Genomic DNA, 56,636 nt, shown 5'->3' with positions numbered 1-56,636 from the left:
CCAATGCCGCCTTCGCCCCGCTGTGCCGCGAGGTGCGCCAGCTTGCGCTGGCCGAGACCGAGGAGCAGCGCCAGTGGATGCGCCAGCGCCTGCAGCCCTACCGCGTCGAATCGCTCGCGGGCGAGGCCGAGGGCAAGCTCACCAGCTACTACGAGCCGGTGTTCGAGGCCTCGCGCCGCCCCACCGCGATGCACACGGTGCCCCTTTACCAGGCGCCGGCCGGGCTGGTCGCGCGCAGGCCCTGGTTCACGCGGCAGGAGATCGACACCCTGCCGCAGGCCCAGGCGGCGCTGCGCGGGCGCGAGATCGCCTGGATGGCCGATCCGATCGACGTGCTGATGCTGCACATCCAGGGCTCGGGCCGGCTGCGCATCACCGAGCCCGACGGCGCGCAGCGCACCGTGCGCGTGGCCTTCGCCGCCACCAACGAGCAGCCTTACCGCAGCGTGCAGCAATGGCTGCAGAGCCAGGGCGTGACCAAGGTCAGCCTGTGGCCCGACGACACCAAGCAATGGGTGGCACAGAACCCGCAGCGCCTGTCCCAGCTGCTGTGGAGCAACCCGCGCTACGTCTTCTTCCGCGAGGAGCCGCTGTCCGAGGTGGACGCGTCCACCGGCCCCGTCGGCGCACAGGGCGTGCCGCTGACGGCCGGGCGATCGATCGCGGTCGACCGCGACAGCATTCCCTACGGCACCCCGGTGTGGCTCGCCTCGCCGGGCCCCGCCTTGCCGCTGGCGAAGCTGGCGGTGGCGCAGGACACCGGCAGCGCGATCGTCGGCGCGGTGCGCGCCGACTACTTCGCGGGCACCGGCGCCGAGGCGGGGCGCGTTGCCGCCCGTGTCAATCAGCCACTTCGCCTATGGGTCTTGTGGCCCAAGTGAAAAAATTGCGCGGCATGATTCCTGCCTCTACAGGGCAGGAATCACGATGACGCTTCACACCTTCTCGATCATCTTCGCGGGCGTGCTGCTGAATTCGGTGGCGCAGCTGCTGCTCAAGGCGGGTGCCAAGACGCTGGGGCATGTGTCGATGGGCAGCCTGGCGTCGCTCACGGCCGCCGCCTGGAACGCGGGCACGCAGCCGTGGGTGCTGCTCGGCCTCGTCTGCTATTTCATCAGCGCCGGGCTCTGGATCCTGGCGCTGACGCGGGTGGACGTGACGGTGGCCTATCCCATGCTGTCGATGGGCTACGTCATCGCGGCCCTGCTGGCCTGGCAGATCTTCGGCGAGCCGCTCACCGGCAACCGCGTGCTCGGCATCGCCATCATCCTGGTGGGTGTCGTGGTCTTGAGCCGAGGGTGAGAGTCATGAGCCGCACGGCCGTTCCGAAGGCGAATACCGCAGCCGCAGCCGCAGGCGAAGGTACTCCAGTGAGCCGCACGGCCGTTCCGAAGGCGAATGCCGCAGCGCACAGCGCGGAGGTACTCCAATGAACACGCTCTACGTCGACCTCGACGGCACGCTGATCGCCACCGACTCGCTGCAGGAGTCCCTGCTGCAGCTGGCGCGCGTCGAGCCGCGTGCGCTGTTCTCGCTGCCGCTGTGGCTGCTGCGCGGGCGAGCCGCGTTCAAGCAGGAGGTGGCCAGCCGCGTCACCCTCGACGCGGAGACGCTGCCCTACCGGCCCGAGGTGATCGAGCTCGTGCGCCGCGCCCGCGCCGACGGCCGGCGCACCGTGCTGGCCACGGCGGCCGACGGGCGCCTGGCGCGCGCGGTGGCCGCGCACCTGGGCCTGTTCGACGCGGTGCTCGCCTCCGACGGCGAACGCAACCTGCGCGGCGCCGGCAAGCGTGCGGCGATCGAGGCCGACGCCGGCGGACAACCTTTCACCTACGCCGGCAACGGGCCGGTGGACCTCTCTGTCTGGCGAGGTGCCGAGGCTGCGGTGGTGGTCAGCCGCTCCGATGCGCTGGCGCGCCGCGCCGCGGAGCTGACCACGGTGGCGGCGCGCATCGTGCCGCCGCGCCCCTCGCTGCGGCGCTGCCTCTACGGCATGCGCCTGCACCAGTGGCTGAAGAACGTGCTGATCTTCCTGCCGCTGATGCCGGTGCTGCACGAGCTGACGCAGCCGATCCTGTTCCATGCCGCGCTCGCCTTCCTGGCCTTCGGCCTGATGGCCTCGGGCATCTACGTCCTCAACGACCTGCTCGACCTCGAATCCGACCGGCGCCATCCGCGCAAGCGGCTGCGGCCCTTTGCCTCCGGCGAGATCACGGCCTCCACCGGCCTGAGGATGGCGGGCCTGCTGTGCGCGGCCTCGCTGGGCCTGTCGATCGCGCTGCTGCCGACGGCCTTCGTGAGTGTGCTGCTGTTCTACATGGCGCTCACCACCGCCTATTCGCTCTTCCTCAAGCGCCGCGCGGTGGTGGACGTGTTCACCCTCGCCGGGCTCTACACCGTGCGCGTGGCGGCGGGCGCCGCGGCTACGGGGCTGCCGCTGTCGTTCTGGATCCTCTCGTTCTCGATGTTCATCTTCCTGAGCCTGGCGCTGGCCAAGCGCTACGTGGAGCTCAGCGGCTCCGTGCAGGAGGTCACGCGCATGAAGCGCGACCGCGGCTACCACCCCGTCGACCTGCCCTTCGTGCTGTGCGCCGGCGTGGCCGCCGGGCAGATGGCGGCGCTGCTGCTCGGCCTCTACCTGCACGACCAGGAGATGCTGGCGCGCTACGAGGATCCCGAGTACCTGTGGGTGCTGATCCCGGTCTTCCTGTTCTGGACCATGCGCATCTGGCTCAAGGCGATCCGGGGCGCGCTGCACGACGACCCCGTGGTCTTCGCCGCGCGCGACTGGGTCAGCCGGCTGGCACTGGGGATCGGCGCGGCCGCGCTGTGGATGGCGGATTGATGAAGGAACGCGGAATCGCCTGGGATGTGCTGCTGGCCGCGCTGCTCTCCGTGCTGGCGCTGGCGCTGCTGGCGACGCTGACGCGCCAGCTGCCGGCAGCGCTCTTCGCGCGCGCGCAGGGCTTCGACGCCTGGTTCCAGGCCGACATGCCGCGCGTGCTCGCCAACATGGTGGACGCGGGCAGCAACCATTACCGCACCAAGGTCCATCCGATCGCCTCGATCCTCATCCACCCCGCCGTCAGCGGCCTGCGCCTGCTGTGGCCGGGCAGCGACCTGCAGGCGGCGATGCGCTTCATCGGGGCGGTGGCCGTGCTGTGGGTCTTCGGCTTCTATGCGCTGTGCCGTCTGCTCGGCTGCGGCCGCTTCGCCGCGGCCTGCTTCTCGCTGATGGCGATCGGGAGCGCGGGCTTTCTGTTCTGGTTCTCGGTGCCCGAGACCTACGCGCCGGGCTCGCTCACCCTCTTGTGGGTGCTGCTGGTTGCTGCGCTGGCCGCGCACCGGCCGGTGAGCGACCGCCTCATCGTCGGCGCCAGCATTGCCAGCCTGGCCATCACCATCACCAACTGGGTGGCGGGGCTGGCGCTGGCGGTGGTCCAGCGGCCCTGGCGGCGCGCGCTCGGGCTCAGCGCCATTGCCTTCGCCGTGGTGGCGGCGCTCACGGTGCCGCAGCGCCTGCTCTACAGCTACGCCAAGTTCTTCTTCCTCGGCAGCCGCGAGGAGCTCGACTACATGAACCTGAAAGAGTCCGGCACCTGGCTGGACAAGCTCGCGGGCATGTTCTGGTCGACCTTCAGCCTGCCAGAGGTGCTGGCCCTGCCCGCCGACCAACTGCAGCAGCTGCCGCAGCTCACGGTCCAGCTGAGCTCCCCGGGCTCGGGCGGCTGGATCGGCATGGCCGCGCTCGGCCTGTGGACACTGCTGCTGCTGGCCGGCGCGTGGGGACTGGCGCGCTCGCCGGAGTGGCGCCGCTTCGCCGCGGTGCTGGGGCTGACGCTGGCCGCGCAAGTGCTGCTGCACCTGGTCTATGGCGAGGAGACCTTCCTCTACGCCGCGCATTTCCTGCCGCTCTTGATGGCGGTGGCGGTGTTCTCCATCCGCGTCCTGCCGGGCGGCCTGGCCGCCTCCATGGCCCTGCTCGCCGCGGCCCTCGCGGCCTTCCACAACACCGCGGTGTACGAGGCCGCGGTCCGCCTGCTGCAGCAGGCGCACTGAGCGGCGCACGCCTGCGCGGCGTGAAAGACCGCCGTGCTGCAGGCCTGACCGGAGCCTGACTTCCTGACGTCATATTGAACTTTTAGCGTACCGGGGTTTTTCAACCATGCCCCACAGAAAGAAGTACGCATGACCGCCAAGACCCGGCAGGACGTCGCTGCCGTCGACCCCGATGACATCGGCCACAACACGACCAACAACCCCGCCTTCAACGACATCGTCGCTTCGCGCCTGAACCGCCGTCATCTGCTCGGCTTCGGCGTCGGCACCGCCGGCGCCGCCCTGCTGCAGGCCTGCGGCGGAGGCGGCAGCGGCGGCGGCTTCCCCGTGCTGCCGCCTGCGCCGGCCCCCGCGCCGGCACCGACACCGGCACCGCCCGCTCCCGCGCCGGCCCCTGCGCCCGCCTCGCCCAAGCTCGGCTTCGGCGCCGTGTCCAAGAGCCTGGCCGACGTGGTCGCCGTGCCTGCCGGCTACACCGCCACCGTGCTGTACCGCCTCGGCGATCCGATCGCGACCGGCGTGCCGGCCTATGCCAACGACGGCACCGATGCGGCTGCCACCTACGACCGCCGCGCGGGCGACCACCACGACGGCATGACCTTCTTCGGCATCAACGCCTCGAACAAGTGGGACGCGGCCGCCGCTTCGCGCGGCCTGCTGGTGATGAACCACGAAGCCATCACGCCGCTGTTCCTGCACCCCACCGGCCAGACCACCACCGGCACCGGCAACGCGCAGGTGCGCACCGTGCCCGATGAAGTGCTGCGCGAGTTCTACCTGCACGGCGTGAGCGTGATCGAGGTCAACAAGAGCGCCGGCGCCTGGAGCTACAAGCAGGACTCCGCCTTCAACCGGCGCGTCCACACGCTGACCGAGATGGCCTTCTCCGGCCCGGCCGCCAAGACCGACTACCTGAAGACCAAGTTCTCGACCGACGGCAGCAAGACCCGGGGCACGCTCAACAACTGCGCCAACGGCACCACCCCGTGGGGCACCTACCTCACCTGCGAGGAGAACTGGGCCGGCTACTTCCGCCGCATCGTCGCGACCGACAACCTGAACCGCAGCGCCAGGGAGATCGCTTCCTTCACCCGCTACGGCGTCGCCGGCACCGGCCGCGAGCTGTGGGCCACCGTCACGCCCGACACCTCCGACGGCCTCTACGGCCGCTGGAACACCGAGGTGATCACCGGCGCCGCGACCTCCGCGGACGACTACCGCAACGGCGCCAACACCTACGGCTGGGTGGTGGAGATCGATCCCTTCACGCCCGGCAGCACGCCGAAGAAGCGCACCGCGCTCGGCCGCTTCGGGCACGAAGGCGCCTGCCTCGGCCCGGTCGTGGTCGGCAAGCCGCTGGTCTGGTATATGGGCGACGACTCGCGCAACGAGTACATCTACAAGTTCGTGTCGACGAAGAACTGGGATGCGGCCGACATTGGCGGCGGCATGGCCGCCGGCGACAAGTACATGGACGACGGCCGCCTCTACGTGGCCAGGTTCAACGCCGACGGCACCGGCGCCTGGCTGGAGCTCAAGCTGGGCGTCAACGGCATCACCGCCGGCAACGCGGCCTATGCCTTCGCCGACGCGGCCGACGTGGTGGTCAACGCTCGCCTGGCCGCCGATGCCGCCGGCGCCACCAGGATGGACCGCCCCGAGTGGACGGCCGTCAACCCGAAGACCGGCGAGGTCTACGTGACGCTGACCAACACCAACGCCAGTTCGCGCCCCATCGCCGCCACCGACGCGGCCAATCCGCGCTACTACAACGATCCCAAGGGGGCGGCCGCCACGGCCCAGACCGGCAACCCCAACGGCCACATCGTGCGCTTCGCGGATGACGGCGGCAATCCGGCGGCGCTGAGCTTCACGTGGGACGTGTACCTCTTCGGCGCGCGTGCCACCGCCTCGGCCGACATCAACCTCTCGGGCCTGGTCGCCGACAACGACTTCTCCAGCCCCGACGGCATGTGGTTCAGCCAGGCCACCGCCGGCCTGCTGTGGCTGGAGACGGACGACGGCGCCTACACCGACGTGACCAACTGCATGCTGCTGGCCGCGCTGCCGGGCAAGGTCGGCGACGGCGCGGCGAAGACCATCACCAACGTCGATGGCGCGACCACGCGCCAGCAGGCCACCTTCATCGGCAAGGCGCCGGGCACGGACGGACTGCGCCGCTTCCTGGTGGGGCCGAAGGACTGCGAGATCACCGGCATCGCCGAGTCGGGCGACGGCCGCGCGCTGTTCGTGAACATCCAGCACCCGGGCGAGACCACGCCGGTGGGCAACATCGGCAACCCGGCCCAGTTCGGCAGCCACTGGCCCGATGGCGGCAACGCGCGTCCGCGCTCGGCCACGATCGTGATCACGAAGGACGACGGCGGCCTCGTGGGCCTCTGAGCCTCGCGCAGACTCGGCCAAGGGGGGGGCGGCCGCCGCCGGGCCGCCCCAAGGCGAGCCGCGCCTCCCCCTCGGGGGGGGGAGTTGCACGAGCGAAGCTCGTGAAAAGCCGGGGGGCCTTATTTCGGAAGCGGCAGCGCCGTCTTGTAGCGCACCTGCTTGAGCGCAAAGCTCGAGCGGATCTTCTCGATGCCTGCAATGGGCGTCAGCTGCTCGAGGATGAACTTCTCGAGCGCCGCGATGTCGGCCACGGCGACCCGGATCAGGTAGTCGCTGTCGCCGGTCATCAGGTAGCACTCCATCACCTCGTCGTGCTCCGCGATGCGCTGCTCGAAGTCGGCCAGCGACTTCTTGCTCTGCGTCTTCAGGCTGATCGAGATGAACACGTTGAGCCCCAGGCCCAGCGCGGGCGCACTGGCCAGCGCCACGTAGCGCTGGATCACGCCGGCCGTCTCCAGTGCCTTCACCCGCGCCAGGCAGGGCGAGGGCGAGAGGTGGACGCGGCGTGCCAGCTCCACGTTGGAGAGCGCGCCGTCGCGCTGCAACTCGTCGAGGATGCGCAGGTCGATCGCGTCCAGTTGCATGAAATGCTTCAAAATGGCTGAATGACGGCATTCTATGCTGCGATGTGGAAGGATCTCCTGCTGAAACAGCAGCTCATTCCACGCGCCGCGGCCTAAAGTGCGGCTCATGAATGCCCCGATCTCCGCTGACCAGCTGCGCGCCCTGCTCGACATGCCCAGGAACGACATCGATCCGTCCGAAACCGCCGAATGGCGCGACGCCTTCGCCTCGCTCGCCGAGACGCACGGGCCGGAGCGTGCGCGCTGGATGCTGGACGAGTTGGCGCGCGTCGCGCGCAGCCAGCGCATCGGCTGGCAGCCCGAACTGGCCACACCCTACGTCAACACCATCGCGGTGGAGGCCCAGCCCGCGTTCCCCGGCGACCTCGCGATCGAGGAGCGCCTGGCCTCGCTGATGCGCTGGAATGCGCTCGCGATGGTGGTGCGGGCCAACCAGGCCTACGGCGAACTGGGCGGGCACATCGCCAGCTATGCGAGCGCGGCGGACCTGTTCGAGACGGGCTTCAACCATTTCTTCCGTGCGCGGACCGAGCCGCGACGGGCCGCCCCGAGCGGCGAGAGCCCCCCTCGGGGGGGCAGCGACCCACACGAAGTGGGGGAGCGTGGGGGGCAAGAGGGGCACCGCGGCGACCTGGTGTTCTTCCAGCCGCACAGCGCGCCGGGCGTCTATGCGCGCGCCTTCCTCGAGGGCCGGCTGACGGAAGAAGACCTCAAGCACTATCGGCAGGAGCTCACTGCGCCCGAACAGGGTGCGCGCGGCCTCTCCAGCTATCCGCACCCCTGGCTGATGCCGGACTTCTGGCAGTTCCCCACGGGCTCGATGGGCATCGGGCCGATCAGTTCGATCTACCACGCGCGCTTCATGCGCTACCTCACCCACCGCAACCTGCTGGACTGCGAGGCGGGCCGCAAGAAGAATGGAACACCCGTCGACAAGCGACGGGTGTGGGGCGTGTTCGGCGACGGCGAGATGGACGAGCCCGAATCCATGAGCGCGCTCACGCTCGCGGCGCGCGAGAAGCTCGACAACCTGGTGTGGGTGGTCAACTGCAACCTGCAGCGCCTCGATGGCCCGGTGCGCGGCAACGGCCGCATCATCGACGAGCTGGAGAAGCTCTTCGCCGGCGCCGGCTGGAACGTGATCAAGCTGGTCTGGGGCAGCGACTGGGACGGCCTGTTCGCGCGCGACACCAGCGGCGCCCTGGTGCGCGCCTTCGCCGACACGGTGGACGGCCAGATGCAGACCTTCGCCGCCAAGGATGGCCGCTTCAACCGCGACAACTTCTTCGGGCAGAACGAGGCGCTTTCGCGGCTGGTGGAAGGCCTCACCGACGAGCAGATCGACCGCCTGAAGCGCGGCGGCCATGACCTGGTGAAGATCCACGCCGCCTACGCCGCGGCCGCCGCGCACCGCGGCCAGCCGACCGTGATCCTGGCCCACACCAAGAAGGGCTACGGCATGGGCAGCGCGGGCCAGGGCAAGATGACCACGCACTCGCAGAAGAAGCTGGACGACGCGGACCTGATCGAGTTCCGCAACCGCTTCGCCCTGCCGCTCAGCGACGAGCAGGCCACGTCGCTGGCCTTCTACAAGCCGGCCGCCGACAGCCCCGAGATGCGCTACCTGCTGGCGCGCCGCGCCGCGCTCGGCGGCAGCATGCCGCGCCGCGAGACCGCCTGCGAGGCCGTCGCCAAGCCGGAGATCGCGGCCTACGCGCAGTTTGCCGTCGCCGCCGCCGGCAAGGAGATGAGCACCACCATGGCCTTCGTGCGCGTGCTGGGCAACCTCATGAAGGACCCGGTGCTCGGCCCGCGCATCGTGCCCATCGTGGCCGACGAGGCGCGCACCTTCGGCATGGCCAACCTGTTCAAGCAGGTGGGCATCTACTCCAGCGTGGGCCAGCGCTACGCGCCGGAGGACATCGGCTCGGTGCTCTCGTACCGCGAAGCCACCGACGGCCAGATCCTGGAGGAGGGCATCAGCGAGGCCGGCGCCATCGCCAGCTGGACGGCGGCGGCGACCAGCTACAGCGTGCACGGGCTGGCGATGCTGCCCTTCTACATCTACTACTCGATGTTCGGCTTCCAGCGCGTGGGCGACCAGATCTGGGCCGCGGCCGATCAGCGCCCGCGCGGCTTCCTGCTGGGCGCCACCTCGGGCCGCACCACGCTGGGCGGCGAGGGGTTGCAGCACCAGGACGGATCGAGCCACCTGATCGCCGCCACCATCCCCAACTGCAAGGCCTACGACCCGGCCTTCGCGGGCGAGATGGCGGTGATCGTCGACGCCGGCATCCGCGAGATGATGATCGACCAGAAGGACGTCTTCTACTACGTCACGCTGATGAACGAGAACTACGCGCAGCCGGACCTGCCGGCGGGCGTGGAAGCCGACGTGCTGCGCGGCTGCTACCGCTTCAAGGCGCCGTCGGGGCAGGGAAAGCGGGTCACGCTGATGGGATCGGGCGCGATCCTGACCGAGGTGCTCAAGGCCGCGGAACAACTGGCTGCGGAAGGCATCGATGCGGAGGTCTTCAGCGTCACCAGCTGGAGCGAGCTGGCGCGCGACGGCCAGGCCTGCGAGACGCGCGCGCTGGCCGGCGAGGCCCACGGCGGTACGCCGTTCGTGACGCAGCAACTGGCCACCGCCGGCGGACCGGTGATCGCCGCGACCGACTACGTGCGCGCCGTGCCCGAGAGCATCCGCGCCTTCGTGCCCCAAGGCCGGCGCTACCTCACGCTGGGCACCGACGGCTTCGGCCGCAGCGACACGCGGGCGGCACTGCGCGGGTTCTTCGGGGTCGATGCCCAGAGCATCGCGCGCGCGGCGCGCCACGCGCTGGGCTGAGCAGGCGCCGGCCCGATCAGCCGGCCCCCTCGATCAGGCGGCGATGTCGAAGCGGTCGAGGTTCATCACCTTGGACCAGGCCGCGACGAAGTCGTCGACGAACTTCTTCTGTCCGTCCGAGCTGCCGTACACCTCTGCCAGGGCGCGCAGCACCGAGTTCGAGCCGAACACCAGGTCCACGCGGGTGCCGGTCCACCTGACCGTGCCGGTCTTGCGGTCGCGGCCCTCGAAGAGGTCCTGGCCGCCGGCCTTCCACTCCGTGCCCATGTCCAGCAGGTTCACGAAGAAGTCGTTCGTCAGCTGGCCCGGCTTGTCCGTGAACACCCCGTGCTTCGATGCGCCGGCATTCGCGCCGAGCACGCGCAGCCCGCCCACCAGCACCGTCATCTCGGGCGCGGTCAGCGTCAGCAGCTGGGCCTTGTCCACCAGCAGCGCCTCCGAGGGCACGGCGTAGCGGGCCTTCTGGTAGTTGCGGAAGCCGTCGGCCACCGGCTCGAGCGGCGCGAAGGATTCGACATCGGTCTGGTCCTGCGAGGCGTCGGTGCGGCCCGGCGCGAAAGGCACCGTCACGTCATGGCCGGCGTCCTTCGCCGCCTTCTCGATGGCCGCGCCGCCCGCCAGAACGATCAGGTCGGCCAGCGAGACCTTTTTGCCACCTGCGGCCGAGCCGTTGAATTCCGATCGAATGCCCTCCAGCGCCTTCAGCACCTTGGCCAGCTGCGCGGGCTGGTTCGCTTCCCAGTCCTTCTGCGGCGCCAGCTGGATGCGCGCACCGTTCGCGCCGCCGCGCTTGTCGCCGCCGCGGAAGGTGGAGGCCGACGCCCACGCGGCGGCGACCAGCTCGCCGACCGTCAGGCCGGAGGCGAGGACCTTCGTCTTGAGCACGCCGACGTCGGCATCGTCCACCAGCGGATGGTCGACCGCCGGCACCGGGTCCTGCCACAGCAGCTCCTCGGCGGGCACCTCGGGGCCGAGGTAGCGCGCCTTGGGGCCCATGTCGCGGTGGGTGAGCTTGAACCAGGCCCGTGCGAAGGCGTCGGCGAACTGGTCCGGGTTGGCCATGAAGCGGCGCGAGATCTTCTCGTACGCCGGGTCGAAGCGCAGCGCGAGGTCGGAGGTCAGCATGGTCGGCAGCAGCTTCTTCGATGGATCGTGCGCATGCGGAATGGTCGGCTCCGCATTCTTGGCCACCCACTGCTGCGCGCCGGCCGGGCTCTTCGTGAGTTCCCATTCGTAGCCGAAGAGGTGCCAGAAGAAGTCGTTGCTCCACTTGGCGGGCGTGCGGGTCCAGGTGACTTCAAGGCCGCTGGTGATGGTGTCCGCGCCGCGGCCGGTGCCGAACTTGTTGTGCCAGCCGAGGCCCTGGGCCTCGATGTCGGCGCCCTCGGGCTCGGCACCCACGTTGTCGGCGGGGCCGGCGCCGTGCGTCTTGCCGAAGGTGTGGCCGCCGGCGATCAGCGCCACGGTCTCTTCGTCGTCCATCGCCATGCGGCCGAAGGTGTCGCGGATGTCCCTGGCCGAGGCGAGCGGGTCGGGCTTGCCGTCCGGGCCCTCGGGGTTCACGTAGATCAGGCCCATCTGAACGGCCCCCAGCGGGTTCTCCAGGTCACGGGTGTGCTGCACCTTGCTGTCATCGTCCTTGACGAGCACGCCGTGCGCTTCGTCGACGCCGGGCGACCCCCTGGAATAGCGGTCGTCGCCGCCCAGCCACTTGGTCTCGCGGCCCCAGTAGATGTCCTGATCGGGCTCCCAGGTGTCCTCGCGGCCGCCGGCGAAACCGAAGGTCTTGAAGCCCATGCTCTCCAGCGCAACGTTGCCGGCGAGGATCATCAGGTCGGCCCAGGAGATCTTGCGGCCGTACTTCTGCTTGATCGGCCACAGGAGCCGCCGCGCCTTGTCGAGGCTGACGTTGTCGGGCCAGCTGTTCAGCGGCGCGAAGCGCTGCTGCCCCCGCCCGGCGCCGCCGCGGCCGTCGCCGATGCGGTAGGTGCCGGCGCTGTGCCAGGCCATGCGGATGAACAGGCCGCCGTAGTGGCCGAAGTCGGCCGGCCACCAGTCCTGCGAATCGGTCATGAGCGCGGTGAGGTCCTTCTTCAGCGCGGGCAGGTCCAGGCTGTTGAACGCCTTGGCATAGTCGAAATCCTCGCCCATCGGATCCGACTTGCTGGAGTGCTGGGACAGCAGGTCCAGCCTCAGCTGGTTGGGCCACCAGTCGCGGTTGCCGGTGCCGCTGCCTGCGGCGCCGTGGTTGAAGGGGCACTTGGCGCCGGTGTTGTCGCTGCTCATCGGGAACCTCCGTTCTTGGGTGGGAGTGGGTCGGGGAAAGCATTCTTGACCACAACGCGTGGCGCGCGAATGAATCTCGTCAATCGCCTTCATAGAGATGGCGATGACATCCCAACCGCCGAGGCGGCGGTTCGCCGGCTTCAGCGCAACCCGACGCGCGAGGCGTGCCAGCGCAGCACCGCCGCGCGCTGCGGGTCGCTGGCTTCGATGCGGCTCGCGCGCTGGTGCAGCGCGCGCATCTCTTCGACTTCATCGATGATCCTGCCGGGGCTGAACAGGGCATCGAGCAGCACGCCGGCTTCGTCGGCCAAGGCCTTGAACGCGCCGATCCAGCTGCCGAATGCGCGCGAGCCGGACGAGCGGTCAAAGGCTGACATGCGGTGAACTCCTGGAGGGGAAGAAGGAAGGGGGAGGGCCCGATCTTATAGGGTTTACCCGAGCCAGGCCTTCGGCCCGTGTTCAGCCCTCCGGGGCGGGCTAACCCGGATACGGAATCTCCAAAAAGTTGACCCCGGTCAAGCCGCGTTTCGCGGCCGGCGCGCAGCATTCGCGCACTGGGATTTCCACTGCGAATCCAATCAAGAAGAGCGCAGCTTCAACAGGAGACAACATGATGGAAAGCATCGTTTCGCGTGCCCGGACCTATCGAGCCAAAGTGCTTGCCGCCGCCATGCTGGCGCTGGCCGGCACCTCGCCTGCCCTCGCCGCGTGGGAGCCCACCAAGCCGGTGGAATTCGTGATCCCCGCAGGCACCGGCGGCGGCGCGGACCAGATGGCGCGGCTCATCCAGGGCATCATCATCAAGCACAAGCTGATGAAGGAGCCGCTGATCGTCGTCAACAAGTCGGGCGGCGCCGGCGCCGAGGGCTTCCTCGCGGTGAAGGAGGCCAAGGGCGATCCGCACAAGATCGTGATCTCGCTGTCGAACCTGTTCACCACGCCCATGGCCACCGGCGTGCCCTTCAACTGGAAGGACATGACCCCGGTCGCGATGATGGCGCTCGACCAGTTCGTGCTGTGGACCAATGCCGAGCAGCCCTACAAGACGGCCGGCGAGTACGTCGCCGCGGTGAAGGCGGCGGGCCCGAACAAGTTCAAGATGGCCGGCACCGGCTCCAAGCAGGAAGACCAGATCATCACCGTGGCGCTGGAGAAGGCCACCGGCACCAAGTTCATCTACGTGCCCTTCAAGGGCGGCGGCGAGGTGGCGGTGCAACTGGTGGGCGGCCATGTGAACTCCACCGTCAACAACCCCATCGAGGCGGTGGCCCAGTGGCGCGCCGGCAAGCTGCGCGCGCTGTGCGTGTTCGACGACGAGCGCATGCCCTACAAGGAGAAGGTCACCGACACCCAGTCGTGGAACGACATCCCGACCTGCAAGGAAGCCGGCGTGCCGACCAAGTACACCATGCTGCGCGGCATCTTCATGCCCGCCGGCGTGAGCAAGGACCAGCTCGCCTTCTACGTCGATCTGCTGACCAAGGTGGCCGCGACGCCGGAGTGGAAGGAGTACATGGAGAAGGGCGCCTTCAACCAGACCTTCATGAGCGGCGATGCCTTCGCCAAGTGGCTGGCGACCGCGGAGGTCACGCACCGCACGCTGATGACCGAGGCCGGCTTCATCGCCGCCAACGCGAAGTAGCGCGGCGCCCGCCGTCCGCGGGGCGGCGCCGAGCACGGCCGGGGGCCGTGCCGCCCGCACCCGATTCTTGTTGTCGACTCACACGATGGGGGCTCCATGGAGCACGAAGAGAATCCCGAGGGCGCGGTGCGCGCCGGCGTACCCACCTACCTGGTCGAGGCAGCCGCCGCGGCCATCCTGCTGGTCATCGGCCTGGCCGTGGTCTTCGAGAGCCGCAAGCTCGGCGCGGGCTGGACCACCGACGGCCCCGGCGCCGGCTACTTTCCCTTCTACATCGGCGTGATCATCGTCGTCTCGGGCGCCGGCATCCTCTACCAGGCCCTGCTCGGCAAGAACCGCAAGACCGAGCCCTTCGTCGACCCGGTGCAGTTCCGGCGCGTGCTGTCGGTGCTGCTGCCGGCCACCGGCTACGTGCTGGCGATCACCTTCCTGGGCCTGTACGTCGCCTCGGCGATCTACATCGCGCTCTTCATGGTGGTGCTGGGCAAGTATTCCTGGGTGAAGAGCGTCCTGATCGGCTTTGCCGTCAATGCGCTCTTCTTCCTCATGTTCGAAGTCTGGTTCAAGGTGCCGCTCTTCAAGGGCTCGCTCGATCCGCTTCGCTTCCTCGGCTACTGAATCTCACGGAGCGAACCCGAAATGGATGAAATCAGCGCCCTGCTGCAGGGCTTCGCCGTGATCCTGACACCCATGAACATCGTCCTGATGTTCGTCGGGATCATTCTGGGTGTGCTGATCGGCGTGCTGCCCGGCCTGGGCGGCGCCAACGGCGTGGCGATCCTGCTGCCCCTGACCTTCACGATGTCGCCGACCTCGGCGATCATCATGCTGTCCTGCATCTACTGGGGGGCGCTGTTCGGCGGCGCCATCACCTCGGTGCTGTTCAACATCCCGGGCGAGCCCTGGTCGGTGGCCACCACCTTCGACGGCTACCCGATGGCGCAGCAGGGCAAGGCCGGCGCGGCGCTCACCACCGCCTTCACCTCCTCCTTCGTCGGTGCCTTCCTGGCGGTGGTGATGATCACCTTCCTGGCGCCGCTGGTGGCCAAGTTCGCGCTCAAGTTCGGTTCGCCCGAGTTCTTCGCGGTCTACCTGCTGACCTTCTGCAGCTTCGTCGGCATGGGCAAGGGTTCGCCCTTCAAGATCCTGGCCTCGATGGCCCTGGGCTTCGCGCTCGCCAGCGTCGGCATGGACACCGTGACCGGCCAGTTGCGCCTGACCTTCGGCCAGCCCGAGCTGATGCGCGGCTTCGACTTCCTGATCGCGGTGATCGGCCTGTTCGGCATCGGCGAGATCCTGCTGTCGATGGAGGAGGGCCTCAAGTTCTCCGGCAAGAGCGCCAAGATCGATCCCAAGGTGGTGCTGCAGACCTGGAAGCAGCTGCCGCAGTACTGGGTCACCTCGCTGCGCAGCTCCCTGATCGGCATCTGGATGGGCATCACCCCGGGCGGCGCCACGCCGGCCTCCTTCATGAGCTACGGCCTGGCCAAGAAGATGTCGAAGAAGGGCCCCAAGTTCGGCACCGGCGAGATGGAAGGCGTGGTCGCCCCCGAGACCGCGGCGCATGCCGCCGGCACCAGCGCGCTGCTGCCGATGCTGGCGCTGGGCATCCCGGGCTCGCCGACCGCGGCGGTGCTGCTGGGCGGCCTGCTGATCTGGGGCCTGCAGCCGGGGCCGCTGCTCTTCGTCGAGCAGAAGGACTTCGTCTGGGGCCTGATCGCCAGCATGTACCTGGGCAACGTGGTCGGCCTGATCGTGGTGCTCAGCACCGTGCCGCTGTTCGCCTCGATCCTGCGCATTCCCTTCTCCATCATCGCGCCGGTGATCATCGTGATCTGCGCGATCGGCGCCTACACCGTGCACAACGCGATGCTCGACATCTGGTTCATGCTCGGCTTCGGCGTGGTGGGATACGTGTTCAAGAAACTGGACTTCCCGCTGGCGCCGCTGGTGCTGGCCCTGGTGCTCGGCGACAAGGCCGAGGACTCGTTCCGCCAGGCCATGCTGGTGTCGCAGGGCGACGTCGGGATCATGTGGTCGAACCCGCTGGTGGGCAGCATCACCACGTTGGCGCTGACCATGCTGTTCTGGCCGCTGATCTCGAAGGTGCTGGCGATGATCAAGCCAAAAAAAGTTGACGAGTTCGCCGCCGAGCGGCCGGTGGATTGACTGAAGGAGGCCGCATGCCCGTCATTGCCATGACCCAGGAGATGGGTTCCCTCTCCAAGGATGTGTCGCTGCAGCTCGCCGACGCGCTCGGCCTGGCCGTGATGCGCCATGAGGCCATCGAGCGCGTGGCCGATCGCGCCCAGGTGTCGAGCAGCCTGATCGGGCGGCTGCGCGACGGCAAGGCCGGCCTGGTGGAGCGCCTGACCACGGACAAGCGCAGCGTCGCGCTCTATACCGCGGAAGAGGTGTTCTCGCTGGCCGATGCCGGCAACGTGGTGCTGCGCGGCTGGGGCGCCACCTGCCTGCTGCGCCCGGTGCCGCACGTGGTGTGCGTGCGCATCACGCGCTCGCTGAAGAAGCGCGTCGAGTGGCTGATGGGCCACCTGGGCACTGACGACGCCGAGTTCGCGGAGGCCGAGATCCGCCGCAGCGACCACGCGCATGCCTCGCGCATGCACGAGCAGTTCGGCGTCACCTGGGGCGACCCGGTGCTCTACGACATCGTGCTCAATACCGACCGCGTGTCGGTCGACAGCTGCGTCGAGCAGATCCGGCGCATGGTGAACTGCCCGGAGTTCGCCGAGACGCCCGCCTCGCGTGCGCTGCTGGCCGACATGGCGCTGGAGGCGCGCGTGCGCGCGGCGCTCAAGGAGCATCCGGAGACGCGGGACACCAGCATCACCGTGCAGGCCAGACAGGCCGAGGTGCGGCTGCGCGGGATCGTGCTCGATGCTGAGGAGCGTGAACAGGCTGAGAGCGTGGCGGCTGCGGTGCCCGGTGTGCGGGGGATGGCGAACGAGCTGCGGCTGATGACCAGTTCGCGGCGCTTTGCTTCGGCCAAGCAGACTTGAGGAATTGCTCCCTCTCCCGCTGGGGGAGGGAGCAAAGTCAGATCTTCCCGCGCTTCTTCAACCGACTCAGTGTTTCCGCCGAAAGATTGAGATAAGAAGCCAGCTCCTTGCTCGGAATCCGATCCACCAGCTCCGGATGCTTGCGCATGAACCGATGCACCCGCCCCGGCGCATCCAGCAGATGCAGCGTGATCGTGTGCGCCATGATCTCGCTCATCCCCCGCATCACGCAGAACTCGAACAGTTCCTTCGCGACCGGCCGCCGGTTCAGGAAGGCGATCCAGTCCTTCAGCGGCAGGCTGGCCACCCGCGCCCTGGTCACGCACACGATGCCGTAGGGCGTCGGCGTGCCCAGCCGCAGGGCGGCGTAGCTGGTCTCCATGTCGAACTCGTCGGCGAAGCGCAGGATCATCTCCTTGCCTTCCGGGTTGCTCACCACCCGCTTGAGGATGCCGTCGAGGATGAAGTACTGCTCCATCTCGCGCACGCCCTGGTGCAGCAGGAAATCGCCCTTGTTGCCGTCCACGATGGCCAGGTGCGCCTCCAGCTCGGCGCGGTCGGCCTCGCCGAGGTCCTTGAGCAGCACGTTCTGCCGGAGCTGCGCGCGAATGATGTTCTTCTCCGGGTGGTTTTCCAACGTGGTCATGGGTTCGCGTTTGCTCTGTTTCGCAACGACACAGGGTCTTCGCGGGGGGTCCTTTTCCGAAAAGTTGACCCAGGTCAACGGCCGACAGCCGGGCTCCAAATCATAGTCCGGGCACGGCCTCCAGCCATTCCACACGAAGCAAAAGGAGAGACATGTCCTCAGTCATCACCGCCAGGCAGGCAGACGCAGCGGCCGTCGACACGCCCGCACGCGCCCTCCACAGCGTCCCGCTCGACGATGCGGCCGAACAGCCCCGCCTCACCGACGGCTTCCACCTGGTGCTCGATGCGCTGAAGCTGAACGACATCGACACCATCTTCGCGCTGCCGGGCATCCCGATCACCGACCTCACGCGCATGGCGCAGGCCGAGGGCCTGCGCGTGATCTCCTTCCGCCACGAGCAGCATGCCGGCAACGCCGCAGCCGCGGCCGGCTTCCTGACGCAGAAGCCCGGCATCTGCCTGACGGTGTCGGCCCCTGGCTTCCTCAACGGCCTGACGGCGCTGGCCAACGCGACCACCAACTGCTTCCCGATGATCCTGATCAGCGGCTCCAGCGAGCGCGAGATCGTCGACCTGCAGCAGGGCGACTACGAAGAGATGGACCAGCTCGCGATCGCCAAGCCGCTGTGCAAGGCGGCCTTCCGCGTGCTGCATGCGCAGGACATCGGCGTGGGCATTGCGCGGGCGATCCGCTCGGCCCTGTCCGGCCGCCCCGGTGGCGTGTACCTGGACCTGCCGGCCAAGCTGTTCGCGCAGACCATGGATGCCGTGGCCGGCCAGCAGTCGCTGATCAAGGTGGTCGACCCGGCGCCGCGCCAGATCCCCGCGCCCGACGCGGTGCAGCGCGCGCTGGACCTGCTCAAGGGCGCGAAGAAGCCGCTGATCCTGCTGGGCAAGGGCGCCGCCTATGCCCAGGCCGACGCCGACATCCGCGCGCTGGTCGAGAAGACCGGCATCCCCTACCTGCCGATGTCGATGGCCAAGGGCCTCCTGCCCGACACCCATGCGCAGTCGGCCTCGGCCGCGCGCTCCTTCGTGCTGCAGGAGGCCGACGTCGTGATGCTGGTCGGCGCGCGCCTCAACTGGCTGCTGTCGCACGGCAAGGGCAAGACCTGGGCCCAGGACAAGGGGCCGAAGCAGTTCATCCAGATCGACATCGCGCCGACCGAGATCGACAGCAACGTGGCGATTGCCGCGCCGGTCATCGGCGACATCGGCTCCTGCGTGGCGGCGCTGCTCGCCGGCATCGACGCGAAGTGGCCCCAGCCGCCGGCCGAGTGGACCGGCGCCATTGCCGAGCGCAAGGACAAGAACCTGTCGAAGATGGCCGCGACGCTGGCCGCCCGGCCCTCGCCGATGAGCTTCCAGAGCGCGCTGAGCGTGATCCGCGACCAGGTCAAGGCGCGGCCCGATGCGATCGTGGTCAACGAGGGCGCCAACACGCTGGACTTCGCGCGAAGCATCGTCGACATGTACGAGCCGCGCAAGCGCCTCGACGTGGGCACCTGGGGGATCATGGGCATCGGCATGGGCTTCTCCGTCGCCGCCGCCGTGGTCACCGGCAAGCCGGTGATCGCCATCGAGGGCGACAGCGCCTTCGGCTTCAGCGGCATGGAGGTCGAGACCATCTGCCGCTACAACCTGCCGATCTGCGTGGTGGTCTTCAACAACAACGGCGTCTACCGCGGCACCGATGTGAACGCAAGCGGCGGCGCCGACGTGGCGCCCACGGTGTTCGTCAAGAACGCGCGCTACGACAAGCTGATGGAAGCCTTCGGCGGCGTCGGCGTGCATGCCACCACCGCCGACGAACTGGAGAAAGGCCTGGCCGAGGCCATCGCCTCCGGCCGCCCGACGCTGATCAACGCCGTGATCGACGAGACCGCCGGCACGGAAAGCGGCCGCATCACCAGCCTCAATCCGAGCACCGCGAAGAAGAAGTAATCCCTGGCAACATTTAGGAGCTATCACATGAGCAGCAACAAGCCCCTCGACGGCATCAAGATCATCGACTTCACCCACGTCCAGGCCGGTCCCGCCTGCACGCAGCTGCTGGCCTGGTTCGGCGCCGACGTGATCAAGGTCGAACGCCCCGGAGCGGGCGACGTCACCCGCAGCCAGCTGCGCGACATCCCGAACGTGGACGCGCTCTACTTCACCATGCTCAACAGCAACAAGCGCTCGATCACGCTGGACACCAAGAAGCCGGAAGGCAAGGCGGTGCTCGAACAGCTGGTGCGCGAATCCGACGTGCTGGTCGAGAACTTCGGCCCCGGCGCGCTCGACCGCATGGGCTTCACCTGGGAACGGATCCAGGAACTCAACCCCAAGCTGATCCACGCGTCGGTCAAGGGCTTCAGCGAAGGCCACCACTACGAGGACCTGAAGGTCTACGAGAACGTGGCGCAGTGCGCCGGCGGCGCCGCCTCGACCACCGGCTGGTGGAAGGGCGAGAACTCGCAGCCCACCATCTCGGCGGCCGCGCTCGGCGACTCCAACACCGGCATGCACCTGGCCATCGGCATCCTGACGGCCATCATCGGCCGCGAGAAGACGGGCAAGGGCCAGAAGGTGGCCTGCTCGATGCAGGACGCCGTGCTCAACCTGTGCCGCGTGAAGATGCGCGACCAGCAGCGCCTGGAAAGCGTGGGCTACCTGGAGGAGTACCCCCAGTACCCGCACGAGATGGAGGCGTTCAAGGACAAGGTGACGCCGCGCGGCGGCAATGCCGGCGGCGGCGGCCAGCCGGGCTGGATTCTCAAGTGCAAGGGCTGGCAGACGGACCCCAACGCCTACATCTACTTCACGGTGCAGGGCCACGCCTGGGAGCCGATCTGCGAAGCGCTGGGCAAGCCCGAGTGGAAGACCGACCCCGACTACATGACCGCCAAGGCCCGCCAGCCGCACATCGAGCAGATCTTCGCGACCATCGAGGACTTCATCAAGGACAAGACCAAGTTCGAGGCGGTCGACATCTTCCGCAAGTTCGACATCCCCTGCGCGCCCGTGCTGTCGATGAAGGAACTGCTGCGCGACGAGTCGCTGCGCAAGAGCGGCTCCATCGTCGAAGTGCCGCACAAGGAGCGCGGCTCCTACTGGACCATCGGCAGCCCGATCAAGTTCTCGGACCTCAAGCCCGAGGTGACGGCCTCGCCGCTGCTGGGCGAGCACACCGAGGAGGTGCTGGAAGAGCTGGGCTACACCAGGGAGCAGATCATCAACCTGCGCGAGGCGAAAGTCGTCTGACGCCGCAAGGGAGGCGCCGTGCCATCGAACGTCGATTTCCAGCAACTCGTCGAGGGCGCAGGCGACGCCATCATGGTCTGCGACGCCGAGGGCGCGATCGTGCTCTGGAACCGTGCTGCCGAGCGCATCTTCGGCTTCACCGAGGCCGAGGCGCTGGGCCGCTCGCTGGACCTGATCATCCCCGAGCGCCAGCGCGGCCGGCACTGGGACGGCTACCGCACCACCATGGCCACCGGCATCACGAAGTACGGCGCCGACCTGCTGCGCGTGCCGGCCCTGCACAAGGACGGGCACACGCTGTCGATCGCCTTCACGGTGTCGATGCTGTTCTCCGAGGATCGCAAGGTGACGGGCATTGTCGCCATCGTGCGCGACGAGACGGCCCGCTTCGCCGAAGATCGCAAGCTGCGCGCCCGGCTCACGGAAGCCGAGGCCCGGATCCAAGGAGACACACGATGAGCAAGGCCCTCGAAGGCGTCCGCGTCCTGGACTTCACCCATGTGCAGTCCGGCCCCACCTGCACCCAGCTGCTGGCCTGGTTCGGCGCCGACGTGATCAAGGTCGAGCGTGCCGGCGAGGGCGATGCCACCCGCGGCCAGCTGCGCGACATCCCCGGCGTGGACAGCCTCTACTTCACGATGCTGAACCACAACAAGCGCTCCATCACGCTGGACACCAAGAAGCCCAAGGGCAAGCAGGTACTGGACACGCTGATCAAGACCTGCGACGTGCTGGTCGAGAACTTCGCGCCCGGCGCCATGGAGCGCATGGGCATCACCTGGAGCCACATCCAGGACCTGAACCCGCGCATGATCGTCGCCTCGGTCAAGGGCTTCGGCCCGGGCAAGTACGCCGACTGCAAGGTCTACGAGAACGTCGCGCAGTGCGCCGGCGGCGCGGCCTCGACCACCGGCTTCGAGGACGGCCCGCCGGTGGTGACCGGCGCGCAGATCGGCGACAGCGGCACCGGGCTGCACCTGGCGCTGGGCATCGTGGCCGCCCTCTACCAGCGCACGCACAGCGGCCGCGGCCAGCAGGTGCTGGCACCGATGCAGGACGCGGTGCTCAACCTCTGCCGCGTGAAGATGCGCGACCAGCAGCGGCTGGAGCGCACCGGCACCCTGCACGAATACCCGCAGTACCCCGACGGCAAGTTCGGCGATGCCGTGCCGCGTGCCGGCAATGCCTCCGGCGGCGGGCAGCCGGGCTCGATCCTGCGCTGCAAGGGCTGGGAGACGGACCCCAATGCCTACATCTACTTCATCACCCAGGCGGCGGTGTGGCCGGCGGTGTGCAAGGTGATCGGCGAGGAGGGCTGGATCGACGACGAGGCCTACGCCACGCCGGCTGCGCGCCTGCTGCACCTGAAGCCCATCTTCGCGCGCATCGAGCAATGGACCATGACCAAGGACAAGTTCGAGGCCATGGAGATCCTCAACCAGTACGACATCCCCTGCGGGCCGATCCTCTCGATGAAGGAGATCGCCCAGGACGAGTCGCTGCGCGAGAGCGGCACCATCGTCGAGGTGGACCACCCGACGCGGGGCAGGTACCTCACCGTGGGCAACCCCATCAAGATGTCCGACAGCCCGACCGAGGTGACCCGCGCGCCGCTCTTGGGCGAGCACACCGACGAAGTGCTGCGCGAACTGGGCTTCGGTACGGACGACCTCGCGATGCTGCGTCAGGAAAAGGTGATCTGAACTTGCCATGCCCGGGTGGCACGAGGGGGGTCCACGCGCCTCATCCATAACCCATGGCGAATGCATTCAATAAGATAGTTTCATTGTTATTTATTGATCAGCTCCTTTAAATTTTGATCATGCCGGGCACATTCAATTCGTTGTCGACGGCATCTCAATTTGAAGGAGAAAAGCATGATCAATGATTTGCCGATTCAATATCGCAACGATGAAGTCGAGCGCAATGCGTACAACGCCGCATTCTACGAATTGGGCCTGCGGTGGCACTGGGACCGCGTCCTCTACGACGAATTGCTGGGCCTGAGCCAGGATGCCGCGGAGCGGACCTGCCATTACTTGCGCACCTGGCAGTCGCATTTGCTGGCGGCCTACGACGTGTCATTTCTCGCCGGCTTGATCGAAGAGAGAAAAGCCCAGCACATTCAACGTTCCGCCGCCTGCGCCAATTCGAGCTATTTCGACTGGGCCCAGGCACGCGGCGCCGAACTCGGCGCCTGAGGAATTCCGGCTCGGACCATTTGCCATGTCCATTCTGATCGACAAGCACTCGCGCGTGATCACACAGGGAATGACCGGGAAGATGGGGCGCTTTCATACCGCGCTGTGCCGCGACTACGGCAGCGGCAGCAAGTGCTTCGTCGGTGGCGTCAACCCGAGGAAAGGCGGCACCCAGTGCGACGGCCTTCCGGTCTTCGGCAGCGTGAAGGAGGCCAAGGCGAAGACCGGTGCGACCGTGTCCGTGGTCTACGTGCCTGCGGCCAGCGCAGCCGATGCGATCGATGAGGCGGTGGGGGCCGGCATCGAACTGATCGTCTGCATCACGGCCGGCATTTCCGCGGCCGACATGGACCGCATTCGCCGGCGCGTCGAGAGCGGCCGGACACTGCTGGTCGGCCCGAACTGCCCCGGCCTGATCACGCCGGAGGAAATCAAGATAGGCATCCTCCCCGGCCACCTGCACCAGCGCGGCCGCATCGGCGTGGTGTCGCGCTCCCCGGCGCTGGCCAGTGAGACGGCGCGCCAGCTCGGGAGCTTCGGCATCGGGCAATCGACCGTCGTCGGCGTCGGCAGCGATCCGGCCGGCGGGCTCACGCACGTCGACGTGCTGAAGCTCTTCAACGAAGACGCGCACACCGATGCCGTGATCATGGTGGGCGAAGTCACCGGCGACGCGGAAGAACGCGCCGCCAGCTGGATACGCGACCACATGCGCAAGCCGGTGGTCGGCTTCATTGCGCAGGGCACGGCGAACGTCGCGGATGCCGCCGCCCTTGCAGGGGCAGAGCACAAGCTGGCCGCGATGGAGGCCTGCGGCATCCACGTCACGCGCAATCCGGCGGACATCGGAACGTTGCTCGCTTCGCTCGTCATTCCCGACTACCTCCCTTTCGATTGAGACAGACATGCAGCCAGCACAACGATGGATCCGCTTCGAGCGCGCCGGCAAGACCGGCTTCGGCACGTTCGATGGCAAGCGCGTGCGCGAGCACCGCGGCGACATGTTCGCCCACCCCGAGCCGACCGGCCACGTGTTCGCGCTGGAGGAACTGCGCCTTCTCACGCCCACCCAGCCGACCAAGGTCATCGCGCTGTGGAACAACTTCCATGCGCTGGGCGAGAAGCTGAAGCTGCCGGTGCCGGCGGAGCCGCTCTACCTGCTGAAGGCACCCAACTCCTTTCTCGCGCCCGGTGAGCCCATCCGCAAGCCGCTGTGCGAGGGCAAGGTGGTGTTCGAGGGCGAGCTCGGCATCGTCATCGGCAAGACCTGCACCGCGGTCGCCGAAGCGCAGGCGCTCGATCACGTGTTCGGCTACACCTGCGCCAACGACGTCACGGTGGCCGACATCCTCAACCGCGACGCCTCCTTCGCCCAGTGGGCGCGCGCGAAGGGCTTCGACACCTTCTGCCCGATGGGCCCGGTGGTGGCCACCGGCCTCGACCCGGCGGCGCTCACCGTCACCACGCTGCTCGACGGCGCGGCGCGCCAGCACTACCCCATCAGCGACATGCGCTTCCCGGTGCAGCAGCTGGTCAGCCTGATCTCCGCCGACATGACGCTGCATCCCGGCGACGTGATCCTGTGCGGCACCTCGGTCGGCGTCGGCTCGATGAAGCCGGGCAGCCTGGTCGAGGTCGAGATCAACGGCATCGGCCGGCTGAGCAACCGCTTCGGCTGACGGCCAACGAGATTCAACACTTCAAGGATCGACATGAAGATAGCAGTGATAGGCGCCGGCGCGATCGGTGGCCTGGTGGGAGCGAAGCTCGCACTGGCCGGCGAGGACGTCACCTTCATCGTGCGGGGAGCGAACCTCGATGCCATCGCGACGAACGGCATCCGGCTCATCTCGGCCGAAGGCGGGGAACAGGTCGCGCGCAACGTGAAGGCCACCGACCGCTACGACCAGGCGGGCCCGCAGGACATGGTCATCCTCGCCATGAAGGCGCACCAGGTCGAAGCGGTGGCGGGCGAGGTGCCGAAGCTCTTCGGCCCGAAGACCGTGGTGGTCACCATGCAGAACGGCATTCCCTACTGGTACTTCCACCAGCACGGCGGGCCGCTCGAAGGCACGACCGTCAGGAGCGTCGACCCGCAGGGCATCGTGGCGGCCCGCATTCCGGCGGACCGCGTCATCGGCTGCGTGGTGTATCCGGCCTCCGAGCTGGTCGCGCCGGGCGTGGTCAAGCACATCGAGGGCGACCGCTTCCCGGTCGGCGAGCTGGACGGCTCGTCGAGCGAGCGCGTGAACCGGGTGGCGGGCTGCTTCGTCAACGCGGGCTTCAAGGCGCCGGTGCTCGACAACATCCGCGCCGAGATCTGGCTCAAGCTGTGGGGCAACCTGACCTTCAATCCCATCAGCAGCTTGTCGCATTCCACCCTGGTCGACATCTGCCAGTACCCGCCCTCGCGCGAGCTCGCCGCCGCGATGATGCGCGAGGCCCAGGCGGTCGCGCACAAGCTGGGCATCGAGTTCCGCGTGTCGCTGGACAAGCGCATCGCCGGTGCCGAGAAGGTGGGCAAGCACAAGACCTCGATGCTGCAGGACGTGGAGGCCGGGCGCGCCCCGGAGATCGATGCGCTGGTGGGCGCGGTGGTCGAGCTGGCGCGGCTCACCGAGACACCGACGCCGCACATCGACACGGTCTATTCGCTGGTCAAGCTGCTGGCGCGAACCATGGAAGACCAGCGCGGCAGGGTTCGCCTCCACGAGATGGCCTGAAAGACTTGCCATGAGACGCACCCGCCGCGCCCGGATCATCGCGACGCTGGGCCCGGCCAGTGCCGACGAGGCCGCCATCCGCGCCCTGTTCGAGCGCGGCGTGGACGTGTTCCGCCTCAACTTCAGCCACGGCACGCAGTCCGACCATGCGCGGCGGCTGGAAACCATCCGTGCGCTGGAGTCGGAGTTCGATCGCCCGATCGGCGTGCTGCTCGATCTGCAGGGCCCGAAGCTGCGCCTCGGCACCTTCGAAGGCGGCCGTGCGCAGCTCGAGGCCGGCGCGCGCTTTCGCCTCGACATGGACCGCACGCCGGGCGGTGCACGCCGCGCGCCGCTGCCGCACCCGGAGATCTTCGCCGCGCTGCAGGACGGCACCGAGCTGCTGCTCGACGACGGCAAGCTGCGCTTGCGCGTGGAGCGGCATGGCGACGACTTCGCCGAGACCACCGTGCTCGTCGGCGGGCCGATCTCCTACCGCAGCGGCATCGATGCGACCCACGCCGCAGCGCGGGCGACCACCGCCGACGCGGTCTGCGCCTCGCTGCGCGACGTGGCCGCGCTGCTCTCGCCGGCCGCCACCGTGACCTACACCTCCTCGGTTTCACCAGCCTGCGCGCTGCGCGCGAACGGCCGGCGGTGCCGATCCTCAGCCTTACGCCCGACATCGTCAGCGCGCGCCGCATGGCCATGGTCTGGGGCGTGCATGCGGTGCTGGTGGACGACGTCCACGATGTGGGCGAGATGATCGAGTGTGCGTGCCGCACGGCGCGCGAGGAGGGCTTCGCGAGTCCGGGCGATCACGTGGTGGTCGTCGCGGGCCTGCCCTTCGGACAATCCGGAACCACCAACCTGCTGCACGTCGCGCGCATCCCGCCTTGAGGCGAACGCGTCCTCGTCCCGGCGCGCTTACATTTCCCGGATGAAGAACGCGACCCTGCGCCAGCTGAAGGTCTTCGAGGCGGTCGCCCGGCTGCTGAGCTTCTCGCGCGCGGCAGAAGAGCTTCACCTGACGCAGCCCGCCGTCTCGACGCAGATCCGCAAGCTCGAGGAGCATGCCGGCAACGTGCTCTTCGAGCAGTTCGGCAAGAAGATCTACCTGACGCCGGCCGGCACCGAGCTGCTGGCGATCGGGCGCACCATCATCCAGCAGTTCGAGGCGGCCGAGAGCGCGATGACGCAGTTCCGCGGCGTCGCGGGCGGCCGGCTCAACGTGGGCGTGATCAGCGCGGGCGACTACTTCTTCCCGCGCCTGCTGGTGGAGTTCGCCGGGCGCCATCCAGGCGTGACGCTCAACTTCACCGTGCACAACCGCGAGGGCCTGCTGACCCACATCGCCGAGAACCTCACCGACCTCGCGATCATGGTGCGTCCGCCGGTGGGCATGGACACCGTCCACCAGCCCTTCGCGCCGCATCCCTACGTGATCGTCGCGGCGCCGGGCCATCCGCTGGCCGGTGCGAGGAAGATCCCATTGGCTCGCCTGATGCGCGAGCCCATCGTCGTGCGCGAGAAGGGCTCCGACACCTGGCACTCGATGGAGGAAGGCCTGGGCGGCGACCTGCGTGGCCTGCGCATCGCGATGGAGATCCGCAGCACCGAGACCATCAAGCAGGCGGTGATCGCGGGCATGGGCGTGAGCTTCCTGTCGGCCTACACGATCCGCCAGGAACTCAACGCCGGCAGCCTGTGCGCGCTCGATGTCGAGGGCTTTCCGTTGATGTTGAACTGGTACGTGGTGCACCTGCGCACCAAGCGCCTGCCGCCGGTGGCGCAGGCCTTCAAGGACTTCCTGCAGAGCGAGGGCGCGGCGTTGATCGCGCAGATCGCGCCGGTCGACGCCGCGGCTTAGCGCGCGCGGCACAGGGATTACCACGAGGGCGTGCCGCGATTCGTGGGAACTTGACGTCGGCCAAGAGCATTTGCGTCGTGGCGTTCGACAGTCGTTCCTGATTGCTCTCTCAGATCGGCCCGGCGTTCCACTGTCGTCGGGCCTCACTGCAACACAGGAGACTTCATGACCCGGCCTACGATCACGATCGCCGACAAGCATGGCTGGAGCCGCGCCGCGATCCAGGTCGCGTTCACCATCTTCGTGCTCACCGAGACCTGGCTGGTGCCGATCGAAGGCTACCTGGTCGACCGCTTCGGCCCGCGCCCGGTGGTGCTGGTGGGCGGCGTGCTGTGCGGCATCGGCTGGGTGCTCAACTCGGTCGCCTCGTCGCTGCCGGTGCTCTACATCGCCGCGGCGGTCGGCGGCATCGGCGCCGGCGCGGTGTACGGCACCTGCGTGGGCAATGCGCTCAAGTGGTTTCCCGATCGGCGCGGCCTCGCGGCGGGCATGACCGCCGCGGGCTTCGGCGCCGGCTCGGCCCTGACGATCATCCCGATCTCCGCGATGATCCATTCGCACGGCTACGAGATGGCCTTCCTCTACTTCGGCATCGGCCAGGGCCTGATCGTCTTCCTGCTGGGCTGGGTGCCGACCCGGCCGCCCGCGCATGCGAAGGCCTCGGACACCCGCAACGTGCAGCAGTCGCGCCGCGACTATGCGCCATCCGAGGTGCTGCGCTCGCCGGTCTTCTGAGTGATGTACGCGATGTTCGTGATGGTGGCCGCCGGCGGCCTGATGGCCACCGCCCAGCTCGCGCCGATCGCCAAGGACTTCAAGATCATCGACGTGCCGGTCGACATCATGGGCCTGGTGCTGCCTGCGCTGACCTTCGCGCTGGAGTCGGTCGGCATCCTGGCGCTCTACCACTACGGCCACAACCCGATCCTCTTCGTCGTGCTGACCGGTCTCGTGTTCTTCGCCTGGGGCGAGATCTACAGCCTCTTCCCCTCCACCTGCGCCGACACCTTCGGCGGCAAGTACGCTGCCTCCAATGCCGGCATGCTCTACACCGCCAAGGGCACGGCCTCGCTGCTGGTGCCGCTGTCCAGCGTGCTGGCCGCGGCCACCGGGAGCTGGCAGGCGGTCGTCATCGCCGCCAGCGTGGTGAACGCGGTCGCGGCGCTGATGGCCTGGTTCGTCCTGCGGCCGATGCGGCGCAGGCACATCGAGCGCAGCCGCGAATTGCTCTGAAGCGGAGCGTCAACGCGTCAGCTTGGGATCGCAAGGGCGTTCTGCCAGTCGTCGATCTTGCGGCCGATCCGCGGCAACGCGTCTTCGAAGGTCTGTGAAGCCACCTTCATGCTGGCGCATTCGTTGCAAAGCGCCGCGATCGAATCCCACAGGTCCCTGCGCATGCAGTCCTGGGCCGACAGGCCTTTCTGCTGGGCTGCATTGAGGGCGGAGACCAGCGCGCCTCGGAAGACGTCGCCGGCCGATGCGGTGTATTGGCGCGGCTCTTTGACGGGTACGCCCGGATAGTGCTGGCACCACGGAGTCTCGCCGGGCTCCTGGCCCACTGCAATCACGAGGCAGCCGTGGGCGTGGAGCGTGACCACCACGAGGCGCAAGGGGTGCTTCCGAAGAAATCCTTGTGCGCCATGCGACACCGCCTCCATGAATCCTCTCAGGCGCACCTTGTCCCTCACCAGTTTCTGGATGACCTCGTCTTCTGTCCTGGCGGTTGCCTTGTTCTTGTACGCATTCAGCAATTCGGAACTGTCATGGTGATGGATCAGCTTCCTGTACGACGGTTTGTACTTGTCGTCCTTGTCGAGCTTTCCTCTTGTCGCAAGATAGTCGCGCGCAAAGCGGAACGATGCGGTCACCACATTGATGCATGGCTTTCCCTTCGTGGAAAGTGAACCCTCGAACCCGTATGCCGCGTCCTCGTCGAACTTTTTCGCGGATGTCCCGCTGTAGCGGTCGCCTTCGGAGCCCGTCTCGTAAACGGTCCAGACACCTTCCGGAAGTGGCTTGCTGTTTTCTGATTGAGGTTGCAGGATCCGAGTCACCGCATCCTTGAAGAACTTGTCGAAGTACATCACCCGCCGGCCATCGTTTCTGACCATGGCGCGGGCGCGCGAGATGAGGTCCGACGGCAGCTCCATCCTCTCGCCGATCTCGATCCGCCGGTCGATGAAGACCCTGTGCGATTGCGCGTGGTGCGGTTCGAGGATGAAGCTTTCCCATGTCTTGAATCCGTCGTGCTCAGTGTCGGCCGGCACCTGATGCAGGAATTCCGTCATGATCCGGCCTGCCGGCCGGCCGTGATTTGCAGGACCGAGGGAGGCGATGACGTGCCGGCCGTCGGGATCCTGGGCGATCTTCGAGACGAGGAAGACGTCCTCGCCGGCCGCCTGCACGACCTTTGAAACGAGATAGCCCGGCCCCCCCGGTTCCACGCGCACTTTCGCCTTGACGCTGACACGCCGGCCTCCCGATGGAATTTCCTGGTCAAGCTGCAGGTGGCGGTTGATGCCCGCCAGGCCGAGGATGACGGTGGCCTTGGCCCTGCGCGTGTCTATCTGGCGCAGTTCTTCCGTGCATTCCTGGCGCAGCCCCGGGTACTTGGGATGGGCGTGTCGTCCGGCCTGTTCCGCGAGTTGCAGCAAGGCGTCGAGCAAATGAATCTCTCGCTCCCTGGTGTTCACCTCATTGGGAAGCTTGTAGTCGACGGTTGCGACGCCTTGCCGCGCGAGCCTTGCAACAAGATCGCCTCGCTGAGTGTCGTGGCTGCTCATCAGGGTGAACATCTTCCCGTAGCGCTCTCGTCGTTGTTGCAATACGGCCTGGGCGATGTCGAAGTCGTCCACAGAGTGGCCATAGCCAAGAAACAAGATGGCGTTCCGGCTGCCCTGAAAGGCCTTGGATACGGCATCGAATGCAGCCCAATACTTGCTGGTGGAGAAGATCCAAGTGTCGGGTTGAGCAGGTATCCCATGGCAGTAGTGGATGTCCCTGCGTGACAGGGGCGTCTCACCGCCGACTCGCTCCAGCAGATCGTCCACGTTGGAGGTCATGATGGCTTCCGTGTCGGACGCCGGCCGCAGCACCGTTGCCAGGATCGTGTGGATCAGATTCGTCTTCGCGCGCGCGTTCCACGTGGTGAGCTTCCGAGTGATGGAGTCCCACGCCAAGCCCTCGTTGTGCGAGTGCAGCGCGTTGGCGATGTCGAGATAGTTCGCGGTTCCCTTCTCGATGCTCAGCCTTTCCAGCGCCTTGACCGCCTCGGGCACTTCAAACAGCTCACCCCACGCCGGCGCCCCGCTCAGCCGGGAAATGCCGTTGCCGACAAAGAAGGTCAGCGTCTTCGCGGACGCTGCATTGACGATTTCTTCGGGCCAGTTCACTCGCATCGACATCTCCTCGATGTTGTCAACGAAAGCTAACACGCATTGAAGCTTCCGGCAGGGTTTCCGCCCGAAGTTGACCGGCGTCAAGAGCCGGCCGGCCTGATTCATCGACAGTGCCCCTGTCATGAATCCTCAAACCACCCTGGTACCGAAGTCGGCCGACGCGGCAGGGGCACATGTCCATTGCCGGAATGAATCGCCTGATTCCCCGAATAAATTGGACCGGCTTCCCGGCATTGCCGACACTGGCCGCGCACCCCTCCGGTGCCCCACGATGAATGCCATGGAATCCAACTGTTCTGCCGCCACGGTGCGCGCCGTGCTGGCGCGGCGCATGGACCAGCCCGGCGCGCTGCTGCCGATCCTGCACGAGCTGCAGGACACGCTCGGCCACATCCCCGCCGATGCCGTGCCGGAGATCGCCGGCGCGCTGAACCTCTCGCGCGCGGAGGTCCATGGCGTCATCACCTACTACCACCACTTCCGCGCCGAGCCCGCGGGGCGCCGCGTGATCCAGATCTGCCGCGCCGAAGCGTGCCAGTCCATGGGCGCCGATGCGCTGCTGGCGCATGCGCAGCTGCGGCTCGGGTGCGGCGTGCACGGCACGACGGCGGACGGTGCGTTCACGCTCGAGCCCGTGTTCTGCCTGGGCCTGTGCGCCTCATCGCCCGCGATGACGATCGGCGACGAGGTGCACGCGCGCGTGACGCCGCAGGTCTTCGATGCGCTGATCGCGCAGGGGGAGGCCACGTTATGAGACATCCTGTGTCAACCCCCGACGCTTGCGAGATGAAGCATGGCGGCGGTGTGGCGGAGCGGATCGTAGGTGGTGCGATCCTGCCAGGCGCGCCAGATGACGCGCAGCCATGCTCGCGCAAGGATGCGAATCGCATGCGGATGGTCGCAGCCGCGAGCCTTGGCGGTTTGGTAGACATGTGCGGCCCAGGCACTGGCGTGGCGAGAGTTGTCGGCCAGACAGGTGATGGCAGCTCTGAGCCTGTGATTGCAGGCCCAGCGGAACGCCACTGCTTTGGTCTTGCCCGATTCGTAGGTCACTGGCGTGACGCCGGCTTCGGCGGCGAGTCGCTCGACGCTGTCGAAGCGCTCGCGCACGCTGCCGAGTTCGGCGAGGATTTGTGCAGCACACACGCGACCGGCGCGCGGGAAGCTCATGATGAGCTGGCCGTCGGCGCTGTCCCGGACGGCATGCTCGATGCGGCTGGTCAGCAGGCGAATCTGTTCGACCAGGCGTTCCAGCACACGCGCAATGCTGGCGACGAGCTCGCCCTTGGCATCCATCTCCAGGGGCTGGAGGGCGACGGCAGCGGCCTGGTGCAGGCGCGCCAACAGTTCCTCGGGGCTGCGCCGACCGCAGTAGGCGTGCTGCGCGCAGAACGCGGCGAGGCGCTTGGGCCCCAGTCGAGCGGCCGACTCGGGCGTGGGGTAGCGCTGAACGAACGCGAGTGCGATCGGCGAATCGATCTCAGCGAAGATTTCGGCGGCGCCGGGCCAGAACGACTCCAGCAAAGCACGCAGCTGGTTGGCCAGCTGCACGCGCGTGGCGACCAGATCGTCGCGACCGCGCACCAGCGCACGCAACGCGCGGATCTCGTCGCCTTGCGCCATCAGGGGCTTGAAGCGGTGGCCGTCGGTACGCAGCAAGTCGGCCAACAGGTACGCATCGCAGGCATCGCTCTTGCCGCCGTGGCTGCGGTAGCGCGGCCGCGTGGCCTTGACGGCGTTGGGATGGATGGGAACGACCTGCAGCCCGGCTTCCACCAAAGCGTCGACCACCAGCCCGGAAGGACGCTCGATCGCCACAGCACTGATGTGAGCGGCCTTCAGCCGACGGCACAGCTCGGCCAGGCCGGCCGCATCGTGGGTGACCTCGAAGTCGGATCGCACGCTGCCGCGCGCATCGATGACGCAAACGGCGTGGCTTCGGCTGGCCCAATCCAGCCCGGCATAGCACTTGATCATGGACAAACTCCTGCAAGTTGCGGTATGACTTGCCGTGTCGGAAGCCCACGCGGGTCGCTCACTGATAGGCGCTCCTGGCGATCAACCTTGGCGCTACATCCTGTAGCCCGTTTGGGTCTTCCGGCACCTTGGAGGCCGCGGGTCTCATACGAGCCTTCGACAGGCCAGCGACACGGGCAGTCACTCCAAGGGCACGGAAGTCGACGCGAACCTTCCGACTCCTTCGCTGCATTCGTCAAGTCACGCGCCGAACACGGGTTGCCCACCGCGGCGTGCGTTCGTCGCAAGCGACGCCCGCCGCCGTGGACAACCCTGCGCCGCAGCTCCACTACGACTGCAATGAAAGAGAGGGTAGTCCAGTGAGCAACAACGACAGGGGTGTTGGAAGGAAGCTGTACATCAGCGACGTGACGCTGCGCGACGGCAGCCATGCGATCCGTCATCAGTACAGCATCGCGCACGTCAAGGCGATCTCGGCCGCGCTGGACGCCGCGGGGGTCGACAGCATCGAGGTCGCCCATGGGGATGGGCTGGAGGGTTCGAGCTTCAACTACGGCTTCGGCGCCCACACCGACGTTGAATGGATCGCTGCGGTGGCCGAGACCGTCAAGACGGCGAAGGTCGCGACGCTTTTGCTGCCCGGCATCGGGACGACGCACGATCTTCGCAACGCGTACGACGCGGGCGCCAGGGTCGTGCGCGTCGCGACGCACTGCACGGAAGCCGACGTGTCCCGCCAGCACCTGGAATATGCACGCCATCTCGGCATGGACCCCGTCGGCTTCCTGATGATGAGCCACATGACCACGCCGAAGAAGCTGGCCGACCAGGCACGCCTCATGGAAAGCTACGGCGCGAGCTGTGTCTATGTCGTCGATTCAGGTGGCGCATTGGGCATGGGCGACGTGCGCGACCGGTTCCGCGCATTCAAGGATGCGCTGAAGCCCGAGACGCAGACCGGCATTCACGCGCACCACAACCTCAGCCTCGGCGTCGCCAATTCCATGGTGGCGGTGGAGGAAGGATGCGACCGGATCGACGCGAGCCTGACCGGCATGGGCGCCGGGGCAGGCAATGCGCCGCTCGAAGTGTTCATCGCTGCCGCGGAACGGCACGGATGGAACCATGGCACCGACCTGTACATGCTCATGGACGCAGCCGACGACCTGGTGCGCCCGCTCCAGGACCGTCCGGTGCGCGTCGACCGCGAAACGCTGGCGCTCGGATACGCCGGCGTGTACTCGAGCTTCCTGCGGCATGCGGAGGCGGCCGCCGAAAAGTACGGACTGAAGACGGTCGACATCCTCGTCGAACTCGGTGCCCGCAAGATGGTGGGGGGTCAGGAGGACATGATCGTCGACGTGGCCCTCGACCTGCTGAAGTCCGCGCCTGCAGCCAAGCCCCAACGCATCTGACGCCCTACCGCTGGTCGCAGCCAAGCGCAAGCTGCGCCTGCCCTCCGATCTGGAGATCAAGGCGACCGTGACCTTCGGGCGAGACCCCGCGGACGGCTTGTTCCTGATTACTGCCGACCTCGCGGTCTCGCTGCCCTCCCTGAACGAAGACGAGGCCGATGCGCTGATCGCGGAAGCGAAGAAGATCTGCCCCTACGCGAAGATGGCACGCGTCGGCTTCGCATCGAAAGCGACGCGCGTGTGAGTGGCCGCCCTGCTCCGGTCGGCACGCCAGGGGTGGCCGAAGCCCACGCTGGCGAGAGTCCTGCGATGGGCCTCGTCGTGCGGGGGCCGGTCGGCGTCAGCGATCATCGTCCTTGCCGCCCCTGCCGCGGTCGTTCAGGAACTCGAATGCCGCCTGCCAGGTCTGCGGAGAATTCAGGATGCCCAGGTGGCTGCTGCGCAGGAAGGGGTCGTACACCCCCTGCCCCGTGAGCACGATCTCCCGCGCGCCGCGCAGGCTCGCGCTCCTTGAGAAGTCGGTCGGCTTGCCGAATGAATCGACGGCGGGCACCGGCGCGACCGTGCCGTCCTGCACCGGGAAGTAGACAAAGCTCGCATCGCCGTTGCGGATCACCAGCACGCGCGTGGGTCCGTCGGTCTCGTCGCGGCCGTGGCGGCCGTTGAGCAGGCGCAGGAAGGGCGTGTTCGGCGAGCCCAGTTCCTGGCACACCTCGCTCGCGGGCGTGAAGCCGCCTGCGGCCGCGGCCTGCCAGTAGTTCGCGGGGTCGGGCGAGCAGTTGATGATCCCGTGGTTGGGCCCGTCGATCGCGACGAAGCGGCGCACCAGGTCCTGCGCCTCGTCCTGCCGGATCCATTCGCGCGCGAGGGTCACGCCCAGGCTGTGGCCGACGATGTCCACCCGCTTCGCGCCGGTGAACACCATCACCGCGCGGATGAAGCGGCGCAGGTCGGGCACGTTGGCGGCGTTGGTGTGGGCGATGCTCGAGCGGCGGGTCGGGTCCCCGGCCAGGTCGCACTGGTCGCCCTGGTAGCCGACGCCCCACAGCTCGCTGGGGTCATAACCGTTGTCGGCGAAATACTGCGCCACCGCCTGCACGCGCCCGTAAGGGTTGCAGGCTGTGGCGAAGGGCGTGTCGTTGTTGCCGTGGATGAAGATCACCGGCGTTCGCCGCACAGGCCCGGCGGCGCCGAAGCCGATGAGCGGCTGGGCCAGCGAGGTGTCTTCGATCGACGGGAAGCCCGCTGGCAGCGTATTGCCCACGACGCCCGCGGCCTGCACGGCGGCGGCGGTCACGAAGGCGGCGAGAGCGGCGGCATGGCGAATCCACGGTTTCATCGGCGGGCTCCTTCTTTGGGCGAGCGCGATGATGCCGAGCAACGGCGGTGCTGGCAAGAAGCAACGCCCGCCGTGGCGGGGTGGCCCTGGATGGCGCGTCGCCGGCCCGCTGTAGGCAACCGTCCCGGGCCGCTTGTGATCTCGGCCGACAGCGGCGCCGCGGCGCCGGCGCTAAATTCCTGCGGCAAGTACGGTCCCCATCGTCGGGGGTGACGCAGCGCCAACACCAAGGAGTCTCGACATGTCTCTCAAGCTGCTCAGGCAGATCGCAGCATCGCGCCTGCCCGTCCTGTTCTATCGCCCCGAGGACATCGACAAGGTGAGGACGCTGTGCTCCGCGGGGCTGGTGATCGCCATGGTTCCGGACGCGAGGGGGCCGCTGGACTTTTCCGCCAAGGCAGCCGCCGCGCAGGTTCTGGCCGTCACGCACAAGGGTCTGGAGGAGCTCGCCGCGTTCAGCTACCCGACGGCCGCCAGGCCAGCGTCGAAGCCCTGGCTGAGCACCCGGATCGCCGACTTCGTGAGCGGTCGCAACGCGCAGCAGCAGAACCATCGACAGGCGCCCTGACGAGGGCGCAGGCAGTGAAGCTCACTTGCGCCAGAACGACGGCGTCAGGAGCGCGATGAAGCTCAGCATCTCCAGCCGGCCGAGCACCATGGCGAAGGTGCAGACCCACAACTGAAACGACGTCAGCCCGCTGAAATTGCCGGAAGGGCCGATGCTGCCCAGTCCCGGCCCGGTGCAGTTCACGCTGGCCAGCACGGCGCTGAATGCGGTCACCGGATCGAGGTCGGTCAGCACCAGCAGCATGCTCAGCGAGATGGTCGTCACGCCGTAGACCAGCATGAAGGCCAGCACCGAGAAGATCACACGGTGGTCGACGACCACGCTTCCGAGCGTCACCGGCTGGACCGCGCGGGGATGCACGAGGCGCGTCATCTCCCGCCGTGCCTGTTTCACGAGGATGAGCACCCGCACCATCTTGATGCCGCAGCCGGCCGAGCCCGCGCTGGTTGCCACGCCCGAGAGCAGCAGCATGAAGAGCGGCGCGAACACCGGCCAGTGCAGGTAGTCGACGGTGGCGTACCCGGTGGTGCTGCCGACCGAGATGGTGTGGAAGAGGCCGTGGCGCAGCGCTTCCGCCGGCCCGTAGACGTCCTTGGCCCAGAGCACCGCCGCCACCAGCACGCCGCCCCCGATCAGCGCGGCCAGCGTGGCGCGCATCTCCGGGTCGCGCCAGAAGCCGCGCCAGTGGCCCTTGCGCAGCGCGACGAAGTAGAGGGCGAAGTTGCAGCTGGCCGCGAGCATGAAGAGCACGGCCACGCCTTCGAGCAGCGGCGAGGCGAAGTGCGCGAAGCTCGCGTCGTGCGACGACAGGCCGCCCAGGCTCACGGTGCTGAACATGTGCATCAGTGCGTCGATGGCCGTCATGCCGCCGGCCCAGTAAGCCAGGAAGCAGGCGGCCGAGAAGGTCGCGTAGATGCCCCACAGGCCCTTGGCCGTTTCCTTGACCCGCGGGGTGAGCTTGCTGTCCTTGATCGGGCCGGCCACCTCGGCCTTGAAGAGCTGGCTGCCGCCCACGCCCAGCAGCGGCAGGATGGCGACGGCCAGCACCAGGATGCCCATGCCGCCCAGCCACTGCAGGAAGGTGCGCCACACGTTGATCGACACCGGCAGCTCGTCGAGCTTGGCGAGCACCGTCGCGCCCGTGGTGGTGAGGCCCGACACGGCCTCGAAGTACGCATGCGTGAAGTTGAGCGGCCGGCCGATGTCGTCGAGCGCCCACATCAGCGGCAGCGTGGCGAACAGCGGCAGCAGCACCCAGGTGCAGGACACCAGGAAGATGCCGTGGCGCGGCTGCAGCTCGTGCCTGTAGCGGCGCAGGCCGGCCCACAATGCGGCGCCGCAGGCGAAGGAGATCGCCGCGGAAAAGGCCCACACGTGGCCCAGGCCGTCGGCATGCGTCCATGAAATGACCCCGGGCACGAACATGCCGAGCGAGAAGAAGGTCAGCAGCGCGCCGAGCACACGCAGGACCGGGTAGAAGTCGCTCATGGATCGGGCGGCGGCATCAGAAGAAGGTGGCGCTCACACGGAACAGCTTCTCCACCTCGCGCAGCTGGCGCTTGCGGGGCACGAAGACGACGACGTGGTCGTTGCTCTCGATCACGGTGTCGCCGCGCGCGATGATCACCTTCGCCGACGGGGCCGGCGCCTCGCCGGCGGGAGCGCCCTCCTCGCCGAGCGTCGGCAGGCCGCGCATGATCAAGCCGACCTGCGCGCCCTTGGGAAGCTGCAGCTCCGAGATCCTGCGCCCGACCACGCGCGAGGTCTTGCGGTCGCCGCGCGCCACGATCTCCAGCGCCTCGGCCACGCCACGCCGCAGGCTGTGCACCGCCTGCACGTCGCCCTGCCGCACATGGGCCAGCAGCTCGCCGAGCATGGTCTGCGCCGGCGACAGCGCGATGTCGATCTGCGTGCCATGCATCAGGTCGGCATAGCTGCGCCGGTTGATCAGCGCCAGCACGCGCCGCGCGCCCAGGCGCTTGGCCAGCAGGCTGGCCATGATGTTGTCCTCGTCGTCGCTGGTGAGCGCGAGGAACAGGTCGATGTTCTCGATGCCCTCGTCTTCCAGCAGGTCCTCGTCGGTGCCGTCGCCGTTCAGCACCAGCACGCTGTTCGGCAGTTCGGAGGCGAGCTGCACGCAACGGGCATGATCGCGCTCCAGCACCTTGATCTGGTAGTTGCGCCCGGTCTCGATGAGCTGCCGGGCGAGCCGCAGCCCGACGCGGCCGCCGCCGGCGATCATGATGCGCTCGACCTCGCGGCGGCCGGCCTGGTCGTCGAAATGCAGCGCCGACAGCACGGCCTGCAGGTGCTCGCGTGCCGACAGCACGAACACCTCGTCGCCGGGCTCGATGAGCGTGGGGCCGTCGCAGACGATGAAGCGGTCGGGCTCGTTCTCGAGGCGGCGGTAGATCGCGACGATGCGCATGTCGGCACCGGGCACGCATTCGCGCAGCTCGGCGATGCTGTGGCGCGCCATCGGCGCCCCGGCCACCGCGCGCACCGCCACCAGGCAGGCCAGCCCCCCCGCGAACTCGCGCACCTGCAGGGCCTCGGGGTACTCGACCAGCTTGCCGATGTAGCGTGTGAGCGATTCCTCGGGGCAGATCACGCGGTCGACGGCAAAGCCTTCCTTGCCGAGCAACGGGCTGTCGTCCTTGAAGGCGTTGGAGCGCAGGCGCGCGATGCGCGTCGGGATGCCGAAGACCTGGTGGGCCACCTTGCAGCAGACCAGGTTGGTCTCGTCCTGCGCGGCGCAGGCGATCAGCATGTCGGCATCGCGCGCGCCGGCTTCGGCGAGCACATCGGGCTCGATGCCGCTGCCCACCACGCCGCGCAGCTCGATGCGCTCCTCCAGATAACGCAGGCGCGCCGCGTCGGTGTCGATGACGGTGATGTCGTTGCGCTCCGACACCAGCGTGCCGGCCACGCTCTCGCCGATCCGGCCTGCACCAAGGATGATGATCTTCAAGTGAATGCTTCCCGGCACGCTTTATACGCCCGGCGGCCTGCCGGCAGGAGCCGGGCCGGCGGATGGGCGGCGTTTCTTGCCATTGCAAGAAATAAGTCGCAAAATGCCTTCAGCAACCAATTCGTGGAGAAAAGCCGTGGCTCGATCCCGCACCGCCGCGCAGCAGCACCAGACATCGGCAGCCGCCGTGCTCACGAAGGCGACGCTGCGTGCGGCCGGCTTCCTGGGATTGAACAACGCGGCGCTCGCGCGCATCGTCGGGCTGAGCGAGTCGCAGGTGTCGCGCATCGCCAGGGGCGAGAAGGCGCTGGAGGCCGGCACCAAGGCGGCCGAGCTTGCCATGCTCCTGGTGCGCGTCTATCGCTCGCTCGACGCCCTGGTGGGCAACGACGACGGCCATCGCAAGGCATGGATGACGAGCTTCAACCGGGCCTTCAACGAAGCACCCCGGGATGCCATCCAGAAGGTGGACGGCCTGGTCCGCGTGGTGAGCTACCTGGACGGCGCGCGGGCGCTCGTCTGATGCGCTGGCCCCAGGACTGGCTGGCGCGGGCGCAGCCCGGGCAGCGCGAACTCTGGCGCGGCATCGAGGCCCAGCACCGCGTGGCGACCATGCGGCTGGTGGACGACCTCGAGGAGCAGGCGCTGCTGGAGCAACTGCTCGAGGACAGCAAGCCGAAGCTGCCGCCCGCCGCGGCAGGCGCGCACTACCTGCTGTTCACGCCCTTCCGCTACGCGTCCGCCTGGCCCTCGCGCTTTCGCCGGCCCCACGAGCCGGGCGCCTGGTACGGCGCCGACGAGCCCGCCACGGTGGCCGCCGAGATCGCCTGGTGGCGCTGGCGCTTCTTCATGGACTCGGACGGCCTGCGCGACGGCCAGGTCCTGACGGAGCTGACCTTCTTCCAGGCCCGGTTCTCCGGCCTGGAGCTCGACATCACGCAGCCGCCCTGGTCGGCGCGGCGGGCCGCCTGGCGCGACCCCGACGACTACGCCCATTGCCATGCGCTGGCCACGAAGGTGCGCGGACTGGCGCCGCCGGTGCAGGCCATCCGCTACGAGTCGGCGCGCCGCGAGGGCGGGCTGTGCGAGGTGGTGTTCGACGTCCAGGCCCTCGCGATGCCCAAGCCCGGGCTTCAGCAGACCTGGAGCTGCAAGACGACACGCGAGCGGGTGCTCCTGTCGCATGACGGCGAGCGCTTCCAGTTCGACATGGCCTGATGGGGTCGCTAGACGGTGCCGGCCCCCACCAGCATCTCGCACGGCCCGACGAAACCTTCCGGGCCCTCGAACGCGCGCAAGGCCTCCTCGATCGCCTCCCAGGTCCGCGCCCGCTCGTCCTCGTCCAGGCCGACCATCATCTGGTGCAACGCCCCGAAGGACTCCCGCTCGAAGCGCACGCATTCTGCCGCGCTGGCCAGCCGCACCGGCGAGGGCACGCGGCGCACCTCGATCTCGCGCAGCCCGGCCCGAGAGAACGCGGCCTCGAGCACGCCCTCGCCGCCGAGCGAGAAGGGTCCGGGCTGGCCCGGCAGCGGCGCCGGCAGGCGGGCGCGCTCGCGGATGATCTTCACCGGGATCGAGAAGAAGGCATTGCGCTCGGGCGTCGAATACACGACAGCCGACACCCGGCCGCCCGGCCGCAGCACGTGCCGCATGCCCGCGAGGGCACGCTGCTGGTCGGGGAAGTAGATCAGGCCGACGCGGCTGATCACGGCGTCGAAGCCGGCGGCGGGCAGCGCGTCCAGCGCCTCGCCGTCGAGCTCGCGGGTCTCGAGGTTCGACAGGCCCGCGGCCCTTGCATCGGCGGCCGCGCGTTCGAGCAGGGCCGGCGCGATGTCGGTGGCCATCACGCGGCCGCCCGGGCCCGCGCGCCGCGCGGCACCGATCGACTGCTCGCCGGCTCCGGCGGCGACGTCGAGCACGCGCGAGCCCGGCCCGATGCGTGCGAGGTCGAACATCGTTTCGGTCGCCTCGCCGAGCCAGCGGCCGAGGAAGGGTCCCCAGCGGTGCCAGGCTTCGGCAGCGGCCTGCCACTGCGCGCGCGTGGTGGTCTTGAAGGCAGCGGCGTCGAAGGCCGGTGCCGTGGTGGCGACGGTGCTCATGCGGATCTCCTTGAAAGGTGACGGGTGAGACAAGCATGGCGGCAGGCGCACGCGTCGGCCAGTCCAGAATTTGAACTGGCCTTGCGGGGCGCATGGGACTAGATTCGCACCATGATCGACTACGGCCAGTTCTGCACCGTGGCCCGCGGCGCCGAGGTGCTGTGCGAACGCTGGACGCCGCTGGTGGTGCGCGAGCTGCTGTGCGGCAGCACGCGCTTCAACGACATCCGGCGCGGGGTGCCGCGCATGTCCGGCTCGCTGCTCGCGCAGCGCCTGCGCAAGCTCGAGGAGGTGGGCGTGGTCAAGCGCGTGCAGGGGGCCGGCAGCGCGGCCGAGTACCACCTGACCGGCGCGGGCGAGGAGCTGCGGCCGATCGTGATGGCGCTCGGCCACTGGGGCGCGCGCTGGATCGGCAGCCGGCTCAAGCGCGGCCAGCTCGACGCCGGCTTCCTGATGTGGGACATCCGGCGCTTCGTGCACCTGGACCGCTGCCCGCGCGGGCGCTGCATCGTGGTCCATTTCCGCTTCACCGACGCGGCCGAGGGCGAGCGCCGCTGGTGGCTGGTGATCGACCAGGGCGCGGCCGACCTGTGCCGGGACGATCCCGGCGAGGACCCGACGCTGATCGTCGAGTCGACCGTGCTGGCGCTGACCGAGATCTGGACCGGCGACCGCGATGCCGAGGCCACGGTGCGCGAGCGGCGGGTGCGCGTCATCGGCGCCTCCAGCGACGCGCGCTCGCTGTGGCGCTGGCTGGGACGCAGCGCCTTCGCCGATACGCGCGAGGCGGCGCGTGTGCCGCGTGTGGCCTGAACGGCACAGTCATCACATGACATGACAGGCCGAGGGGTTTCACTGGTGCCCCGGGCCGGCAAGCGGGGCGCATACTGGGGCCAAGACCCGGACACCCATCCCCACACGATCCGGGCGGCAGCAAGGAGACAACTTTGCAGCGAACCGATATCGCGAACCCGGCCTACTTCCACAAGGTCGTCGATTGCCAGTACGCCTGCCCGGCGCACACCCCCGTCCCCGAGTACATACGACTGATCGCGCAGCGCCGCTATGGCGATGCCTACATGGTCAACTGGGTGTCGAACGTGTTCCCGGGCATCCTCGGCCGCACGTGCGACCGGCCCTGCGAGCCGGCCTGCCGGCGAGGGCGGGTGGAGGAAAGCAACGCACAGGCACCGGAGCCGGTGGCGATCTGCCGGCTCAAGCGCGTGGCCGCCGACATGAAGGAGGACGTGCGCGCGCGCATGCCCAAGCTCGAGCCGCGAAACGGCAAGCGCATCGCCTGCGTGGGCGCGGGGCCGGCCTCGCTGACGGTGGCGCGCGACCTGGCGCCGCTGGGCTACGAGGTGACGGTGTTCGACGAGGGCGGCAAGGCCGGCGGCTTCATGCGCACGCAGATCCCGCACTTCCGCCTGCCCGAATCGGTGATCGACGAGGAGACGGGCTACATCCTGGACATGGGCGTGGAATTCCGCGCGGGCGAGCGCATCGCCTCGATGAAGGCGCTGATGGCGCAGGGCTGGGACGCGATCTTCGTCGGCTGCGGCGCCCCGCGCGGGCGCGACCTGGAGCTGCCCGGGCGGCAGGAGGCGGCGGCCTCGATCCACATCGGCATCGACTGGCTGGCCTCGGTCTCCTTCGGCCACATCACCACCATCGGCCGGCGCGTGATCGTGCTGGGCGGCGGCAACACGGCGATGGACTGCTGCCGCTCGGCACGCCGCCTGGGCGGCACCGACGTGAAGGTGATCGTGCGCAGCGGCTTCGAGGAGATGAAGGCCTCGCCCTGGGAGAAGGAGGACGCGCAGCACGAGGGCATCCCGATCATCAACTACCACGTGCCCAAGGCCTTCGTGCACGAGGACGGCAAGCTGGTGGGCATGCGCTTCGAGATCGTGCGCGCCGAGTACGACGCGCAGGGCCGGCGCTCGCTGGTGCCTACCGGCGAGCCCGAAGCCTTCTTCGAATGCGACGCGGTGCTGGTGGCGGTGGGCCAGGAGAACGCCTTCCCCTGGATCGAGCGCGACTGCGGCATCGGCTTCGACAAGTGGGGCCTGCCAGTGCTGGATGCGCAGAGCTTCCAGTCCACGGTGCCGAACGTGTTCTTCGGCGGCGACGCGGCCCTGGGGCCGAAGAACATCATCACCGCGGTGGCGCACGGGCACGAGGCGGCGGTGTCGATCGACCGGCTGCTGAACGGCGAATCCGTGGCGGTCCGCCCGCCGCCCATGACCAATCTGGTGTCGCAGAAGATGGGCATCCACGAATGGAGCTACGACAACGACACCTCGAACGACCTGCGCTACAAGGTGCCCTGGGCCAAGGCCGAGAAGGCGCTGGCCAGCATCCGGGTCGAAGTGGAACTGGGCTTCGACGCGGCCACCGCCTTCAAGGAAGCCCAGCGCTGCCTCAACTGCGACGTGCAGACGGTGTTCAGCGAGCCGGCCTGCATCGAGTGCGATGCCTGCGTGGACATCTGCCCGATGGACTGCATCAGCTTCACCGCCAACGCCGACGAGGCGCAGCTGCGCGCCAGCCTGAAGGCGCCGGCACTCAACACCGGGCAGGACCTGTACGTGTCCGGCCGCCTGAAGACGGGCCGCGTGATGGTGAAGGACGAGGACGTCTGCCTGCACTGCGGCCTGTGCGCCGAGCGCTGCCCCACCGGGGCCTGGGACATGCAGAAGTTCCTGCTGAAGACTGCGCCGGCGGGCCCGCAGTCGCGGGATGCGCGCATCGCGCCGAGGGAGGGGGTGCCGGCATGAAGCAAATTGAGGCCGTCAACGACTTCGTCATCAAGTTCGCCAACGTCAACGGCTCCGGCTCGGCTTCGGCCAACGAGCTGTTCGCCAAGGCGATCCTGCGCATGGGCGTGCCGGTGAGCCCGCGCAACATCTTCCCGAGCAACATCCAGGGCCTGCCCACCTGGTACGAGGTGCGCGTGACCGAGCAGGGCCACATGGGCCGGCGCGGCGGCACCGACATGATGGTGGCGATGAACCCGCAGACCTGGGACGCCGACGTGGCCGAACTGGCGCCGGGCGGCTACCTGTTCTACGACAACACGCGGCCGCTGCCGCCCTCGAGGTTCCGCGACGACATCCGCGTCATCGGCATGCCGCTGACCGAGATCTGCAACGCGGTCTACCAGGACGCGCGCCAGCGCCAGCTGTTCAAGAACATCGTGTACGTGGGCGCGCTGGCGGTGATGCTGGGCATCGAGCCGCAGGTGATCGAGAAGCTGTTCGGCGAGCAGTACCGGGGCAAGGAGAAGCTGCTGGCCTCCAACGTGCAGGCGCTCAACCTGGGTTGCGACTTCGCGCGCGAGCACCTGGGCGAGCCGGTGGGCCTGCAGGTGCGGCGCGCCGACCGGGTGGGCAACCGCATCTTCGTCGACGGCAACAGCGCCGCGGCGCTGGGCTGCGTGTACGGGGGCGCGACGGTGGCGGCGTGGTATCCGATCACGCCCTCCTCTTCCGTGGCAGAGGCCTTCCAGCGCTACTGCGCGAAGTTCCGCGTCGACCCGGCCACGGGCGAACACCGCTTCGCCATCGTGCAGGCCGAGGACGAGCTCGCCTCCATCGGCATGGTGGTGGGGGCCGGATGGAACGGGGCGCGGGCCTTCACCGCGACCTCGGGGCCGGGCATCTCGCTGATGGCCGAGTTCATCGGCCTGGCCTACTTCGCCGAGATTCCCGTGACCCTCATCAACGTGCAGCGCGGCGGCCCCTCCACCGGCATGCCCACGCGCACGCAGCAGGCCGACATCCTGGCCTGCGCCTATGCCTCGCACGGCGACACCAAGCACGTGCTGCTGTTCCCGGAAGACCCGCACGAATGCTTCGAGCAGGCCGCCGCCGCGCTGGACCTGGCCGACCGGCTGCAGACGCCCGTGTTCCTGATGACCGACCTGGACATCGGCATGAACCAGCGCCTTTGCGCGCCCTTCGAGTGGGACGACAGCCAGGCCTATGACCGCGGCAAGGTGATGCGCTTCGAGGAGCTGGAGGCGGGCCGCGACTTCGGCCGCTACAAGGATGTAGACGGCGACGGCATCCCCTGGCGCACGCTGCCCGGCACGCACCCGACCAAGGGCAGCTTCTTCACCCGCGGCACGACGCGCGACGCCTACGCGCGCTATTCGGAGCGCGGGCCCGACTACATCTACAACATGGAGCGGCTGCTGAAGAAGTTCGCGACCGCCGCCACGCTGGTGCCGCAGCCGGTGCTGCGCCCCGCCGCGCAGAAGACGGACCTGGGCGTGCTCTATTTCGGCTCCACCACGCCGGCCATGCACGAGGCGCTGGAGGAACTGGAGGCGCGCGGCATCCACCTCGACGCGATGCGGCTGCGGGCCTTTCCCTTTCCGGAGAGCGTGGTGCAGTTTCTCGCCGAACACCGCACGGTGTTCGTGGTCGAGCAGAACCGCGACGCCCAGATGCGCAGCCTGCTGATCAACGAACTGGAGGCCGACCCCGCCCGGCTGGTGCGCGTGCTGCATTTCGATGGCACGCCGATCACCGCGCGCTTCGTCGCCGGGGCGATCGCGGCGCACGTGGGCGCGAAGGAGACCGCATGACCTACATCGCCAAGCCCCGCCTGCACCACCCGACCCTGGCCACCAACAAGGTGGGTTACACCCGGCGCGACTACGAGGGCAAGATCTCCACGCTGTGCGCCGGCTGCGGGCACGACTCGATCTCCGCCGCCATCATCCAGGCCTGCTGGGAGCTGGACATCGAGCCGCATCGCGTCGCCAAGCTCTCGGGCATCGGCTGCAGCTCGAAGACGCCGGACTACTTCCTCGGCGCCTCGCACGGCTTCAACACGGTGCACGGCCGCATGCCCAGCGTGCTGACCGGCGCCAACCTGGCCAACCGCGACCTGCTGTACCTGGGCGTGTCGGGCGACGGGGACTCGGCCTCCATCGGCCTGGGCCAGTTCGCGCACGCCATGCGGCGCGGCGTGCGCATGGCCTACATCGTGGAGAACAACGGGGTCTACGGCCTGACCAAGGGCCAGTTCTCGGCCACCGCGGACGAGGGCTCGAAGAGCAAGAAGGGCGTGGTCAACACCGACAGCCCGGTGGACCTGGTGGCGATGGCGCTGCAGCTGGGCGCCACCTACGTGGGGCGCGGCTTCTCCGGCAACAAGGCGCAGCTGGTGCCGCTGATCAAGGGCGCGATCAGTCACGGCGGGGCCGCGCTGATCGACGTGATCAGCCCCTGCGTCGCCTTCAACAACCACCCCGGCAGCACCAAGAGCTACGACTACGTGCGCGAGCACAACGAGGCGGTGAGCCGCATCGACTTCATCACGGGGCGTGAAGAGATCGCGGTGGAGATGGCGCCGGGCGAGGTGATGGACGTGCGCCAGCACGACGGCACGCTGCTGCGCCTGCGCAGCCTGCATGCCGGTTACAACCCCGGCGACCGCAACGCCGCCATGGCCTACATGCAGCGGCACCAGGACATGGGCGAGGTGGTGACCGGCCTGCTCTACGTGGACCCGCTGGCCACCGACCTGCACACGGCGCTGAACACCAGCGCGCAGCCGCTCAACACGCTGGGGCCCGCCGAGCTGTGCCCGGGCACCGGGGCGCTGGAAAAGCTCAACAACAGCTTGCGCTGAGCGCGGCACCGTCGCACCATTCTCGGATTCGCTTGGAGGGGCAGCCATGGCCGAACGCACGGTTTTCCAGTCCATCTCGCGCAAGCACGTGCTCTGCCTGGGCCCGCAGGCGACCGTGCGCGAGGCCGCCGGGGTGATGACGCGCGCCAACTGCGGCAGCGTGCTGATCATGGAGCCGCCGGACATCCTGCTCGGCATCCTGACCGAGCGCGACCTGATGACGCGGGTGCTGGCCCGCGGCCTCGATCCCGAGCGCACGCCGGTGAGCGACGTGATGACGCCCAACCCGATCTGCGTGGCGCCCGAAACGCTGGTGTCCGACGCGGTCGTGCTGATGCTGGAGCGGGGCTTCCGCCACCTGCCGCTGGTGAAGGGCACGAAGATCCTGGGCGTGTTCTCGGTGCGCGATGCCTTGCCGCGGGAACTGGGCACGGCGCTCAGCCAGACCGAATTCAACGAGCAAGTCAACGACGTGCTCGGCTGAGCGCACCGGCGGGGCTAACGCACGGCCCTGCCATCGCGCCGACAGCCGCTTCCCACAGCGATGCCCGGCGGCGGCGCACGCGGCCCCTGACGGCCCTCCCCCTATGGTCCCTCCCGGACTGGCCAAACGGCCGGCTCCTTGTCAGTGACCATTCACGAAAGAAAGGGACCGTCACACATGAAGAAACAACAGCAGCACCATCCGAAGCGCATCGCCCTCGGCGCCCTGCTTGCCGGCCTGCTGGCCGCGGGCGGCGTGGCCAGCGCGCAGACCGTGCAGACGCCGAATGTCGGCGTGGGCGTGGGCGTGCAGGCCGACGTCAATGCCGGCGGCGGGGCGGGCGGCGCAACGGCGCCGCAACAGGCGCAGCCGCAACGCCAGCAGCGCGGTGCGCACGCCGAGGGCGCCGCGCAGACGCGGGCCGGCGCGAACGCTGGTGCAGGCACGGGGAGCGCAGGCGCGCTGGGCGGCGCCGGCACCACGCTGAACGGCGGCGTGCAGGGCGCGACCCGTGCCGTCGGCGGGGCGACCCAGGCGGTGGGCGGCGCGACCAACGCCGTGGGCGGCGCGGTCAACGGCGCGACGGGTGCCGCCGGCTCGCTGGGCGGCGTGCTGCAGCCCATCGGGGGCGGTGCCGGTGCCGCCGGACAGGCCCAGGGCTCCGGCTCGGTCGGCGTGAGGAAGTAACCCCGCCGACGCAGGGCGCGGCGCCGTCTGCCAAGGGACGGCGCCGCGCCCTTGTTCCACAATCCACGGATGCCTGAAGAAGTCACCATCTATCACAACCCCGCCTGCGGCACTTCGCGCAACACGCTGGCGCTGATCCGGCATGCGGGCATCGAGCCCACCGTCATCGAGTACCTGAAGACGCCGCCCACCCGCGAGACGCTGCGCGCGATCGCGGCCGCCACCGGCCAGCCGCTGCGCGCGCTGCTGCGCGAGAAGGGCACGCCCTACACGGAGCTGGACCTGGGCAACCCCCAGTGGACCGACGAGCAACTGCTCGACTTCATCGGCCAGCACCCGATCCTGATGAACCGCCCCATCGTCGTGACGCCGCTGGGCACCAAGCTCTGCCGCCCATCGGAAGAGGTGCTGGAAATCCTGCCGGCAGGGCCGGTGCCGCCCTTCACCAAGTCGGACGGCGAAGTGGTCCGCGACGACGGAAAGCGCCGCGCGCGCTGAGCGCATGGATGCCAAGCGCGCGATGGCGCAGGACATGGTGCGGGTGATGCAGTCCCTGGGCTTCGCGCGATCGAGGCGGGCCACTTCTTTCCCGAGGAGGCGCCCGGGCAGACGGCCGTGTCCCTCCGGCGCTTCTTCCTGGCGCCTGGAGGGACGGGCCTCGCGTGACAGCGATTGCGAAAGTCGGTGTGACAGCGTGGTCCCATCGTAGCCGGCGACGCCGCGCCTGACGATCCCGCCTTCATGCGATGCCGCCCGCGCGCTGCAGCGCAGGCGGCGCCGCGTTAAGCTGTCCGGCACGCGGGCCACTGGCGACTCCGCCATCGCAACGCGTAGCGAAGGAACACCATGGAAACCCCTGAAGAAGACGCACCGGGCGGCGCACCGGGCGAGTCCCGCGCCAGTTCCTACCTGGAGGAGAAGGCTTTCAAATCGCGCACGTTGCTGATCTTCGGCACGATCACCGACGTCGCGGCACGCGACGTCACGCGCCGGCTGATCGCGCTGGATGCCGACAGCGACGCGCCCATCGACGTGCTGGTGAGCTCGCCGGGCGGCCACCTGGAGTCGGGCGATGCGATCCACGACGTGGTGCGCTTCATCGCGGCGCCGGTGCGCATGATCGGCACCGGCTGGGTGGGCAGCGCGGCCACCCACCTGTACCTGGCGGCGCCACGCGAGCGCCGCTTCTGCCTGCCGAACACGCGGTTCCTGATCCACCAGCCCAGCGGCGGCGCCGGCGGGCCGGCCAGTGACATCGCGATCCATGCGCAGGAGATCATCAAGGCCCGCGAGCGCATCGCCCGAACCATCGCGCGCGAGACCGGCAAGTCCTTCGAGGCGGTGATGACCGACATCGAGCGCGACCGCTGGCTCTCCGCGGAGGAAGCGGTCGAGTACGGCCTGGTCTCGCGCATCATCGAGCGCAAGACCGAACTTCAGGGTTGAACGCGGTCCCCGACAAGGGCATGCCTATGATGGCCCGATGAACGCCACCCCAGAACCCCGCCCCGCCCCGGGGCACGTGCAGATGCCCCACGCGCCCCTGCCGGCCTACTACCGGGACGAGGCAGAACACCAGCGCTACCTGCGCCGCATCTTCGACGAGACGGCCAGCGACTACGACCGCATTGAGCGCGTCCTGGCGCTGGGCACCGGGCCCTGGTACCGGCGGGCGGCGCTGCAGCGCGCGGGCCTGGCTGCCGGCGACAGGGTGGTGGACGTGGGCATCGGCACCGGCCTGCTGGCGCGCGAGGCCTGTGCGCGGATCGGCGCGGCCGGCAGCCTGGTGGGCGTCGATCCGAGCCCGGGCATGCTGGCGCAGGCCACCCTGCCCGGTGTGCAGCTGCGGATCGGGCGGGCCGAGCAGTTGCCGTGCAGCGACGGCGAGGCGGATTTCCTCAGCATGGGCTACGCCTTCCGGCACGTGTCCGACGTCGGCCAGGCGTTCGCCGAATTCCGCCGGGTGCTGCGCCCCGGCGGCCGGTTGCTCATCCTCGAGATCAGCCGGCCTGAAAGCGCGCCGGCCAACGCGCTGCTCAAGGCCTACATGCGCATCGTGGTGCCCGTCATCGCCCGCCTGGTCGCGCGCGAGCGGGCGACCTCCGAGCTGTGGCGCTACTACTGGGACACGATCGAGGCCTGCATCGCACCGGCCCAGATCGTCGCCGCGCTGGAAGCGGCCGGCTTCGAGGCGGTGCGGCGGCACACGGAGCTCGGCATCTTCTCCGAGTACAGCGCCGTCAAGCCTTCTTGATCCTCGTCGCCGGCGCTCAGTCGGCCTTCATGATCGTCTCGCCGCGCAGCGCGCCCATGTCGCGGATGTTGAAGCGGTGGCGCTTCCAGCCGGCATAGGTGCGGCGCCAGTTGAGCACGGAGACGACGTAGTAGACGACCTTGAACATCCAGAGCGAGCGCCGGTAGGCCGGGCCGTGGTGGATGTCGGCGGCCAGCAGGGACATCAGGCCCTGCTTGATCTTGAACACGTTCTTCGGGTGCATGAACATGTCGCGGATGGTCGGATTCGTGACGCGGTAGATGAACCACGAATAGTCGCGCGGTCCCAGCCGCATGCGCTGCTCCAGCGCCGCCCGTGCCGCCGGCAGCTCGGCCGGCCGGTCGAGCGCGGTCTGCACCAGCTGCGCGCCGTCGAAGGCGCTCTGCATCGCCAGGAACACGCCGGAGGAGAACATCGGGTCGATGAAGGTGTAGGCATCGCCCACCATCAGGTAGCGCTCTCCGGTGGCATGGGTGCTGGAGTAGGCGAAGTTGCCGGTGGCATGCACCTTGTCGTCGACCAGCGTCGCGTCCTTCAGCCGGTCGTGCAGCGCCGGGCACATCGCGATGGTGTCGAAGAAGTAGTCCTTCAGCGGCTTGTCGCGTGCTTTCAGGTAGTAGGCCCAGCACACGGCGCCGACGCTGGTCGTGCCGTCCGCCAGCGGGATGAACCAGAACCAGCCGTGGTCGAACCAGCAGATGCTGATGTTGCCCTCGCGCCGGCCTTCCAGGCGCCGCGCGTTGCGGAAGTGGCCGAAGAGCGCGGTGCTGTTGTGGTCCGGGTTCCTGGTCTTGCACTTGAACTTGTTGGCCAGCACCGTGTCGCGGCCGCTGGCATCGACGAGGAAGCGCGTGCGCCAGGTGCGGCGGTCGCCGTCGTCCAGCGTGGCCTGCACCGTGGCGCCGGTCGCGTCGAATTCGATGTGGCCCACCTTCGCACCTTCGAGGGCCTGGGCACCGGTCCTGGCCGCGTGGCGGAACAGCAGTTCGTCCAGCTCCGAGCGGCGCACCTGCCAGGCCGATGCCTTGCTGGGGTCCCAGCCTTCGGAGAAGTCGACATAGCTGCAGTAGTCGAGGTCGGGCGGCACGAACTCGATGCCGAACTTCGGCATGCCGATCTTGTCGACCTCCTCGCGCACGCCGAGCCGGTCGAACAGCTCGACATTGCCGGGCAGCAGCGACTCGCCGATGTGGAAGCGCGGGTGATGCTCCTTCTCGAGCAGGACCACGCGGCGCCCTTCCCGCGCCAGAAGCGCGGCGATGGTCGAGCCCGCGGGCCCGCCACCGACGACGAGCACATCGCATTCCTGAACTGCTTGCATGGGGCGGCTTCTCCTGAGGGCTGGTTCACGCAGGACTGGGATACTACGTCGCTTCGACATCACGCCGGCAGCCATGTCCCTCGCCCTTCTTCTGCTGCAGCTCGCCATCATCCTGGTCACCGCGCGCCTGTGCGGCCTGGCGCTCCGGGCCCTCGGGCAACCGATGGTCATCGGCGAGATGGCCGCCGGCATCCTGCTGGGTCCCATCGTGTTCGGCGCCCTGTTCCCGGAATGGCACCGGCAGCTGTTCCCGCCCGCCTCGCTGCCCGGCCTGGCCTCGCTCGCGAACATCGGCGTGGTGCTGTTCATGTTCATCGTCGGCGCGGAGCTGCGCGCGCCCAGCGGCATGGGCGCCATGTTGAGCGCGGCGAGCCGCGTGGCCCTCTGCAGCATGGTGCTGCCCATGGGGCTCGGGATCGCCATCGCGCCCGCGCTCCACCCGGCGCTGGCGCCCGCGGGCGTCGCGTTCTGGCCGTTCGCCCTGTTCATGGGCGTGGCGCTGTCCATCACCGCGTTCCCGGTGCTGGCCCGCATCCTCAAGGACCGCAAGCTCACCCGCACGCGGATCGGGCAGCTGTCGCTGGGCGCGGCCGGCATGGTGGACGCGCTGGCGTGGATCCTCCTGGCACTGGTCGTCGCGCTGGCCAGCGCCGGCGCCGGGCTGGCAGGCTTCCTGCGCATCGCCCTGGGCCTGCTGCTGATGGTGGGCGTGGTCTTCCTGGCGGTGAAGCCGCTGCTGGCGTGGTTCCTGCGCGTTCACGCGCCGGACGGGACCCCTTCGCCGATGGTGCTGGCGACGCTCGTCATCGGTATGCTCGTGTGCGCGATGCTGACCGAATGGCTGCACCTGCACGCCGTCTTCGGCGCCTTCCTGTTCGGCATCGCCCTGCCGCGCGACGACCGGCTGCTCCACGCGCTCAGCGAGCGCATCGAGCCGCTGTCCGTCGTGATCCTGATGCCGATCTTCTTCGCGCTGGCCGGCCTGGGCACCAGCGCCGGCGCCTTCGGCGATGCCGCGCTGGGTGCGCTCGGCCTCATCCTGCTGACGGCGAGCGTCGGCAAGATCGTCGGCGGCGCGGCCGGCGCGCGCATGAGCGGCTACGGCTGGCCCGAAAGCCTGGCGACGGGATCGCTGATGAATTCGCGCGGCCTGATGGAGCTGATCGTCATCAAGGTGGGGCTCGATACCGGCCTGATCGGCGCGGAGCTGTTCACCATGCTCCTGGTCATGGCGCTCGTCACCACCGCGGCGACCGGGCCGCTGCTGTCGCTGATCGCGTGGCGCAGGCCGGCCGCGGTGGACCGAAACACGGCTTCATGATCGACACACCTGCACACAATTTCGGTGCGGGGAAGCGACAGATCACGCACCGCCCAAGGCCTCCCCTCGCGGTCGCGTGAGGGTCGCCTCCCGGCTTCCGATAAGGTGGAGGCATGGCCATGAACAAGCCCCTGCTGACATTCCTCGTCCTCGCCGCCTCCTGCGCGGCGGCCCTCGCGCAAGCGCCCAAGGTCCCGCTGGAAAGCAACGACGAAGGCGCGATCTACGTCAGTCCCAACCTGTCGCCGACCGAGAAGTCGGCGACCGCGAACGGCGGCACGCTGGGCGTGCAGAACAAGGACGGCAGCGGCGCCTACGGCGGCGTCGACACCTCGAACGGACGCCCGAACTACTCGCTGGGCGCAAGCACGGGCGGCAGCGTCTCCTTCTCGGCCGGCGCGCACTCGGACGGGAAGGACAACAAGGGCGTCAAGGCGGGGGTGACGATCCGCTATTAGTGCCTGCCCGGTGCTGAAATGGTCAGGAGAGCTGCCCCTGGCAGAGGTACTTGATGTGCACGTAGTCGTCCAGGCCATGCACCGAGCCCTCGCGGCCGTAGCCTGAAGCCTTCACGCCGCCGAATGGCGCGGCCTCCGCCGCCAGTGCGCCTTCGTTGATGCCCACGATGCCGCTCTCCAGCGCTTCGGCCACGCGCCAGATGCGACGCACGTCGCTCGCGTAGAAGTAGGCGGCCAGGCCGAAGGGCGTGTCGTTGGCCGCGGCGATCACCTCGGCCTCGTCGCCAAAGCGCGTGATCGGCACCACCGGTCCGAAGGTCTCCTCGCAACTGCAGGCCATGGTGGCGTCGGCGTTCACCAGCACGGTGGGCGCGTAGTAGTGGGGGCCGAGTTCGGCCAGGCGCCTCCCGCCGGTGAGCACCCTGGCGCCTTTGGCGAGCGCGTCCTGCACATGCCGCTCGATCTTCTCGACGGCACGCGCGTTGATCATCGGCCCGATCTGCGACGCAGGGTCGCTCGCCGGACCCACCTTCAGCGCGCCCACCCGCCCTGCCAGCTTGTCGGCAAAGGCGTCGTGCAGGCGCTCGTGCACGAACACGCGGTTCGGGCACACGCAGGTCTGGCCGCCGTTGCGGAACTTGGCGGCCATCAGGCCGTCCACCGCCGCATCGAGATCGGCATCGTCGAACACGATGAAGGGGGCGTTGCCGCCCAGCTCGAGCGAAAGCTTCTTGAGCGTGTCCGCCGAGCGGCGCGCCAGGTGCTGGCCCACGGGCGTGGAGCCGGTGAAGCTGATCTTGCGCACGCGCGCATCGTCCAGCCACACGTCCACCACCTCGGGCGTGCGTTCGCGAGAAGCGGTGACGATGTTGATCACGCCCGCCGGCACGCCGGCCTCCCGGGCCAGCCTGACCAGGGCCAGCGAGGTCAGCGGCGTGTCCTCGGCGGGCTTGCACACCACGGTGCAGCCCGCGGCGAGCGCTGGGGCGATCTTGCGCGCGATCATCGCGGCCGGGAAGTTCCACGGCGTGATGGCGGCGACCACGCCCACCGGCTCCTTCAGCGCGAACATGCGCCGGCCCGGCACCGGCGCCGGAATGACCTCGCCATTGGCACGCGTGGCCTCTTCGGCAAACCACTCGATGTAGCTGGCCGCGTAGGCCACCTCGCCCCGCCCCTCGGCCAGCGGCTTGCCCTGCTCGCGCGAGATCAGCCGACCCAGGTCCTCCTGGTGCGCCATGACCAGGTCGTTCCAGCGCTTGATGATCTGGGCACGCTGCTTGGCGGGCACGGCGCGCCATGTTGCGAAGGCGGCATGCGCGGCATCGACGGCTGCGCGCGCATCGGCCGCGCTGCCGTCGGGCACGCTCGCGAACACGCTGCCGGTGGCAGGATCGCTCACGTCGAGGCGGCGCGCATCGCTCGCCTCGCGCCATTCGGCGCCGATCAGTTGCTGGCCGGGCATCAGGTCCTGGCGTTCGAGAGTCAGTGTCATGGTCGTTCGTGATGTGCGTGTTGTCAGGCAGCGGCGATGCGCTCGGCGATGGCCGTGCCCACCTCGGTGGTCGAGGCCGTGCCGCCCAGGTCGCGGGTGCGCGGTCCCTCGCGCAGCACCGCCTCGATGGCCGCGAGGATCGCGTCGTGCGCGGCGCGGCCCGCGCCCTGCCCCTGCGTGAGGAAGTCCAGCATCAGCGCGCCCGACCAGATCATGGCGATCGGGTTGGCGGTGTTCTGGCCGTAGATGTCGGGCGCCGAGCCGTGCACCGGCTCGAAGAGCGACGGGAACTTGCGATCCGGATTGAGGTTGGCCGAGGGCGCCAGGCCGATGGTGCCGGTGGTCGCGGGCCCCAGGTCGGAGAGGATGTCGCCGAACAGGTTGCTCGCCACCACCACGTCGAAGCGCTGCGGCTGCAGAACGAAGCGCGCCGACAGGATGTCGATGTGCTGCTTGTCGACGGCCACCTCCGGATAGTCGCGCGCGATCGCGTCGGCGCGGCTGTCCCACCAGGGCATGCTGATCGCGATGCCGTTGCTCTTGGTGGCCACCGTCAGCTGCTTTTTCCCGCGCGCCCGGGCCAGCTCGAAGGCGTACCGGAGCACGCGGTCGGTGCCGTGGCGCGAGTAGACGGACTCCTGGATCACGATCTCGCGCTCGGTGCCCTCGTACATCACGCCACCGAGCGAGGTGTACTCGCCCTCGGTGTTCTCGCGCACCACCAGGTAGTCGATGTCACCCGGCTCCCGGCCGGCGAGCGGACAGGGCACGCCTTCGAACAGCCGCACCGGCCGCAGGTTGACGTACTGGTCGAACTCGCGCCGGAACTTCAGCAGCGAGCCCCACAGCGACACATGGTCGGGCACCGTGGCCGGCCAGCCGACGGCGCCGAAGTACAGCGCGTCCACGCCCTGGAGCTGTGCCTTCCAGTCGTCCGGCATCATCTGGCCGTGCTGGGCGTAGTAATCGCAGCTGGCCCAATCGATGGAACGGCAATCGAGCTCGAAGCCGAAGCGTGCCGCCGCGGCCTGCACCACGCGCAGGCCCTCGGGCATCACTTCCTTGCCGATGCCGTCGCCGGGAATCAGCGCGATGCGGAAGGTGGGGGTCATGTCGGTCTCCTTCATGCGGCCGCTCCGGCAGCGGCAGCGCGGTCGACGTCATCGAGCCAGCCGCGGCGCAGCTCGGGCACCGAGCGCGCCAGCAGCTCGTAGTAGGGATGGTGCGGCCCGCGCTCGTAGTCGCAACGCGCCACCTGGGCCAGCTTGCGGCCGTGCTGCATCACCACGATCTCGTCGCACACCGCGCGCACCGTGTGCAGGTCGTGGCTGATGAAGAGGTAGGAGACGCCGAGCTCGCGCCGCAGCTCCGCCATGAGGTCCAGCACCGCCGCGCCGACCACGGTGTCGAGCGCGGAGGTCACCTCGTCGCACAGGATCAGGTCGGGCTCGGCCGCCAGCGCGCGCGCCAGATTGACGCGCTGCTTCTGCCCGCCCGACAGCCCGCCCGGCAGCCTTCCGGCCAGCGAGTGCGGCAGCTTCACCAGGTCCAGCAGCTCGCGGATGCGGCGCTTGAGCGGCTCGCCGCCGAGGCCCTTGTAGAACTCCAGCGGCCGCGCCAGGATGCGCTCGATGGTCTGCGAGGGGTTGAGGGCCGTGTCGGCCATCTGG

50 protein-coding genes and 2 pseudogenes (2 of these 52 running past the window's edge) are annotated in these 56,636 nt (G+C 68.6%); 38 read left to right on the top strand and 14 right to left on the bottom strand.

Annotation, left to right across the window (positions count from 1 at the left end):
* The 5 genes from mltA to A8M77_RS04485 form a co-directional block, all read left to right on the top strand.
* Positions 1–881, top strand: partial view of a murein transglycosylase A gene (mltA, locus tag A8M77_RS04505; RefSeq protein WP_086920350.1) — the 3' portion only. Its footprint begins 262 nt before the window's first position; only the last 881 of its 1,143 coding nucleotides appear in the window; the start codon falls outside the window, past its left edge; the stop codon is at positions 879–881.
* 46 nt (positions 882–927) lie between these two features.
* Positions 928–1,302: an SMR family transporter gene (locus A8M77_RS04500; protein WP_086920349.1), complete on the top strand. Its 375-nt coding sequence runs from the start codon at positions 928–930 to the stop codon at positions 1,300–1,302.
* A 127-nt stretch (positions 1,303–1,429) separates the two neighbouring features.
* Positions 1,430–2,845 (top strand): UbiA family prenyltransferase, encoded by a 1,416-nt coding sequence (locus A8M77_RS04495; RefSeq protein WP_086920348.1) that lies wholly within the window; start codon positions 1,430–1,432, stop codon positions 2,843–2,845.
* Positions 2,845–4,059 (top strand): hypothetical protein, encoded by a 1,215-nt coding sequence (locus A8M77_RS04490; RefSeq protein ID WP_086920347.1) that lies wholly within the window; start codon positions 2,845–2,847, stop codon positions 4,057–4,059. The genes A8M77_RS04495 and A8M77_RS04490 overlap by 1 nt, the downstream gene beginning before the upstream one ends.
* 129 nt (positions 4,060–4,188) lie before the next feature.
* Positions 4,189–6,462 carry a PhoX family protein gene (locus A8M77_RS04485; RefSeq protein ID WP_086920346.1) on the top strand — a complete coding sequence of 758 codons (2,274 nt, stop codon included), beginning with the start codon at positions 4,189–4,191 and terminating at the stop codon, positions 6,460–6,462.
* 119 nt (positions 6,463–6,581) lie between these two features.
* On the opposite strand, the gene A8M77_RS04480 is transcribed toward A8M77_RS04485, so the two are convergent.
* Positions 6,582–7,046: an Lrp/AsnC family transcriptional regulator gene (locus A8M77_RS04480; RefSeq protein ID WP_086920345.1), complete on the bottom strand. Its 465-nt coding sequence runs from the start codon at positions 7,044–7,046 to the stop codon at positions 6,582–6,584.
* Between the two features lie 106 nt (positions 7,047–7,152).
* On the opposite strand from A8M77_RS04480, the gene aceE reads away from it, so the two are divergent.
* Positions 7,153–9,894: a pyruvate dehydrogenase (acetyl-transferring), homodimeric type gene (gene aceE / locus A8M77_RS04475; RefSeq protein ID WP_086920344.1), complete on the top strand. Its 2,742-nt coding sequence runs from the start codon at positions 7,153–7,155 to the stop codon at positions 9,892–9,894.
* Between the two features lie 33 nt (positions 9,895–9,927).
* On the opposite strand, the gene katG is transcribed toward aceE, so the two are convergent.
* The gene (katG, locus tag A8M77_RS04470; RefSeq protein WP_086920343.1) at positions 9,928–12,180 is read right to left on the bottom strand and encodes a catalase/peroxidase HPI; all 2,253 of its coding nucleotides are present in this window, start codon (positions 12,178–12,180) and stop codon (positions 9,928–9,930) included.
* A 140-nt stretch (positions 12,181–12,320) separates the two neighbouring features.
* A complete protein-coding gene (locus A8M77_RS04465; protein ID WP_086920342.1) occupies positions 12,321–12,557 on the bottom strand; it encodes a hypothetical protein in 237 nt (78 codons plus the stop codon).
* Positions 12,558–12,850: 293 nt separating this feature from the next.
* On the opposite strand from A8M77_RS04465, the gene A8M77_RS04460 reads away from it, so the two are divergent.
* From A8M77_RS04460 to A8M77_RS04445, 4 genes are all read left to right on the top strand, one after another.
* Positions 12,851–13,822 carry a Bug family tripartite tricarboxylate transporter substrate binding protein gene (locus tag A8M77_RS04460; RefSeq protein ID WP_443270256.1) on the top strand — a complete coding sequence of 324 codons (972 nt, stop codon included), beginning with the start codon at positions 12,851–12,853 and terminating at the stop codon, positions 13,820–13,822.
* Positions 13,823–13,918: 96 nt separating this feature from the next.
* Positions 13,919–14,440, top strand: a complete 522-nt coding sequence (locus A8M77_RS04455) for a tripartite tricarboxylate transporter TctB family protein (protein WP_086920340.1) — start codon at positions 13,919–13,921, stop codon at positions 14,438–14,440.
* Positions 14,441–14,461: 21 nt separating this feature from the next.
* Positions 14,462–15,991 (top strand): tripartite tricarboxylate transporter permease, encoded by a 1,530-nt coding sequence (locus tag A8M77_RS04450; protein WP_086920339.1) that lies wholly within the window; start codon positions 14,462–14,464, stop codon positions 15,989–15,991.
* 14 nt (positions 15,992–16,005) lie between these two features.
* Positions 16,006–16,842: a cytidylate kinase family protein gene (locus tag A8M77_RS04445; RefSeq protein ID WP_086920338.1), complete on the top strand. Its 837-nt coding sequence runs from the start codon at positions 16,006–16,008 to the stop codon at positions 16,840–16,842.
* A 37-nt stretch (positions 16,843–16,879) separates the two neighbouring features.
* On the opposite strand, the gene A8M77_RS04440 is transcribed toward A8M77_RS04445, so the two are convergent.
* On the bottom strand, positions 16,880–17,488 hold the full coding sequence (locus A8M77_RS04440) for a Crp/Fnr family transcriptional regulator (RefSeq protein WP_086920337.1): 609 nt from the start codon (positions 17,486–17,488) through the stop codon (positions 16,880–16,882).
* Positions 17,489–17,640: 152 nt separating this feature from the next.
* On the opposite strand from A8M77_RS04440, the gene oxc reads away from it, so the two are divergent.
* The 11 genes and pseudogenes from oxc (at position 17,641) to oxlT (ending at position 28,742) form a co-directional block, all read left to right on the top strand.
* Positions 17,641–19,434, top strand: coding sequence for an oxalyl-CoA decarboxylase (oxc, locus tag A8M77_RS04435; protein ID WP_086920336.1), 1,794 nt, complete (start codon positions 17,641–17,643; stop codon positions 19,432–19,434).
* 27 nt (positions 19,435–19,461) lie between these two features.
* On the top strand, positions 19,462–20,736 hold the full coding sequence (gene frc / locus A8M77_RS04430) for a formyl-CoA transferase (protein ID WP_086920335.1): 1,275 nt from the start codon (positions 19,462–19,464) through the stop codon (positions 20,734–20,736).
* Positions 20,737–20,754: 18 nt separating this feature from the next.
* The gene (locus A8M77_RS04425) at positions 20,755–21,195 is read left to right on the top strand and encodes a PAS domain-containing protein (RefSeq protein ID WP_086920334.1); all 441 of its coding nucleotides are present in this window, start codon (positions 20,755–20,757) and stop codon (positions 21,193–21,195) included.
* On the top strand, positions 21,192–22,439 hold the full coding sequence (gene frc, locus A8M77_RS04420) for a formyl-CoA transferase (RefSeq protein ID WP_086920333.1): 1,248 nt from the start codon (positions 21,192–21,194) through the stop codon (positions 22,437–22,439). Before A8M77_RS04425 ends, frc (A8M77_RS04420) begins: the two co-directional genes overlap by 4 nt.
* Before the next feature lie 174 nt (positions 22,440–22,613).
* Complete coding sequence (locus A8M77_RS04415; protein ID WP_086920332.1) at positions 22,614–22,937, top strand: hypothetical protein; 324 nt, start codon at positions 22,614–22,616, stop codon at positions 22,935–22,937.
* A gap of 25 nt (positions 22,938–22,962) precedes the next feature.
* Entirely contained in the window at positions 22,963–23,835 is an 873-nt protein-coding gene (gene sucD / locus A8M77_RS04410) for a succinate--CoA ligase subunit alpha (RefSeq protein ID WP_086920331.1), read from the top strand.
* A 7-nt stretch (positions 23,836–23,842) separates the two neighbouring features.
* Positions 23,843–24,616, top strand: a complete 774-nt coding sequence (locus A8M77_RS04405; protein ID WP_086920330.1) for a fumarylacetoacetate hydrolase family protein — start codon at positions 23,843–23,845, stop codon at positions 24,614–24,616.
* A gap of 33 nt (positions 24,617–24,649) precedes the next feature.
* Positions 24,650–25,660: a 2-dehydropantoate 2-reductase gene (locus tag A8M77_RS04400; RefSeq protein WP_086920329.1), complete on the top strand. Its 1,011-nt coding sequence runs from the start codon at positions 24,650–24,652 to the stop codon at positions 25,658–25,660.
* Between the two features lie 10 nt (positions 25,661–25,670).
* Positions 25,671–26,539, top strand: a pseudogene (locus tag A8M77_RS04395) (pyruvate kinase).
* 40 nt (positions 26,540–26,579) lie between these two features.
* Positions 26,580–27,509: a LysR family transcriptional regulator gene (locus A8M77_RS04390; RefSeq protein ID WP_086920328.1), complete on the top strand. Its 930-nt coding sequence runs from the start codon at positions 26,580–26,582 to the stop codon at positions 27,507–27,509.
* A gap of 165 nt (positions 27,510–27,674) precedes the next feature.
* A pseudogene (gene oxlT, locus A8M77_RS04385) lies at positions 27,675–28,742 on the top strand (oxalate/formate MFS antiporter).
* A 17-nt stretch (positions 28,743–28,759) separates the two neighbouring features.
* On the opposite strand, the gene A8M77_RS04380 reads toward oxlT, so the two are convergent.
* Positions 28,760–31,012, bottom strand: a complete 2,253-nt coding sequence (locus A8M77_RS04380; RefSeq protein ID WP_143694545.1) for a hypothetical protein — start codon at positions 31,010–31,012, stop codon at positions 28,760–28,762.
* A gap of 175 nt (positions 31,013–31,187) precedes the next feature.
* Here A8M77_RS04380 and A8M77_RS04375 point away from each other — a divergent pair, with 175 nt between their 5' ends.
* Entirely contained in the window at positions 31,188–31,661 is a 474-nt protein-coding gene (locus tag A8M77_RS04375) for a formate dehydrogenase subunit gamma (protein ID WP_238136710.1), read from the top strand.
* A gap of 11 nt (positions 31,662–31,672) precedes the next feature.
* On the opposite strand, the gene A8M77_RS04370 is transcribed toward A8M77_RS04375, so the two are convergent.
* Complete coding sequence (locus A8M77_RS04370; RefSeq protein WP_192871545.1) at positions 31,673–32,884, bottom strand: IS110 family transposase; 1,212 nt, start codon at positions 32,882–32,884, stop codon at positions 31,673–31,675.
* A gap of 359 nt (positions 32,885–33,243) precedes the next feature.
* Between A8M77_RS04370 and dmpG the strand changes: the two genes are divergently transcribed.
* Together dmpG and A8M77_RS04360 are read left to right on the top strand one after the other, a co-directional pair.
* Complete coding sequence (dmpG, locus tag A8M77_RS04365) at positions 33,244–34,299, top strand: 4-hydroxy-2-oxovalerate aldolase (RefSeq protein ID WP_086920325.1); 1,056 nt, start codon at positions 33,244–33,246, stop codon at positions 34,297–34,299.
* 67 nt (positions 34,300–34,366) lie between these two features.
* Entirely contained in the window at positions 34,367–34,543 is a 177-nt protein-coding gene (locus A8M77_RS04360; RefSeq protein WP_238136709.1) for a hypothetical protein, read from the top strand.
* A 96-nt stretch (positions 34,544–34,639) separates the two neighbouring features.
* Here A8M77_RS04360 and A8M77_RS04355 read toward each other — a convergent pair whose 3' ends face one another.
* On the bottom strand, positions 34,640–35,638 hold the full coding sequence (locus tag A8M77_RS04355) for a hypothetical protein (RefSeq protein WP_086920323.1): 999 nt from the start codon (positions 35,636–35,638) through the stop codon (positions 34,640–34,642).
* A 241-nt stretch (positions 35,639–35,879) separates the two neighbouring features.
* Here A8M77_RS04355 and A8M77_RS04350 point away from each other — a divergent pair, with 241 nt between their 5' ends.
* The gene (locus A8M77_RS04350) at positions 35,880–36,206 is read left to right on the top strand and encodes a hypothetical protein (protein ID WP_086920322.1); all 327 of its coding nucleotides are present in this window, start codon (positions 35,880–35,882) and stop codon (positions 36,204–36,206) included.
* 21 nt (positions 36,207–36,227) lie between these two features.
* Here A8M77_RS04350 and A8M77_RS04345 read toward each other — a convergent pair whose 3' ends face one another.
* Both A8M77_RS04345 and trkA read right to left on the bottom strand, forming a co-directional pair.
* Positions 36,228–37,694, bottom strand: a complete 1,467-nt coding sequence (locus tag A8M77_RS04345) for a TrkH family potassium uptake protein (RefSeq protein WP_086920321.1) — start codon at positions 37,692–37,694, stop codon at positions 36,228–36,230.
* 16 nt (positions 37,695–37,710) lie between these two features.
* Entirely contained in the window at positions 37,711–39,177 is a 1,467-nt protein-coding gene (gene trkA, locus A8M77_RS04340; RefSeq protein WP_086920320.1) for a Trk system potassium transporter TrkA, read from the bottom strand.
* A gap of 136 nt (positions 39,178–39,313) precedes the next feature.
* Here trkA and A8M77_RS04335 point away from each other — a divergent pair, with 136 nt between their 5' ends.
* A complete protein-coding gene (locus A8M77_RS04335) occupies positions 39,314–39,700 on the top strand; it encodes an MbcA/ParS/Xre antitoxin family protein (RefSeq protein ID WP_238136708.1) in 387 nt (128 codons plus the stop codon).
* Positions 39,700–40,395 (top strand): RES family NAD+ phosphorylase, encoded by a 696-nt coding sequence (locus A8M77_RS04330; protein WP_086920318.1) that lies wholly within the window; start codon positions 39,700–39,702, stop codon positions 40,393–40,395. Before A8M77_RS04335 ends, A8M77_RS04330 begins: the two co-directional genes overlap by 1 nt.
* Positions 40,396–40,403: 8 nt before the next feature.
* Here A8M77_RS04330 and A8M77_RS04325 read toward each other — a convergent pair whose 3' ends face one another.
* Positions 40,404–41,279, bottom strand: coding sequence for a class I SAM-dependent methyltransferase (locus tag A8M77_RS04325; protein ID WP_086920317.1), 876 nt, complete (start codon positions 41,277–41,279; stop codon positions 40,404–40,406).
* A 111-nt stretch (positions 41,280–41,390) separates the two neighbouring features.
* Between A8M77_RS04325 and A8M77_RS04320 the strand changes: the two genes are divergently transcribed.
* From A8M77_RS04320 to A8M77_RS04280, 9 genes are all read left to right on the top strand, one after another.
* The gene (locus A8M77_RS04320) at positions 41,391–42,092 is read left to right on the top strand and encodes a winged helix-turn-helix transcriptional regulator (RefSeq protein ID WP_202820602.1); all 702 of its coding nucleotides are present in this window, start codon (positions 41,391–41,393) and stop codon (positions 42,090–42,092) included.
* A 134-nt stretch (positions 42,093–42,226) separates the two neighbouring features.
* Positions 42,227–44,059 (top strand): FAD-dependent oxidoreductase, encoded by a 1,833-nt coding sequence (locus A8M77_RS04315; RefSeq protein ID WP_086920316.1) that lies wholly within the window; start codon positions 42,227–42,229, stop codon positions 44,057–44,059.
* Positions 44,056–45,873: a 2-oxoacid:acceptor oxidoreductase subunit alpha gene (locus A8M77_RS04310; protein WP_086920315.1), complete on the top strand. Its 1,818-nt coding sequence runs from the start codon at positions 44,056–44,058 to the stop codon at positions 45,871–45,873. The genes A8M77_RS04315 and A8M77_RS04310 overlap by 4 nt, the downstream gene beginning before the upstream one ends.
* On the top strand, positions 45,870–46,925 hold the full coding sequence (locus tag A8M77_RS04305; RefSeq protein WP_086920314.1) for a 2-oxoacid:ferredoxin oxidoreductase subunit beta: 1,056 nt from the start codon (positions 45,870–45,872) through the stop codon (positions 46,923–46,925). Before A8M77_RS04310 ends, A8M77_RS04305 begins: the two co-directional genes overlap by 4 nt.
* 46 nt (positions 46,926–46,971) lie before the next feature.
* Complete coding sequence (locus A8M77_RS04300) at positions 46,972–47,409, top strand: CBS domain-containing protein (protein ID WP_086920313.1); 438 nt, start codon at positions 46,972–46,974, stop codon at positions 47,407–47,409.
* A 177-nt stretch (positions 47,410–47,586) separates the two neighbouring features.
* The gene (locus tag A8M77_RS04295) at positions 47,587–48,096 is read left to right on the top strand and encodes a hypothetical protein (RefSeq protein WP_086920312.1); all 510 of its coding nucleotides are present in this window, start codon (positions 47,587–47,589) and stop codon (positions 48,094–48,096) included.
* Between the two features lie 69 nt (positions 48,097–48,165).
* A complete protein-coding gene (gene arsC / locus A8M77_RS04290) occupies positions 48,166–48,594 on the top strand; it encodes an arsenate reductase (glutaredoxin) (RefSeq protein ID WP_086920311.1) in 429 nt (142 codons plus the stop codon).
* A 348-nt stretch (positions 48,595–48,942) separates the two neighbouring features.
* On the top strand, positions 48,943–49,542 hold the full coding sequence (locus A8M77_RS04285) for an ATP-dependent Clp protease proteolytic subunit (protein ID WP_086920310.1): 600 nt from the start codon (positions 48,943–48,945) through the stop codon (positions 49,540–49,542).
* Positions 49,543–49,579: 37 nt separating this feature from the next.
* Positions 49,580–50,350 carry a class I SAM-dependent methyltransferase gene (locus A8M77_RS04280; protein ID WP_086920309.1) on the top strand — a complete coding sequence of 257 codons (771 nt, stop codon included), beginning with the start codon at positions 49,580–49,582 and terminating at the stop codon, positions 50,348–50,350.
* Between the two features lie 16 nt (positions 50,351–50,366).
* Here the strand turns inward: A8M77_RS04280 and A8M77_RS04275 are convergent, their stop codons facing one another.
* Entirely contained in the window at positions 50,367–51,692 is a 1,326-nt protein-coding gene (locus A8M77_RS04275) for an NAD(P)/FAD-dependent oxidoreductase (RefSeq protein ID WP_086920308.1), read from the bottom strand.
* Positions 51,693–51,765: 73 nt separating this feature from the next.
* On the opposite strand from A8M77_RS04275, the gene A8M77_RS04270 reads away from it, so the two are divergent.
* On the top strand, positions 51,766–53,013 hold the full coding sequence (locus A8M77_RS04270) for a cation:proton antiporter domain-containing protein (RefSeq protein WP_086920307.1): 1,248 nt from the start codon (positions 51,766–51,768) through the stop codon (positions 53,011–53,013).
* Positions 53,014–53,132: 119 nt separating this feature from the next.
* Entirely contained in the window at positions 53,133–53,471 is a 339-nt protein-coding gene (locus A8M77_RS04265) for a hypothetical protein (protein ID WP_086920436.1), read from the top strand.
* A 22-nt stretch (positions 53,472–53,493) separates the two neighbouring features.
* Here the strand turns inward: A8M77_RS04265 and A8M77_RS04260 are convergent, their stop codons facing one another.
* The 3 genes in view from A8M77_RS04260 to A8M77_RS04250 are tightly spaced (at most 23 nt apart) and all read right to left on the bottom strand, a layout consistent with a single transcriptional unit that may run on beyond the window.
* Positions 53,494–54,966: an NAD-dependent succinate-semialdehyde dehydrogenase gene (locus tag A8M77_RS04260; RefSeq protein WP_086920306.1), complete on the bottom strand. Its 1,473-nt coding sequence runs from the start codon at positions 54,964–54,966 to the stop codon at positions 53,494–53,496.
* A gap of 23 nt (positions 54,967–54,989) precedes the next feature.
* Entirely contained in the window at positions 54,990–56,078 is a 1,089-nt protein-coding gene (locus A8M77_RS04255) for a tartrate dehydrogenase (RefSeq protein ID WP_086920435.1), read from the bottom strand.
* 11 nt (positions 56,079–56,089) lie between these two features.
* Positions 56,090–56,636, bottom strand: the 3' portion of a protein-coding gene (locus A8M77_RS04250; RefSeq protein WP_086920305.1) for an ABC transporter ATP-binding protein. Its footprint extends 1,088 nt past the window's final position; 547 of the gene's 1,635 nt are visible here — the last part of the coding sequence; its start codon lies off the right edge, out of view — the gene reads right to left on this strand; it ends in the stop codon at positions 56,090–56,092.

The organism is Variovorax sp. JS1663 (genome assembly GCF_002157355.1).
Taxonomy (GTDB): domain Bacteria; phylum Pseudomonadota; class Gammaproteobacteria; order Burkholderiales; family Burkholderiaceae_C; genus Variovorax.
This window is presented reverse-complemented; position numbering and strand designations above follow the sequence as displayed.

What these genes read in the sequence shown, in the direction of transcription:
- A8M77_RS04500 (WP_086920349.1), top strand. Translation starts at nt 928, where the DNA reads ATGACGCTTCACACCTTCTCGATCATCTTCGCGGGCGTGCTGCTGAAT.
- A8M77_RS04495 (WP_086920348.1), top strand. Translation starts at nt 1,430, where the DNA reads ATGAACACGCTCTACGTCGACCTCGACGGCACGCTGATCGCCACCGAC.
- A8M77_RS04490 (WP_086920347.1), top strand. Translation starts at nt 2,845, where the DNA reads ATGAAGGAACGCGGAATCGCCTGGGATGTGCTGCTGGCCGCGCTGCTC.
- A8M77_RS04485 (WP_086920346.1), top strand. Translation starts at nt 4,189, where the DNA reads ATGACCGCCAAGACCCGGCAGGACGTCGCTGCCGTCGACCCCGATGAC.
- A8M77_RS04480 (WP_086920345.1), bottom strand. Translation starts at nt 7,046, where the DNA reads ATGCAACTGGACGCGATCGACCTGCGCATCCTCGACGAGTTGCAGCGC.
- aceE (WP_086920344.1), top strand. Translation starts at nt 7,153, where the DNA reads ATGAATGCCCCGATCTCCGCTGACCAGCTGCGCGCCCTGCTCGACATG.
- katG (WP_086920343.1), bottom strand. Translation starts at nt 12,180, where the DNA reads ATGAGCAGCGACAACACCGGCGCCAAGTGCCCCTTCAACCACGGCGCC.
- A8M77_RS04465 (WP_086920342.1), bottom strand. Translation starts at nt 12,557, where the DNA reads ATGTCAGCCTTTGACCGCTCGTCCGGCTCGCGCGCATTCGGCAGCTGG.
- A8M77_RS04460 (WP_443270256.1), top strand. Translation starts at nt 12,851, where the DNA reads ATGCTGGCGCTGGCCGGCACCTCGCCTGCCCTCGCCGCGTGGGAGCCC.
- A8M77_RS04455 (WP_086920340.1), top strand. Translation starts at nt 13,919, where the DNA reads ATGGAGCACGAAGAGAATCCCGAGGGCGCGGTGCGCGCCGGCGTACCC.
- A8M77_RS04450 (WP_086920339.1), top strand. Translation starts at nt 14,462, where the DNA reads ATGGATGAAATCAGCGCCCTGCTGCAGGGCTTCGCCGTGATCCTGACA.
- A8M77_RS04445 (WP_086920338.1), top strand. Translation starts at nt 16,006, where the DNA reads ATGCCCGTCATTGCCATGACCCAGGAGATGGGTTCCCTCTCCAAGGAT.
- A8M77_RS04440 (WP_086920337.1), bottom strand. Translation starts at nt 17,488, where the DNA reads ATGACCACGTTGGAAAACCACCCGGAGAAGAACATCATTCGCGCGCAG.
- oxc (WP_086920336.1), top strand. Translation starts at nt 17,641, where the DNA reads ATGTCCTCAGTCATCACCGCCAGGCAGGCAGACGCAGCGGCCGTCGAC.
- frc (WP_086920335.1), top strand. Translation starts at nt 19,462, where the DNA reads ATGAGCAGCAACAAGCCCCTCGACGGCATCAAGATCATCGACTTCACC.
- frc (WP_086920333.1), top strand. Translation starts at nt 21,192, where the DNA reads ATGAGCAAGGCCCTCGAAGGCGTCCGCGTCCTGGACTTCACCCATGTG.
- A8M77_RS04415 (WP_086920332.1), top strand. Translation starts at nt 22,614, where the DNA reads ATGATCAATGATTTGCCGATTCAATATCGCAACGATGAAGTCGAGCGC.
- sucD (WP_086920331.1), top strand. Translation starts at nt 22,963, where the DNA reads ATGTCCATTCTGATCGACAAGCACTCGCGCGTGATCACACAGGGAATG.
- A8M77_RS04405 (WP_086920330.1), top strand. Translation starts at nt 23,843, where the DNA reads ATGCAGCCAGCACAACGATGGATCCGCTTCGAGCGCGCCGGCAAGACC.
- A8M77_RS04400 (WP_086920329.1), top strand. Translation starts at nt 24,650, where the DNA reads ATGAAGATAGCAGTGATAGGCGCCGGCGCGATCGGTGGCCTGGTGGGA.
- A8M77_RS04390 (WP_086920328.1), top strand. Translation starts at nt 26,580, where the DNA reads ATGAAGAACGCGACCCTGCGCCAGCTGAAGGTCTTCGAGGCGGTCGCC.
- A8M77_RS04380 (WP_143694545.1), bottom strand. Translation starts at nt 31,012, where the DNA reads ATGAATCAGGCCGGCCGGCTCTTGACGCCGGTCAACTTCGGGCGGAAA.
- A8M77_RS04375 (WP_238136710.1), top strand. Translation starts at nt 31,188, where the DNA reads ATGGAATCCAACTGTTCTGCCGCCACGGTGCGCGCCGTGCTGGCGCGG.
- A8M77_RS04370 (WP_192871545.1), bottom strand. Translation starts at nt 32,884, where the DNA reads ATGATCAAGTGCTATGCCGGGCTGGATTGGGCCAGCCGAAGCCACGCC.
- A8M77_RS04355 (WP_086920323.1), bottom strand. Translation starts at nt 35,638, where the DNA reads ATGAAACCGTGGATTCGCCATGCCGCCGCTCTCGCCGCCTTCGTGACC.
- A8M77_RS04350 (WP_086920322.1), top strand. Translation starts at nt 35,880, where the DNA reads ATGTCTCTCAAGCTGCTCAGGCAGATCGCAGCATCGCGCCTGCCCGTC.
- A8M77_RS04345 (WP_086920321.1), bottom strand. Translation starts at nt 37,694, where the DNA reads ATGAGCGACTTCTACCCGGTCCTGCGTGTGCTCGGCGCGCTGCTGACC.
- A8M77_RS04330 (WP_086920318.1), top strand. Translation starts at nt 39,700, where the DNA reads ATGCGCTGGCCCCAGGACTGGCTGGCGCGGGCGCAGCCCGGGCAGCGC.
- A8M77_RS04325 (WP_086920317.1), bottom strand. Translation starts at nt 41,279, where the DNA reads ATGAGCACCGTCGCCACCACGGCACCGGCCTTCGACGCCGCTGCCTTC.
- A8M77_RS04320 (WP_202820602.1), top strand. Translation starts at nt 41,391, where the DNA reads ATGATCGACTACGGCCAGTTCTGCACCGTGGCCCGCGGCGCCGAGGTG.
- A8M77_RS04310 (WP_086920315.1), top strand. Translation starts at nt 44,056, where the DNA reads ATGAAGCAAATTGAGGCCGTCAACGACTTCGTCATCAAGTTCGCCAAC.
- A8M77_RS04305 (WP_086920314.1), top strand. Translation starts at nt 45,870, where the DNA reads ATGACCTACATCGCCAAGCCCCGCCTGCACCACCCGACCCTGGCCACC.
- A8M77_RS04300 (WP_086920313.1), top strand. Translation starts at nt 46,972, where the DNA reads ATGGCCGAACGCACGGTTTTCCAGTCCATCTCGCGCAAGCACGTGCTC.
- A8M77_RS04295 (WP_086920312.1), top strand. Translation starts at nt 47,587, where the DNA reads ATGAAGAAACAACAGCAGCACCATCCGAAGCGCATCGCCCTCGGCGCC.
- arsC (WP_086920311.1), top strand. Translation starts at nt 48,166, where the DNA reads ATGCCTGAAGAAGTCACCATCTATCACAACCCCGCCTGCGGCACTTCG.
- A8M77_RS04285 (WP_086920310.1), top strand. Translation starts at nt 48,943, where the DNA reads ATGGAAACCCCTGAAGAAGACGCACCGGGCGGCGCACCGGGCGAGTCC.
- A8M77_RS04280 (WP_086920309.1), top strand. Translation starts at nt 49,580, where the DNA reads ATGAACGCCACCCCAGAACCCCGCCCCGCCCCGGGGCACGTGCAGATG.
- A8M77_RS04275 (WP_086920308.1), bottom strand. Translation starts at nt 51,692, where the DNA reads ATGCAAGCAGTTCAGGAATGCGATGTGCTCGTCGTCGGTGGCGGGCCC.
- A8M77_RS04270 (WP_086920307.1), top strand. Translation starts at nt 51,766, where the DNA reads ATGTCCCTCGCCCTTCTTCTGCTGCAGCTCGCCATCATCCTGGTCACC.
- A8M77_RS04265 (WP_086920436.1), top strand. Translation starts at nt 53,133, where the DNA reads ATGAACAAGCCCCTGCTGACATTCCTCGTCCTCGCCGCCTCCTGCGCG.
- A8M77_RS04260 (WP_086920306.1), bottom strand. Translation starts at nt 54,966, where the DNA reads ATGACACTGACTCTCGAACGCCAGGACCTGATGCCCGGCCAGCAACTG.
- A8M77_RS04255 (WP_086920435.1), bottom strand. Translation starts at nt 56,078, where the DNA reads ATGACCCCCACCTTCCGCATCGCGCTGATTCCCGGCGACGGCATCGGC.